This is a genomic window from Nitrospirota bacterium, assembly GCA_016194305.1.
Taxonomy (GTDB): Bacteria; Nitrospirota; Nitrospiria; order JACQBW01; family JACQBW01; genus JACQBW01.
Map to the genome: position 1 here is coordinate 115,344 of JACQBW010000007.1, position 56,934 is coordinate 172,277.

Here is a 56,934-nt window from a genome sequence, read left to right on the forward strand (position 1 = left end):
TCCCACTATCGTCCATAGAAATTGCCCTCCTCGAAAAATTGGGGCCTTCCTTACTCAATTTTTATAAAGTCCAGAACCGATGTTATTATGAAAGTGTAAAGGGAATCCTTCCTCAATGGGTCTCGCAATATCTCGATCTCGGCAAACCGCAGCATATTGTCGAATTCGGCAGAATGAACCGGATGAAGAGCGCACTCCCGGGCGTCATCCGTCCGGACCTCATCCTCACAGCGGATGGCATGTTTATCTCAGAACTCGATTCCGTGCCGGGTGGAATTGGCTTGACCCATTTGCTCAATATTTTATATGGCAAACTCGGCTATTCGACAGTCGGTGGTCATCGTGGAATGACCGAGGGATTTATAAAGATGGTCCGATCCCTGATTCCAGAAACGGCTGACCGGGAAGAGGTGCGTCTTGGGTTGGTCGTTTCTCAAGAATCGGAAGACTATCTTGCGGAGATGGACTTTTTTGTAAAAGAACTGAATCGTCCCGGTTTCTCGGCTCATCTCTGCCGGCCTGAGGAGCTTTTTTATACTGAAGAGGGTCCTTTTTTTAAAAAAGGGGAAACGCTACTTCCCTTTTCGGCGATTTACCGTTTTCTTGAACTTTTCGATTTCAAAAATATTCCAAAAATGGACCTTCTTTTTTACGCTTCCAAAAAGGGAAAAACGACGGTAACCCCTCCATTCAAGGCCTTTTTGGAAGAGAAACTCTGGTTCGCTCTATTCCACCACCCTGTTTTGAGATTTTTCTGGGAAAAAGAGCTCGGAGAAGAAAGTTACTATTTTCTAAAACCTCTAATACCCCAGACCTGGGTACTTGATCCCAGAGAACTTCCTCCTTACGGCCTCATACCTGATTTATATTTCCGGAATAAACCGGTCACCCGGTGGGAGGAACTCTTTGAAGCGGGTCAAAAGGAGCGGCGTTTCGTTCTTAAACCTTCCGGATTTTCAGAATTGGCTTGGGGTGCGCGCGGCGTGAGAATCGGACATGACCTTTCCGGCCAGGAATGGCGATCGGCCCTGGAGCAGGCACTTGCGTCCTATCCCAACGGTCCGTACCTCCTTCAGGAATTTCATTCCGGCAAAAGAGTGGATGTGAACTATTATGACCGGTCGGCCGAATCGGTCGTGAACATGTCCGGACGGACCCGGCTTTCGCCTTATTATTTTACCTCCAAAGAAGGTGTACACTTGGGGGGAATACTTGCCACAACCTGCCCTGCGAATAAGAAAATTATCCATGGAATGTCGGATGCTGTGATGGCGCCCTGTCGAGTCGATCAAAATAACTCTGTAGGGTAAGAAAACAATCAAGATTCCTGTTTGGGGAGGAAATCATGAAACTTTATGATTTGGATTCATGTCCATTCTGCGAACTGGTCAGGGATAAATTGGAAGAGTTAAATCTTTCTTACGAAAAGATTCCGGTTCCCTCAACCCGGAATCTCCGGACGGAAGTTTATGAAGTTTCAGGACAGTACCTGGTTCCCGTTCTCGTCGATGGCGAGACGGTTCTAGATGATGAAGAAAAGATCATTCAGTATCTTGAAAAACAATATGGGAAGAAATAGAAAGAATTGATGACTATGAATCCAAACGACCAGTGGAAAAAAGATCTGAAAGAAAGTGTCGAAACCATCGACGATCTCCTGGAGCACCTCCCATTCCTCGAAAACAAAGAGGAACTTAAGGAACTGATTGAACGCTATCCGATGCGGATTACCCCCTATTTCCTGAAGCTTATGAAAGAAAAAGGGGATCCGATCATCAGGCAGGTTCTTCCCTCCCTGGAAGAATCGCAATTTTCCCCTTCCTGCGTCGATGATCCCCTGGGAGAAGGTCATGACTCTCCTGTTCCCAATCTGGTTCATCGGTATCCCGATCGGGTTCTTCTTTATTTAACAAGCCAGTGTCCCGTTTACTGCCGTTTCTGCACAAGAAAAAGGTTTGTCGGCGAATCTGGATTTATTCCAAAAGGGGTGCTGGATGGTTGGGTGAGCTATCTCAAAGAACATATCGAGGTTCGTGACATTATCATGTCGGGAGGAGATCCTCTCCTGCTTACGGATGAATATCTTGAAAATGTTTTAAGCCGTCTCAGGGACATTTCCCATATTGAAATTATCCGGATCGGCACCCGGGTACCCGGGACCCTCCCCTCCCGGATTACTGAAAAACTCTGCCAGATGTTAAAGAAATATCATCCTTTTTACATGAACCTTCACTTTAATCATCCCGACGAGATTACCGCTGAAGTCAAAGAAGCCTGCGGAAAACTGGCCGATGCAGGAATTCCTCTCGGCGGACACACGGTCCTTTTAAAAGGCATCAATGACAATCCGGAAGTCATGAAATCTTTAATGAAGAAATTATTGGCTATTCGCGTCAAACCGTACTACCTCTACCAGGCGGATCTCGTCTCGGGGACGGACCATTTTAGAACGACCGTCGATGCCGGTTTGGAAATTATGACATCGCTCCGCGGACATATTTCCGGAATGGCCGTTCCCCACTATGTCATTGACGCGCCGGGCGGTGGTGGAAAAATAGCCGTTCTCCCTGAAGATGTTCTGATTCGAAAAGATGCCAAACAGGTGATCGTCAAAAACTATGAAAACAAGATATTCATTTATCCGCAGCCCGAAGAGCAAACGCTCACCTCTCCTGTCGTGAAACCTTGATTTTTTTCAAGATTGCACCGCTGATTCTTTTTTATTTTCTGCTGGGTTGTCCCGCCCAAAAACTAAATCCTCCGGAGGGAATGGTTTTAGTGCCCGAAGGGGAATTTATAATGGGAAGTGACAAAATTGATACCGAAGGGACTTCCACGGAATTTGGTATGCGGAGGCCTCTGTTCGTCGATGAGCATCCCCAGAGAAGCGTTTATCTTCCCTCCTTTTTTATCGATCAAATTGAAGTGACTCATGCTCAGTACAAGCTGTTTGTCGATGCGACGCAATCGCTGCCGCCTCGATCCTGGCCCAATGGTCTCTTTCCTTCCGGACGTGCCAATTATCCGGTCACCACCGTGAGCTGGTACGATGCTGAACGGTATTGTCACTGGATAAAAAAAAGACTGCCCACAGAAGCGGAGTGGGAAAAGGCAGCAAGGGGAACAGATGGCCGTGAATACGCATGGGGAAACGAGTACCTAAAAGAAAATGCAAATATGGGTGACTCCGGAATAGGTGGATTGACTCCCGTCGGAAGCTACGAAAAAGGGAAAAGTCCTTACGGAGCCTATGATATGACCGGGAATGCATGGGAATGGACTTCAGACTGGTACCAGCCCTACCCCGGCTCAGTATACAAAAGTGAAGATTTTGGAGAAAAGAATAAAGTCCTCAGGGGCGGGAGTTTCGGGGGGGTGGGGCATTACACCCTGAAGTATTTCTACCGGACATCCTATCGCTTTTTTTCAGAACCCCAGAGCTCTTATCAGGATGTAGGTTTTCGTTGTGCAAGATCACCGGGTTAGTCGGGCAGATATTTTCCGACGCACTTAATTTGGAATTAATTGGTCGTCAGATATTGACTTAATTTTTTCTCCTGAATCTGCAAAAAATCATAAAGATGCGGTTGCTCTTCAGAGCTGATCTGTTTGTCAAATTCAATTCCCACGACACCGAATTCGTTATGCCGATCATGGTTTCGGACGACACCACTGATTGTATAATTTAAGGTGCTTGCTCCTGAAAAACTGATAATCTGCAAGATAACCGCTGTTTTCGCCTGGACCTTTTCTTTGGTATAAATGCCGACTCCTCCAAGTGAAATGAGCTCAATCATCCCTGAGAATTGCGATTCCTTGCCTGGAATCTTAACAACCACCAGTCCGGACATGGGGAAGCGTGGATTCTTTCTGATGTTAGGCATCTTTCGCTCTCCTTCAACAGTCGTTCATGCTTGACTCGTACTTACCGCCACAATCAGGCTAGAATTTAGCGATTATTGAATCAATTGTCAATCATCAAAACCGGGCGAGGAATGCAAACAGACTCATCCTCTGGCCCGCGATGACCGGTTGAGGCGTTCAAGCCGTCATTGTCCGGTATAGCTTTCCGAATGTCTTCTATGTTGTTTCCAGTTTTCCAGGTACTTTCTTGCAATAAATTTATGATGGAGGATCAACAGATTTCCTCCATTGTTCTCCAGAGAAATTTTCGAAAAATTGATGGATCCGGTCATAATTGTTTCCTCATCAATTAATATGACTTTATCGTCAGCCATAGAATGTGCAGAGTCGATATAGACCGGTATTCCCTTATTGGCTAGAAGATCTCCCGAAGAGTATTTTGCAGATCGGGCACTCTTATCTAAAATAATTTCGATATGAACTCCTCTTTTCGACGCTCTTAGCAGGGCATTTGCAATCTGTGAAGAGGTAAAGGAATAAGCCTGTAAAAAAATAGAATGTTTTGCCGTTTCAATCAGTATGACGATTTGATCTGCGCAATTTTCATCAGGAGTGAAACAGACCTGCCAAAGTGTTTCATCGGCAGAGGACCGGTGCATCGTCGCACAGGATAAAAGGAGGAAGAAACTCAATAGACCGAGAAACAATCTCATAGGGTGAATCTTGCTGACTAAAACATCGCTAAATAGACTCCCCGGGACGGATTCGAACCGCCGACACGGTGGTTAACAGCCACCTGCTCTACCGACTGAGCTACCGGGGAATAGTGGAAATGCATAAAGATAGAGGATGACTGATTGGGTTCTAAAAAGAAAGAAAATGTACCATATCTTGGCAATTTCTTTGAGGGTTTCGAATACACCCGTTCCGGTCATTGCAACCGCCTCAAAATAAGGGGCTCCTTTTGGATTCAGGACTTTCTGTAACTCCTCAAGGGGAATGACGTTGGGAAGATCGCGTTTATTATATTGAATGACATAGGGAATGGTACCAAGATTAAAACCATGTTCGGCAAGATTTTTTTGCAGGTTTTGAAGCGATTCGATGTTAGCTTCCATTCGCTCAACCTGGGAATCCGCTACAAAAACAACACCATCTACTCCTCGCAAGATCAATTTTCGGCTTGCGTCATAAAAGACCTGTCCTGGCACCGTATACAGATGAAACCTCACTTTAAATCCGCGAATCGAACCCAGTGAGAGCGGAAGAAAGTCAAAAAAGAGTGTTCTCTCCGTTTCGGTCGCAAGAGAAATCATCTTCCCTTTATTGTCGGGATCGGTTTTCTTGTAGACAAACTGGAGGTTGGTCGTTTTTCCGCATAACCCGGGGCCATAATAAACAATCTTGCAATTTATTTCGCGGGCAGAATAATTAATAAACGACATAGAAAAAAGTCCTTATATAAAAATTATCCAAATAATTTTTCAATATCATCTTCGGTTATTTCGGCAAAGGGAGACTTCGATGTCTGTTTGGAATTCTTGTCCTTTTCCGATTTCTTAAATATATCTTCAAAAATGGGCCCAAGCGAATCGACCGCCTTTTTAACCCTGAGACGAACGATTCCAAGAGCAGACCGACTGTCGAATATGGTGACCAGAATGATACGCGTCCCGACCAGGGCAATATGAATATTGTCCTTTTCACCTTCATGAAACAAAATTGAAAACTCTTTCTCTCCCAGGAGCTGGGCCATTCCGGCTGTTGCAGCGATATTGCCGGCCGTTAGTGACGCAAGCGCAGTCGTATCAATTCCTTTGGTCTGACCGGCCGACGCAATCATCTGCCCATTCTTGTCAACCAGGAAGATAACTTTTCCATTTACTTGTTCAATCAACTTCTGTAACTCGGCCTCGACAAGCTTAAAAGCTTCGTCGTTCATGACCATATTTAGACCTGCCACGGCGCTCCTTAGTAAAAGAAAGTTGTCATCATAAAATATACAAGATTTTCACCTATTTGGCAAACAAGGGGAATTATCAGAGCTCCCGTCTTCCTTCAATAGATTTGATCAAGCTCACTTCATCCGCAAATTCCAGGTCAATTCCAACCGGAATCCCCATGGCAATTCGCGACACTTTGATCCCGAGCGGCCTTATTTTTTTTGAGAGATACAGCGCGGTAGCTTCCCCATCGAGGTTCGGGCTGGTTGCGACAATGACCTCCTTGATTTCCTGGTTGGCAAGCCTGTCCATGAGCTCCTTCAGATAAAGATCATCTGGCGTAATTCCATCCAGCGGCGATATCAGGCCGAGCAGAACATGATAAAGACCTCGGTATTCACCACTTTTTTCAATGGCAAAAACCGTACTGGGTTCTTCAACAACGACCACTTTACTCCTGTCTCTCTGGGGATTGGAACAGATCGTACAAAGTTCATTCTCCGAGATGTTCCGGCATCTCGAGCAGAAAATAAGTTTTTCCTTGATATCAAAAATCGCCTGACCTATTTCGCGAGCCTCCTTATGGGACATTTTCAGTAACGCAAAAGCATGTCGCTGGGCGGTTTTTTGTCCAACACTCGGAAGCTTCATGAGCTGCTTGATGAGATGGGCAAAAATTCCTTTTTGATCCATTAAAACATTCCGGGAATATTGAGTCCCCCTGTCAGTCCTTTCATTTCGTCTGCCATCATTTCCCGGCTCTTTTTTAACGCTTCATTGACGGCGGCCAGAACAAGATCCTGCAACATTTCGATATCTTCCGGATTGACAACTTGTCGATCAAATTTGATCGAAAGGAGTTCCTGACGACCATTGGCCACGACCGTAACCATGCCTCCGCCCGCAGTCGCTTCTATTGTCTTTTTTCCCGCTTCTTCCTGAGCTTTGCCCATTTTTTCCTGAAGGGCCTGGGCCTGACGCATCATGTCTCCCAGCATTTTTTTATTGAACATGAATCAACTCCTTGTTTATGCGAGGTCCCTGACTTCGACGATTTTTCCACCCAGCGAATCCTGGATTTTCTGCACGAGAGAAGAACCTTCTCCTCTCTTCGTAATAACGGCCTGTCCCAGATTGAAATTTCTGTCGGATTCCTTGACTCCCACAATCTGAACGGAAACCGGTTTTTTTAAAATACCTTCACAGAACTCGGCCAGCGTTTTCAGACATTCTTCCTTTTTTAAAAAAGAAATAAAGGGTGAATTCTCGGGGTAACCGATTCTAATGATGTTTTTCTCCTCGGCAATCCATAAACCCTGTTTCAAATAGGATTCGAAGTTGGGCTTTTTTTCTTTAAGCTCCTGCAATAAACGTGTCCAGAGATCCTGAGACTCGTCATCCCGAGGTTTTACAACGGACGTTTCAATATTCGAAGGGTTCACAGGGGCATTCGCCTGGCTTGGCATCTGCTCCGGTCTCTCTGCACGTGAAACCGGAGTTTGGGACAATCCCGGTCGGGTGTCGGTTTCCACCGGAAAGCTTTTCAACTGATCCGAGATTTTATGCACCCGTTCAATCAATTTTTGTATCGGTTCCAGCGGGACCAGCGACGCTGCCTGAATGAAGGCCACTTCAATAATCAAGTAAGGCTGTGAGGAAAAACGGATATCTTCCTCCACCTGGGTGAAAATTCTGAAAAATCTCTGGATCTGGTCTTCCGAGAAAAGAGGGGTCAACCGAGCAAGATCTGAGATCTCCTCTTCGGGAAGGTCTAGAAAATCTTTAGGATCAGGCATGATCTTCATCATGAGCAGACTTCTCAGATGATGGATCCATTCTTGACAGAAGTATTTCAAGTCGTATCCTCCGTCGAATATCCTGCGGAGCAGAGCCATTGTGTCGGAAACTCTCTTGTCTGAAAGCGCCTCTGTTAAGTCGAACAGAATTTTCGTATCGACCACACCCAGGATTGCACGGATGTCGTCGTCATTCACCATTGTTCCGCTGAAAGAGACAATCTGATCCAGAATGCTTAAAGAATCCCTCATGCTCCCGTTTGCAGATTTGGCCACAATCAATAGGCCTTTTTCGGATATCTTAATATTTTCATCATGCGCAATGCGATTAAGCTGGTTCATCATCTCAAGCCGGGTGATCTTTTTGAAATGAAATTGTTGGCAGCGGGAAAGGATCGTGGAAGGTATTTTGTGAAGCTCGGTTGTTGCCATGACAAAAATGGTGTTGGGAGGAGGCTCTTCAAGCGTCTTTAAAAGCGCATTAAAAGCCTCGGTCGTCAACATATGGACTTCGTCAATAATGTAGATCTTATACTTCCCTTTTAACGGGGCATATTTGATCTGATCTTTGAGCTCCCGAATATTGTCGATGCCCCTATTGGATGCTCCGTCGATTTCAAGGACGTCAACCGATATTCCAGCGGCAATCTCCTTGCAGAGAAAGCATTCACCGCAGGGATGGATGGTAGGCCCTTTCTCACAATTGACCGCTTTCGCCAACAACCTCGCCATAGAGGTCTTTCCGACCCCTCTCGCTCCGGCAAAGAGATACGCATGTGCCAGACGGTTATTTTGAATGGCATTCAACAATGTCCGGGCTACCGGCGTCTGTCCGACCAACTCCTCAAATGTCTTGGGACGCCATTTTCTGGCAAATACCTGATAACTCATGGTCTGGGCGCTCTGTCAGCTTTTGGAAAGGATTATAAATTTAAATGGAGAGGTCAGGCGATCTGCGGCGCACAGAAGTTGTTATTTACCGCTGCTTCCTTCCGGACCTGACGGGGTTCATAATTTCCTGTCGCACAGAACCCGGCCTCCCCATTTAAAAATACATGCCTGATGGCTTCAAATTCCCCGCACCTATCCCGTTTCCCCTAACGGAGAGAGGGGGATTTGAACCCCCGAAACAGCTTTTGGCCGTTTACACGATTTCCAGTCGTGCTCCTTCAGCCGGACTCGGACATCTCTCCTATTTGAATTGGGGCCCGTCCGGGTATACTTCGTGAAATCCTCCGATGTCCAAAACCCGCACTCGCCCAGGCAAAGCCTGCTGCTCGTTTAATCTAATCAAGCTAAACCATGTTGCCCGACAGGTGAATATAACAAAGTGAATTTACCGCGTCAACCTCAATCGGGCCACGGCAGGGTGTCTTTGTTAATCAGCCTTAACAAGCAAAAATATTCGCGTCACGAGACTTCATAGCCCGCTTCAACAACGGCACCTCTGAGTTGCTGAAGATTGACCAAAGCACTGTCGAATTCGATTTTGACGTTTCCCTGATCAAGAACCACCGATACGCTATTTACGCCATGAAGCTTTTCTAGCGCCCCTTTAACCGACTGAACACAATGCTGGCAGGTCATTCCCGTAACATTGAGGTTTATCGTTTCCATATCTTTATTCCTTTCAACCTAATTTAACCCGTTTTAACAGGAGAGAATTCGACACAACCGAGACGGAGCTCATCGCCATGGCCGCTCCGGCTACCACCGGATTAAGCATTCCGGCAGCAGCCAACGGAATGCCCAGAATATTGTAAAAGAAAGCGAAAAAGAGATTCTGCCTTATTTTCCCCAGTGTATGACGTGAAAGGTGAATGGCCTGCACCAAACTCGTCAGATCGCTTCGCATTAATGTAATATCCGCAATTTCAAGGGCCATATCTGCTCCGCTTCCCATTGAAAAGCTAATATCTGCTACCGCAAGGGCTGGCGCGTCATTCATCCCATCTCCAGCCATACCGGTCAGACTACCCTCTTTTTTGAATTTCATGACCTCTTTTTCTTTGTCGTCTGGAGCCATTTCCGATCGAAATTCCTCAATGCCCACCCGACGGGCCACCGCTGCCGCCGTGGCCTTGTTGTCCCCCGTTAACATAATCACCCGGATGCCCATCTTTTTGAGATCTGAAACAGCCCGTCCGGAAGTGGGTTTAATCGGATCGGCCACGCCAATAATTCCAGCTAATTTTCCATTCCTTGCGACCCCGATCACGGTTTTCCCTTCCCCCTGAAATCTTGCGACGTCAATACGACTCTTTTCGTCAATGGATATTGCCTCCTCTTCCAGATACCTGGGCGAACCGAGAACAACACGCTGCCCTTCCATCATGCCCGATACCCCTTTGCCGGGAACCTCCCTAAATTGAGTCAAATTCAAAGGAGAAATGCCCTTTTCCTTCCCTCTTGCTAAAATTGACAGAGCCACGGGATGGTCAGATCCCTGTTCCAAGGTCACAGCCGTTTCTATCAAAGATTCATCAGTGTAACCATTTAACGCGATTTCGTTGGTGACCACCGGATTTCCGACCGTGAGCGTGCCGGTTTTGTCCAGAATAAGGACGTTCATCTTCTCGGCTCGTTCAAGTGCCGCGGCATTTCTGACGAGAATGCCCAACTGGGCACCGCGACCGCTCCCCACCATAATCGCCGTCGGAGTCGCCAGTCCTAAAGCACAGGGACAGGCAATCACCATCACAGCTACCGCATTGATCAATGCGACTGCCAGATTACCTTGCGCCCAATACCAGCCGATAAAAGTGACCATACTGGTCGCTATGACCACGGGAACAAAAATTCCGGAAATGGTATCGGCCAGCTTTTGAATGGGTGCTTTAGAACCCTGTGCCTGCTCAACAAGCCTGATAATCCCGGCAAGAGCAGTTTGTGAACCGACGCCGGTCACCTCGGCTTTGAGCATGCCATTGAGATTGGATGTGCCGGCAAAAATCTTGCTCCCTTTTTCTTTCATAACCGGCATGCTTTCTCCCGTCAACATCGATTCATTAAGATGTGAGTTTCCTTCGACCACCACGCCATCTACCGGGATCGTTTCACCCGCTTTAACCATAAACTGATCTCCGATCTTAACTGAGCTGATTTCCTTCTCTTCGACTTTGTCATGAAGAACTAGATGGACTGTTTTAGGTTGGAGATGCAGAAGCTGTTCAATCGCCGCAAAGCTCTTTCCCTTTGCCCGGGATTCAAGGAGCTTTCCCAAGAGAATCAGGGTCACAATGGTGGCACTGGCTTCGAAATAAAGGTGCTGATGTAAACCAAAGAACGTGACGGACAGACTGAAGAAGTAGGCCATACTAGTCCCCAGAGCAATCAAGACATCCATATTGGCTCCGCCCCCTCGTAAGGAATGAAAGGCTCCTGTGTAAAATCGTCCTCCTATCCAGAATTGCACCGGCGTCGCGAGGAGAAGTTGAACCCAGGGGGACAATTCCCAGGTGAGTCCGAATAACATTAAAATCATTTGGAACAGGAGAGGAAGGGTAAAACCCAGAGAAATGACAAAATGAATTAAATTTTTCCGGTAAGTCCTGTCGTGACGCGCCTTGTCTTCCTCAGTATTAGAAGCCATTACCATTCGTGCGCCGTAACCCGCTTTCTTGATCCGTTCAATCAGGATGTCGGGGGAAACCGTTCCGGAGGAGGTCCGAACATAAGCTTTTTCCGCAGCGAGATTAACCGCTGCCTGAACACCTTCTATTTTATTCAGGACTTTTTCAATTCGACTGGCACAGGCGGAACAGGTCATGCCGTCAATTTGAAGTTCAATGTTCTTAACCGCATCATCAGACAATGGGATACCTCATCGATAAGAATGGATCGTGATTGGGCTATGATTTCAAGGTAACATTATGATTTCAAGGTAACATAGGAAAGGTGTCTCTTCAAGAAAGAAGGACAGGAATGAGGCGCTCAGGTCGGCTTCAAATCCCATTTTCGATTAGATTTTTTGACGGAGAGGGTGGGATTTTTGCTCCCTCGTCGCTCCGCGCCTCTTCCGCAACCGGCCGCCTTCGCTGACGCTCGTATGACTCGCTTTTCCTGGGCAGGCGCTCAGGTCGGCTTCAAATCCCATTTTCGATTAGATTTTTTGACGGAGAGGGTGGGATTTGAACCCACGCAGGCCTTACGACCTGAACTGATTTCGAGTCAGTCGCCTTCAACCGGACTCGGCCACCTCTCCCAAAAGACTTTCGTGAATTGACAAAATCCTCTCCTTTCGGGCGAGGATTTAAGAATGGACTGGATTCTCTTTTTTTGATTCTCTCAAATTCGAAAAAAATTGTTTTAATATTTCCGAGCATTCTATTTCCAAACAACCAGACACCACTTCGATGCGGTGATTGAATCTCTTGTCATCTGGTATATTTATCAGCGACCCGCATGCTCCGGCCTTAAGGTCAAAACAGCCAAATACCAGGCGAGAGATTCTTGCCTGGATCAGCGCACCGGCGCACATGGGACAGGGTTCTAGCGTCACGTATAGTGTGGCGTCGGTTAGGCGCCAACGGTCTAAATATCGACTCGCCTCCCTGATGGCGAGGATTTCTGCATGGGCTGTTGAATCTCTCCCTGATTCTCTTAAATTATGACTTCTCGAAAGAATAGTTCGCCGGTCCTGGACCAGGAGAGCACCTACCGGGACTTCTCCTTTTTTAAATGCCAATCTGGCTTCGTCCATAGCCATTTGCATATAGATTTCATCGACTCGCGTGATCATTTTTCTCCCGGGCAGGGTGGATAGTAACGGAGTTTTCCCATCCTTGTCAATCCATTTAGTACCGATTTGAAGACCAAAGCGCTTTGACATTTGGGAAATCTTGGATACATTTAACATATGGAACATAACAGAAAATATCCAAGAACCGAAATAGCTTTAAAAGTTGATTTTCGTATCTTGGGACAAAACATGAAAAGAGAACAGACCTTTACCAAGATATTGGGCGGGGGCGGACTGATGATGACGACACCGTCCCACCTCCCTGCCGGAACAAAGGTCGAAATGAATATCTATCATGATTCGTTTGTCATTCCGTTTGAAGCTGAAGTGGTCTGGATAGATCCGGCTGAAAAATCGGAAGCACCCGAATATAAATGCGGATTTCAGTATTTGACCGGGTCAAAAAGCGGACTCATGCATCTCCAGTATCTTGTACAGGCCAGATTGCAAACCACCCAATAGATTTTCCGATTACTTCCTTTCCACTTTCCTTCTCCTAATTTGGCAGGAATTTTTTGCCGATCGCTGGGGTAATATGGAAAATTCTACCTCCTGAAATTGACTTCGACCTTCGATGACCTCGTATTTTTGCCCCTTGCAAAGCCAATAATCAAAAGATATTTGCTGCAATAAGTCCTGGCACGTAATTTGCTTATGCCTTATGGCGTAATCATTTACCTACCTGGAGGAAAAATGAACGTATTCCTGATCATGGCATTTTTGGCGGCATTTTCACTTTTTTCTTCAACCATATTCCGGAACATTGGTTTCGATCTGATAATCAACTCTGACGCACTCATGATCGTAGGAGGCGGCACGGTGGTTGCCGTATTCCTTGGGTTTCCGATTAAAAGGTTGAGAAAAACAGTCAATGACCTGTTGGATGCCTTTCGGACCCCGCGCAGCGGAGACGAAACGGCTAAGGATATTCTGGATATCACCCGGATCTACCGAAAAGGGGATATTCGAAGAATGGAAAAGAAAATCAAGAGCTTGAAAGATGATTTCTTGAAAATGGGAGTCAGCCTGTTGATTAATAACAAATCCTCCGAAGAGATCCGGTCAATCCTGGAACGAGGAGTGGCGGCCCGAATGATGGATTTTAATTTCAGTCAAAATGTGCTAAAGACGATTTCTCGTCTGACTCCGTCGTTTGGATTGGCTGGCACAGTCATCAGCCTGATCAAAATGTTTCAAAATATGGAATCACTCGAAGCCATCGCCCCTCATATGGCCGTCGCCATGATGTCCACCTTTTACGGAGTGATTCTGGCTAATCTATTTATGCTTCCGCTATGCGCCAAGCTGGAAGAACACGCTCTCCAGTCGGAAGCCCGAATGCTGAGTATTATTGAAGGAATAGAGGGGATCAATAACAACGATCATTTGATCAATATAGAAGACCGGATAAATGGCTATAAACCAACCTGGGAAATAACTCCGGGTTTGATGAAAGAACCGGCCATCGTTTCGGAAATTTAAGAAAGGCAGGGAGGAATCTAAATCGATTCTTCCTCCAATACGATTCGATATGAATATTCCCGATAAAAAGACCGATTCGACCTCCGTGATCTTCCGGAACGATCCGATAAAAGCCCTGAGAGAAAAATCCAGGTCCACACTCGATCTGGATAGCAATTGGTTGATTACCCTAAGCGATGTCTTGTCCCTACTGCTGGTCTTTTTTGTCATGTTTATGGTCACCGCAAAAACCGCCGCAAAATCACAGACTCCTCCTCTCGATACAGGCAAAGATGCGATTTCCTCCGAAAAAAAGTCGGCTTCTTTATCTGAAAACGAAACGATATTAACCGATGTAAACGCTGAAATAAAAAATCTTAACCTGGAAAACGAAGTCTCCGTTCATCGTACTTCTAAGGCCATTGTCATTACCTTGAAAGAAAAGGTCACTTTCAAGCCGGGCGAAGCGGAAGTGTTAAGTGCCTCGGAACCGATACTGGATCATATCGCACAATTGATTCAAAGATACCCTTCATTTCTTGTTGAAATCGAAGGCCACACCGATAATATGCCGATCAAAACAGCTGTCTACCCTTCTAACTGGGAACTCTCGGTCGCCCGTTCGACGGGCGTACTGAAATATTTTATTGGCCGGCATGGTATCTCCCCGTCTCGTCTCTCGATCAAAGGAAGCGCCGATCAAAAACCGGTTGCATCCAATGATACCCCTGAAGATCGCGCTCAAAACCGGCGTGTTGAAATCAAACTCAAAGAGAACGACTCTTAAAGCAGAACCTCAAACAATCCTTCCAGACAATACGTCTCGTAAAATCATTGGCAGATGAGAGCCAGGAGTGGTAGGATCTTTCCGACCCTGAATTATTTCTCAAACCTTATCAGTCTAAGCTCTCCATGCCATCTGATCCTGCATTCACCGACACCCCAACGGCGCCATGTTTTGACGTGATTATCCTTGGCGGAGGTGCCGCAGGACTCATGTGCGCGCTTACGGCTGGACAAAGAGGACGAAGCGTCCTTGTCCTGGAAAGGTCAGAACGTGTCGGAAAAAAGATTCTGATCTCGGGAGGAGGCCGTTGTAATTTTACCAATCTACAAATCGAGCCGGAAAATTATCTTTCCGCTAATCCACATTTTTGCAAATCCGCATTGAGTCGATTTGGACCGCGTGACTTTATCAGCCTGGTTGAAAAATATGGAATCTCTTACCATGAAAAAACCCGGGGACAACTTTTCTGCGACGGGAAGTCGTCTCAGATTCTCAACTTGCTGCTTGAAGAATGCCGGATCGGAGGCGTACAGATTCGGGAGAACTGCGTAATAAAAAATATCGAACGCCGGGATCCCGGCCAGGAAGACTCATTTACCGTTATCACATCCAGAGAGAATTACAGTTCCAAATCTTTGGTCATCGCCACCGGCGGATTATCGCTTCCGAAAATTGGAGCCACTGATTTTGGGTTTCAGATTGCAAAACAGTTTGGGCTTGAGGTCCGCCCTTGCCGTCCGGGACTCGTTTCCTTGATCCTGAATCAAAAAGATTTGCACGAAACAAAAGGGTTGGCCGGAACTTCAATGGACGCCCGGGTCTCCTGCAATGGAAGGGTATTCCAGGAACCCGTCCTATTCACCCATACGGGGTTGAGTGGACCTGCGATTCTGCAAATTTCGAATTACTGGAAGCCTGGCGATGCAGTGATCTTCAACCTTCTGCCCGATTTCGATCTGGAAGATGCCATTTTGAAGTGGCAAATAGAACGACCCAAGGCAGAACTCAAAAATCTCATGAGCGAGCACCTGACCAAACGCCTGGCCGAACAATGGCTTGCTCTCGCGTTCGAAAATCGGCCGGTCAATCAATATCATCAGAAAGAGATCGCCCTGATCGCCGAGCGATTTCATCACTGGCAAGTCATTCCTTCGGGAACGAGCGGCTATTCCATTTCCGAAGTCACAGTTGGAGGTGTGGATACTGACGAACTCTCATCCAAGACCTTGGAAACCAAAAAGGTAAAAGGGCTCTACTTCATTGGAGAAGTGCTGGATGTCACCGGGTGGTTGGGCGGTTATAATTTCCAGTGGGCCTGGTCTTCAGGAAAAGCTGCCGGTCTCTTTGTTTGAAATGGTCCGCCGCGAGAAATAATTCTCTTCTTTCCTCTCTCTGTTTTGTGTAATATCTCCCCAGATTATCTTTTGATGATGTTATTCATAGAGAGAGGATCTTTTGGGAGCGATACAAATATGGTGATATTGTTAATCAGGCTATTCACCCTCCTGCGCCTTGTCCTAACGGGTCTGGTGTTGACTCTCAGCGGAGTTGGATTAGCCGTGTTTCTGACTTATTATGGAATAAGTAGGGGCATTGTGAATAAGAAACTTCGCATTTTTCGACTCATGAGTATCGAAGTCACCGGAAAGGAAGCAGAACGATACGGATGGTTCTATGTTGTCACAGGAATGATCGTCTTGGCAATTTCCATTCGAATCATCACAACCCACTATAACTGGATCCTTCGTCTCTTCCGCTGAGGCGAAATATGAAAAGAGTGCGCTCGCAGGAAGTCGAACTCCCGATCCTCAGATTCGTAAGGGCTAACGATTAAAAAACGTAACGCTTGGATTGAGGGCTGGATTCCCCAGCATGCCTTGTTCTTGTTCCATTACATGCTCTTAATAGATTTTTACCTCTTGAATTTCGCCATTGATAATTCCATCTAGAATCGCTTTCTCAGCTTCCTCTCTTGTTTTGTAACCCACATTTTTTCCATATTTACTAAATAATTTCTTACTATCTTTTAACCAAATAATATATACGATCTCCATTTTTCTCCTTTGTCACAATTTAGCTGGATTCGCTCGATTCACAAAGGCCTCAATAAGGGTCATCATATTTATTGCCCTGGGCTAATCATGTCTGAATGCTTATCCTTGGATATTCCCCTTGCTTTCATTTTCATGATTGCACTAATTAAGTTTGCTGACGCGACAGCGAAACCACTTTGTGTTCCCAGTGCCGTCTCCCCCAACACTTCTTTACCGCTTTGGGCTTTGTCAACTATAATAACAGCCTCTAAATGGAACTTGGCATGTTCAGACACTAAATTTGAATATTCGGGAAAACTCCTCCACTTTGCACCCTCTCCGTCCAACCATTGACTTAGCGGACACTCGCTTTCAAGCTGAGTCTCTTGAGATTTTAAAGAACCATCTGGATTGCCCAAATAATTTATTAATTTCATTTTCCAAAGGACATGTGCATTGACTGCTTCATCAAAATCCAATTTGACCTCCTTGTTTGATAAGGATTTTCAGAAAATAGATAAAGTGTATTAAAATTAGCCATTCACATTTAAATGCTTTTCTGACATTTTAAATTCCTCAATAGGTAATTATCTTAGATTTATTAGGACACATTTTGGAAAATGACGATATAGGCTTTTTGCTGAATTTGGCCTAGGAAATTTCTGATTTTTAAATTGGGGGGACTTTTACACGTTATTTTTGGGAAACCAATATTACTACGAGGAGAAGATGGAATATGTGACTGCCTATTTATTCGGGTAGGGATTTGGGTCGATCTCTAAAGTTAAGATATTAGATTTTCCTACGGCCAAAAATTTGTATTTTTCTGATGTATCAATAATAATGGGATTCTTAATTTTCACAAAGTATCCGGTTTCTCTTAAAATTCCTTCCATTAAATAATTCGTTTCTTCATAAGAACAAAATATTAATCCTTTAATTGTTTCATCTTTTTTCATTTTCAAGCTTACCTTGAAAAATGCCCCTTTTGCTGAAAAAGGTGGTTTGGAATACTCTTCTTCAACGCTATGAAGATAATCAATATTTTCTTTATTAACCAATAGGATAGAATTGCCATTGATACCATCTACGGATTCTGGCTTGAGTACTTTTAAGAATTCCTGACCATCATTCAGAAAGTCTGAAAAACGACGATAATGATCGGGAAATTCAATTATACCGATATATCGGGGATTTCCTATTTTAAGTCGAACTTTGACTTCTTGCACCGAGAAATACTCCTGGTTTTCGTTACTTTTAATACTTATAGTTTTAATCTCTACCCGGTTATTAACCGCTTTTTCTTAAATTAAAATCTGATTTAAAACTTACAGAAACATTAGTGATTGCCATATTGTAAAAGTGTAGCTTAACCATGCACTTTGTCAATTTGAGCCACTTTCTGGGACCGTCCCATTTGACGTCTAAAACATATATTGGTTTCTTGTTTTTCCAATATTTTCTGCTTAGTTTAAATTCGATTGTTTAACGGTAAATATGGGGGGGCACAATTAAACGAACAAAATCCCAAAAATTTATATGAAACCTTTTATAATCTTGAATGTATTGGAAGGTAATAAACCTGAGGAGTTCTGGAAGAATTGATCAAATATCCGGAAAGAATTCGATACAGGAAATGTTTCGATGCTGGTAGAATGTAAATGTCCAGGAATAAAAAACTCTCTACATCTATTGAGATAAAACAGAAGATGAAAGGATCAAAATCAACTTGGATCAGAAAAAACAGAAAATAAATATCGAACTAAATGAAAATAATAGATCCAAGGCTTCAAATCCAAAAGATGCGTTACCCTGGTTAAACAAATCAGTCTTTATCATTATTGGATTGGTGTTTTTATCCGCGGTTGTTCTTGTATGGCTGTTGAAACATGAAACCAGGCGAGGACCGTCTATCGCTCCCGTCAATTCGGATCTGCTTCCAGGCATGCAATTGAGTGATGCCCCGTGGCAACCGGAGTTTAGTCGCCTCCGAGAACGTCTTGATCTAATAGGCTTGCCTGCCCTAAACGAAGAAGGCTCAGCTCTCCACATTCATCAACACTTGGACGTTGTTATTCATGGCAAATTGGTTCCAGTGCCGGCAGCCATTGGGTTCAACGCTCTTGAACGGTTTATTTCACCGATCCATACCCACGATGCAAACGGGGTGATCCATATCGAATCACCCAACATTCAGAAGTATACGCTTGGACAGTTTTTAGACATTTGGGGAGTTCGTTTTTCTTCAAATTGCATCAGCTCTTACTGCGCCGACCCACAAAACTTTCTTAAGACGTTTATCAATGGCCAACCGATGGTGGGAGATCCCAGGTTAATTGAGTTGACCGACCATCAGGTAATAGTCATTACGTATGGAACACCCGGTGAACTGCCGAATCCCGTTCCCTCGCAATTTCAATTTCCCCCGGGATCATAAATTCTCTCACTCTTAAAACTAATTAAAGGGCATATTAATCACCACGTGTAAAACCGTTTAATTCGAATTGTACTCTACTTTTTTCTCGTAAGGAGTGGGCTTTGAGAGCTTCTGGAAGAAGTTTGCTACGCGGGCATCGGTGAGCATAACTCAACCAATGTGCCATCCGGGCATCGAACATAAGAAACCGTTTGGCCCCAAGGTTTAAAAAGCGGCTCTTTAACTGAGACCGCTCCCGCTGCGACTGCCCTGGCATGGGCCTCATGGACAGATTCAGTTATCAACGCAATCTCTATGCCTAGTGGAACCTTCGACTCACTCGCCTTTATATAGCCTTCAGGAAGATTTGTCTTCCCCAAATCATGAGTTACAAACGCAAGGGCCGTTTCTCCCGTTTCCAACTCGCCGTATCCGGAATCGTGAAGGAACCGCCTTTTGATTCCAAATGCCCGTTCAAAAAACTCGATCGACGAGGGGACGTTAGGAACGTAGATAATTGTGTATCCGAACCTCATGGTCTGCTCCGTTTGTTTTTGGTAACAAAAAGTTTTTTCCCCTCATCCGTTAATCGGTCCGTATTTGGCGCCATATTACCCTCAAGATTTCAGCACTAAACTAAGTGGCTCTGATTTCGATGTTTATTTCAAAATAGATTCGATTTTACCCGAAATCGGTAAGAGCCGCAACTCTGGGCTGACCAAACAACGGGGAAATTAAATGGATGACGATGGACCCGAAATTTGAAACAATTCAAAATGAAAGCGCGAAGCAATCAAGATAAAATTAGTGCGCTCGGAGGGAGTCGAAACCGACCCTCAGATTCGTAGGGGCTAAAGATTAAAAAACGTAACGCCCTGATTTAGGACTGGATTCCCCGTTTTCCGTTTAAAAACAAAGGGATAGAATCACTGTAATAATTCTATCCCTTTTCACATTTCATGTGCTTTTTGATTCTTTTTAGTACAAAAATATATATGGACCCAGCCCGTGGAGCAACGATAAAATATCCGTTTTAGATGCCTAAAGGAGGGTTGCGTTTATATATCCGGCCTTTAGTTGGACAACGAGATGTCCTGGCCTTGATGAAATAAGTGCGCTTTCTCCTGATTAGCACATCGGCCTCTTTTGGGCCGTAAATTTGTCCAGGTTTTGAAAGCGCCGGTTGACCCTGTGGCGTCATCACGGATGTTTCGCGTTGCAATCCTTGGTGTGAGTTCTCTATTCTTCCTTTACTTTGTAAGAAGTATTCTTTTTATTAATCTTATTAGGCCGCTTTCCGATAGATATCGTCATGGGCCAACAACGCCCAGACTACTCGAGCATTTTTATTGGCCAGAGCAACAGCAGCAACATTGGTTCCTTTCTTCCGTTTCAAATTGTTTGTCCAGAGACTGAGTGAGTCTTTCTTGTTTTCGGATCGATATACAACGGCTCGGGCTCCATGAATCAAGAGTGTCCTGAGATAGCGATTCCCTCGTTTGGATAGTTTCCCTAAAACCTCTTTTCCGCCACTTGAATATTGCCGAGGGACAAGCCCCAACCAAGCAGACAGATGTCGCCCATTTTTGAAGGCCTGGGGATAAGAAACTGCGGCCAATAAAGCTGTGGCGGTCAACTGACCAATTCCGGGAATGGCAGCGATCTTCTGGCAAACCGGATGTTTCTTGAAATGAACTTCGAGACGTTGATGCATCTTCTCAATCCGTTTTTCAAGATCAACTAACTGATCGTAAAGATCAAAAAAAGTCTCTCTTCCAAAGGAAGTTAACTGTTCGTGTTGATTTTCAAGAATTCGGATCAACATTGGGCGAACCTTGGCAGCTGATTTTGGAATCACCAGACCATACTCGGCCAATAATCCCCGAATCTGGTTAATTAAAGCGGTACGATTTTTAATTAAAAGAGATCGTGACCGATGCAGCGCCTGAATATCTTCCTGTTCCACTGTTTTGATTGGAACAAATCGCATCGTAGGACGGGTAACCGCCTCGCAGATCGCTTCCGCGTCTCGAAAGTCGTTCTTATTTGTCTTCACATAGGGTTTAACAAATCGAGGACTCATCAGTTTCACCTGATGTCCAAACCTTTCAAATTCCCGGGCCCAATAGTGGGAACTCGCGCAGGCTTCCATACCGATTAGACAACACGGAAGCTTTGCGACCACCTCCAAAAGTTTGTTCCGGGTAACCTTTTTGGTCAGAACAACTTTTCCGTAATGGTTGATTCCATGTAATTGAAAGTTTAATTTTGCCAAATCAATACCTAAAGTGGTAATTTCCATGATGGACCCTCCCTTTTTTAGATGAATGTTTCGGAACAACACTCATCTTGCCTCAAGTGAGGCGAATTTGAAAGAGGGCTGGGTCCATTTCATTAGCACAGCACATATTTATATCGTTTTCATAATTGGTCACTTTGAAGTAAGATTTACCGATAAATTGGTTTTTTTATCGGGAAGTACCGTTATTTCTTCTTCTTGTGCTAAAAGGCCTTCATGCCATATTTTGACTTTATATTTTCCGGATGGGATGTTCGAAATATCATATTTTCCCTCTTTATCGGTCACTGCAAAATAAGGATTGTCCATAATAGAAATCCACCCTTGCATAAACTTATGAGCATCACACTTAGCGTGGATTATTCCTGCCTTGGTTAGCGGTTTTTTTATGTTTCTCCCACCAGCTGGCATAGCAACATTCAAGATGGTTTGCTCCTCCATATGTAGATGGGTATTGTGAAGTATCGGATCTGAGTTTCTAATTTCGTAAGAATCTCCCACCATAGCTCCCTGAACATGTGGTACAAAGTGGCAGTTACGATTTTCAATCACAATGGTCGAGAATATCGGTTTTTTCCCTTGCTGTATATTTTCAAAACTAATAACGACATTTTCTATGCCCCGATTTTCTGTATTAATGAGATAGGTTTCGTCCTGAACTGTGGAACCGCAGAATTCACTATTATTGGCTACCGGATTGGAAAGGTTTGCAGGGGGATCTCCCTTGTATTTGATGGTGCCAAAAAGCTCCCCTCCATGTTTAACGGGTATAACTTCGTAGGCATGTAGCCTCGATGAATAGAACACCTGCGAGAACAACATCAAGATAAATCCAGCTAATAAAAACTTTTTTCTCAAGACTTTGACATTCCACATGAAAATCTCCACTTTTTTAGGTTCTTCTAACCTAACCAAATTCGGGAATAAGTTTCGCAAGAACGAATAGTCTTCATTATTCAAATTACATCAAGCGCTTCCGTTCTTCGCACAAAATAACCAAATGTCGGCGTATTAGTAGGCGAAATCAAATCCTAGGAAGAGCATGTCATTCTTCTGATCCGATCCATCAAAAGCGGTCTTTTTATCGGTCGTTTCATTGAATTCGCTATGAGCCCAGATCTCTCCTCGGTTGTGAATGACCAACGCATATCGTGCACCTAGGGTGACACTATCCACGTCATTGTATCCATCGGAGTCGATTGAAGTTGAAATGGATGGAGAACAATTCGTTAGCCCCACGCAATTTGTAGGCGAAATCGCGTCAAAGGGCTGTGACGTGTTTTTGATTAGATCGTATCTTCCGATTAACACCAGCCTTGAATTCGCCGTATAATTGGCTTCGACAAATCCTCCCCAGAATTTTGCGGCACTCGTTGCCGGAGCGGTACATCCAGCAGGTGCAGATCCAGACGGGGAAACACAGCTCAACAGTTCCTTCGCATCCTCGCCCATCATATAGACTCCGAAAACATTGAGCTTGTTGTCCAGGAAGTTTCCACTTAGGTCAATACCATACCGGGTGGAAGGTTTGGAATTGGATCCGATATTACCTGCCCCGGCTCCGCCCGTATTGTCATAGACAGTTGGAATTGGCATATTCAGATAGAAAAGACCTCCTCGGTACCCTGCTGAATATCCTCCTCCTCGCATTGCCTGGGTAAAATGAAAATAATAACCTGTATCATGACCACCATATTGGTTATTGCTAATTAAATTGACCGCATATCTGAATATTCCCAAGGAATCCACTTTATGACCCATTAACGACATCAGGCCCTGGTGGTCTCCCAGCGCAAATCCGTTTGAGCTGTATAGGTTTGTAGATGAGGAATCACCAATTGGCAGGTTAGTCGAGTTATAGGGAGACCCTGGCACGTAATGATATATAACATAAGGTGTGTTCATCGTTAATGTCCGATGTTCCGAAAAAGGAATATCAATATCTCCCATGCCTATCTTAAAATTCAGCATGGAAGTTCCATTGAGATTGTCAAAACGAATCCATGCGGATTCCAATGAAAAAGTGGCCGCTCCCCCTAATAGCGAATCCTCTCCTGTAGGCACAATCAAGAATGAGATATCCCTGTCCAAGGTGCCAGCACTTAATAAATCCATGCCAAGAGATCCTTGCCCAGAAATATAGTTATTGACTTCATTTCCATTCGAACCCTGAACGTCGTTCTGGCTGGCGTACATGGCACCCACAGTCGTCCTGAATGAGAGAGGAAAGTACCCTTTTTCGAGACTGGTCGGGAGATCTGAATCAGCGCCCATCTGATAGCCGTTATCTCTAAAATTGACTCCGAAATCGTTCAATTTTGGAAAAGTCGTATGGCACATCGTACAGGCAACATCATACTTTCTAGCAAATGCTGGAATTGCCATGGCCTCCGGTGGGAATAAAAACAAATAACCTACGAGGCCAATCATCATTAACTGAAAAGAGGTTTTAAAATTTAACATGAAAATCTCCCTATAGAATTTTATTTAAAAAAGATTCGGAACATCTCACTAATAATTGATTCCTAAAGTGAACAATTGCAATAGAGTTCAGATCTCGCAGTCAACCGAATAACCTTATTAGGAAAACTTGGCTAAAGGTAGAAATCTTTATTTAAGAGAGATGTCGCCGTGAATAGTTGAAGTAACGAGGGTAATGATCAAATGCGAAGGGAGCAATGAAGGAGATATGTAGATTGGGTCAATAATGAGTGTGTAAGCCTGTCCAAAACAGGTTGTTCTATTGTCGATGTAGGAGCAGATAAACTTGCCGGAATTAATATCTGGGAGTTCGAGTGATATTTAGTCTTATAATACCTTTGGTTCAAATTTACCTGCATGATGGACTTCAAACCATGGGATGCTCCTGCTTTTGTGATTTTAGAACTGTTTATTCCAAAACCAACTCCTTTAAGTTCGTAATGTTCCCAAAAAACTGAAGATTGAAAGATAAAAAGACAGGCAAAAAAACATATGAATACCTTAAGTAATGGAATAGTCTTCATAAGACTAATTATAGATAGAAATTATTTCGTGTCAAATTTTTATTCCCGCATTTGGATCCCAAAATAATTGTGACAATTAGGTTTAGGCACAGGTGTTAATTTCAAGCACACTCAATTACAAGCTCAAAACTTGGATTCTCTAATATGCATGTTTAGTGATTCCAGCTTATTTTAGTAGTTGAAAACCACGAAAGATAAGAACTGAGGATACTGGAGTAATCTGATAAACTTAGAATGAATAACAAGATAGGACCAACTGGATAGGCAAAATGGTACCGTTGTCGATTACCTGAGTGGGGGCATCTCAGTTTCCTAAAGTTCGTATGTCGACGTATCTTTTTTAAATTCTTGAGATCATCAACTACTCTCTTCTACAATCACAATGCGCTTACTTCCTATGAAGCACATTTTGATCGCACGTCTGCAAGAAAATATGGGTTTTTAAGTTTTTACTAATCAATTCCCAGTTTAGGTCCTGAATCGTATTCAGAATCTTTTGGCTCCCAAAGGATGGAAACGGTTTTTTCGTGTTGAACAGCCTCAAGGAAATCTGAAATATTGCTTGATTTTTTAGAAAGATTTGCACTATTCAACTCACTAATTATTTGATCCACAGTATTTCCTCCTCTTCTTGATTTAAATAGCCTTTTTCGCTTCGAATCCTATATTTGACAGGGATTTATGGAAATGGTTATTCCGAAATCTTTTTAGCCTCTTTCATAAAGGCCGATCTTTTATTTATTAGATAGGCATAACCAATACCGAATAATGAAGAGCTCAATAATTTAATATTAGCCTTATAAATCATAGAGTTGTATAAATTCTGCCTTTGCTAACCTAATTTCAGTTAATAGAATTTATTACAATGATGTGTCAATCTTGTCTGTTTCTCACACTATTGTTTGATTTGGATATCTGGTGTGGAAGGAATCGTGTCGAGGTCGTTGATCCCAAGTCCTATTTTTACGCATGAGGATAGAGCAAGCCATATAACTTCAGAAAATAGTAGTCAAATAGAGCTTCGAAAAATTTTCTACCATCTTTTGGGAAATAAGACCTCCCATCGAAGTGTTTAACGCCAACTACCGAAAAAAATGATTGAATTTCTGGCACATTAAAGACGACTCTTGACCCTTCGAGACTTATGACGACTTTTTTCTTGTCCAAGTCCATACGGATAACAAAACGATTCATGATTTAGCCTGACCTTTGACGTCCAACAAAGATGTAATTATTTTTCGAATAATCAGATTATTTTATTTTTTTTAATCTAATGACGGCGGCAGTCAGCCGATCCATTGTCTCCTCGGTAATATCTCTGACCGTGATATTAGCTTCATCGTCACCGGAAAAGGAACACATAGCAATCGTATAGCAGGAACTCCCTGCCCGAATAATCTTGAGTGCAATATTGGCCTGATGACAATGAACACCGATGAAAAGGCAGACGTCTATTTTATTGTGCCAGATAGTAAGATTGGGGTGATTTGGATTAATTTCGATTTCTGGATAAACCCGCGGATATTTAGGACGATAGTCCGCCATAGGAATGATTTTTGCCGGAATGGCTTCAGCTAAACGCTTTGTTGCACTTGCGAGTTTGGAGGCTTCTGGTTTCCAGTCCCAAAGGACAGCCGGACCGGGGAAAAGAGTCGGATGTTTTGCAGAAACGAATTTTTTTGCGGCGGCTTCAATAGCTTGGTCTTCACTAACGATCTCTCCCTCAACCAATCCCTGTCCTGGATCGGGCAGAATAACCCCAAGAGTAGCGGCAGCTGGGGAAAGAAATCCTTCCGGACCGGGAAGTACCCGGTAACGATTGGTTTTAACCTTCGATTCGGGTAATATCGTTTTACTCATCGTACTCTCCTCTTTGATTTAAAAAATCATTTCTTTTTACGGAATGGCTAATTCCAATCCTCTTTTTCAAAAATATCACGAACGGTTATCGGTCCCCCATTAGGAGGAGCCATGATAACCGGATTAATCCAGGTTTCTTCTCTGATCATTCTTGAAAGCCAGTTCGTAGAGTCGGAATCAATCACGACAATTTTATAAACCTTATCAGCAAATTCTTCTAATGCTCTTGCTGGAAATGGCTCTTGGGAGTCCAAATAAAAAGAAGCCGCAGGAAAGTTTATTTTTTTAAACATGGCCATGGCTTCATTTACCGGCCGTTGATCTGAACCAAAGCTGACAAATCCCACAGCCGCTCGAACGGACTGATCCCCTTCTAATTGACAAGATCCCCCATGAATAAACTCCACTCGGTATCCAGAAACATTCGGTGGAGCTTGTTTTTTAACTGTTGGCGATACCTTTGTAATCACTCTCTTTCCTCTCACGATTATTCTTCGTTTTCATCAAGTCCTGGTTCGAGATCATGTAGAAACCCTGGAGGAATGACTTCCTCTTTTGAATCAGCGCTTTTATGAATTAAATCCTGGCCGGCGGACATCACGAACATCTTTTTATTGGAGCAACGACGAATCTCTTCTTTCCCGGCCGTTGTATAGGCCCATGGAACAATTTTTCCGCTATCTCGGAGTCTAATGATGGCTTCCTTCAATCGGTTTATCGTTTTCACAGTACAAGGCCCCATGGCTGCAACCGAATCTTCGTGGACATCATTCGCACAAAGAGTAATGGTGTAGCAGTTTGTTCCCGCACGGATCATTTTTAACGTTACATTTACAAAATGACAGTGCGCATCGATCAACATGCAGACTTCGATCTTGTTATGCAAAATGGTCAGATTAGGATGGCATGGACTTAAAACGGATTCCGGGTCAATCTTCGGATAAATAGGACGATAATCCGGCATGCAAATAATTCTTGCTCCAGGAATTTCCCGTGCCAATGCAAGAACTGCCGTTGCCTTTCTTTGAGTCTCGGGAGTCCAAGCCCAAACCAAAAGAGGACCGGGAAACAGTGTAGGATTCCTTCGCGTTAGAATTTTTTCTGCGATCACTTCTATGACCTTGTCTTCCGGCAACACCTCTCCTTCAACCAGACCCATTCCCAGGTCAGGTGGGAGCACCCCCATCAATGCTGCAGCGGGGGGCAATATTCCTTCAGGTCCGGTAAGAACACGATACCTCGTTTCCTTTGTGGGCATAATGAATCTCCTATTAAATTTTCGTTGGTGCATTGAATTGCAAGCAATTAGGATGCCTGCCTTCCAGTATATTGATGACTTAAATCTGAAAAACATTTTAATTTAATTAAATCAATCAGATGGAAGGGGAAGGAAAGAGAAATACTTTCTTGAATTATCTAAATACAGACATCGTCATCGTTTAATGAACTGAAATTCTTGCAGGTAATTGGGGAGATCTGCATTTTTTTCAGAAGCAGGAATGGCAAAATGGCCGATTCAGGGGGGGGGGAAGTTTATTCCTTAATGCCGTAGCTTTTGATCTTGTATTGAAGGGCTCTTGTACTTATTCCGAGAATCTTTGCAGCTTTTTCCCTGTGATGCGTCACATCTCGCAAGGTTTGTGCTATGACCTCCTTTTCAATTTCTTCCAGACTCTTGCCAACGGGAAGGTGAAAAGGTTTTACTTCTACTATAGGTGAATTTTGAATTTCCGCGGGCAAATGTTCAGGCAAAAGGATTTTATCCCTGACTAGAATGACCTCCCGTTCAATTACATTCTTAAGCTGCCTGATATTACCGGGCCAGGAGTAATCAATCAAAAGGCGCATGGTTTCAGGTGACGCTGTCTTATCTTCTCTATGATAGATAGAGGCAAATTCGCGAAGAAAATATTCAACCAAAATTGGAATGTCCTCCTTCCGTTCCCGTAAAGGGGGAAGATGTATCGGCACGACATTAATTCGATAATAGAGGTCTTCGCGAAATATTTTGTTACCCACCGCTTCTATCAGGTTTCGGTTGGTGGCCGCTATGAATCGAACATTCACATGAACCAGTTTCGTGCCCCCTAATCTGCGAAATTCCATAGTCTCGAGCACCCGGAGAAAATCGACTTGATTCTTAAAATTTAATTCTCCAATTTCGTCAAGAAATAAGACGCCACCGTCCGCCAGCTCGAACCGGCCCATTTTTGACGAAACCGCACCTGTGAATGCTCCTTTCTCATAGCCAAAAAGTTCACTTTCAAACAACGTTTCAGGAAGAGCGCCGCAATTAAGGGTGATAAAAGGCTGGTCCTTTCTTCCGCTTCTCTGATGGATTGCCCTCGCGACTAGCTCCTTTCCGGTACCACTTTCGCCTGTGATGAGAACAGCGGCATCGCTTTCCACCACCTGATCGATAGTTTCATATATCTTTTTTAAGGAATCACTCTTTCCAATCATTTCTTCAAACCGATTCTTTATCTTTAGGCTTTCCCGCAGGCGGTGATTTTCTTGTGAGAGATATTGTCGTTCTAAAGCTTTATCGATGAGAAGTATCAATCGCTCTTTTTCAACAGGTTTGGTCAAGTAATCATATGCACCTCCCTTTATAGCATTCACCGCCGTTTCAATTGTCCCATAAGCGGTCATGACCACTACTTCGGTTTCAGGAGAGCGTTCTTTTATTTTCTTTAAAACATCGAGCCCATTCATATCCGGTAATTTAAGGTCGGTAATCACCAGATGAAAGAAATTATTTTCAATTTGTGAAAGTGCCGTTTGGCCGTTTTCAGCTGTATCAGCCTGGAAACCCTGTTTTTCGACTATTCTGGCAATCGCGGCCCGAATATTGATTTCGTCGTCAACAATGAGAATGGAAGTCTGTTTTTGCATTTAAATTTTCTTGGATTCTGGATATCTATTCGTCGGAAGCTGGACTGTAAACGTCGTCCCTTTTCCTTCGGCACTTTCGACAAAAATAAACCCTCCATGATCTTCAATAATCCGATGGGATATGGCCAATCCTAGACCTGTTCCTCCCGGACGCGAGCTGAAAAAGGGTTCAAATATCTTGTTAATTGTCTTTCTATCAATCCCGATGCCTGTATCTATAAACCGGATATTGACCCACTGTTTTCCGCTGAGTCTTTGTTCTTCCGCCTGAATGGTAAGTTTTCCACCGGAAGGCATCGCCTGAATTGCATTAATCATGATATTTAAAAAAACCTGGGTCATTTGATTTTCGTCGATCAGGATTGGAGAAACGTTTACAGATATTTCCGTTTCAATATCTATTCCTTTTTCAAGGGCTTCCGCCCGAATCAGGGTTACGAGATGCTGAAAAATCGGTTCTAATTTTAATTCCTCTAATGCCAATTGATTAGGATTTGAAAATCGGGCAAAACTGTCGAGTATTCCTTTCAATCTTTTAATCTCTATATGGAGTACGTCAAGATATCGCCGAATGCTTAGTGCGTCTCCCTGTACCGATGTAATTTCTTCCTCCAACAATCCAAGATTTAAGTCCATCGCGCTTAGTGGATTGCGTATTTCATGGGCCACTGCGGCTGAAAGAGTAGAGATTGCCGACAATTTCTCCGAACGTTGGATCTTTTGCTCCAGACGATTGATTTCCGATATGTCTTTTACCAGAAGAATTAATCCCTCTCTTTTCCCCTCGTTTCTAAGTTCTGATAAAGTCACCCAGAGAACCAGCGACTCTCCATTTCTTTGATAAATCACTTTCTGATCATGAAACAGGCTCCCTCCTTCGGATGCTTTATTTAACATTTCGCCAAGGCTTGTTGATTCCGAAACAAGTTCGGTAATCAGATTTCCCAGGACTTTATTTCCCAATCTCAGGATTTTCTCGGCAGAAGGATTGATCGAAGTAATTTTGCCAGCAGAATTTATTGTAATGACTCCTGTGGGTATACTTTCAAGAATGTTACGGGCCAGACTTTTAACACTTTCCAGAGCACTTCTAACTGTATGATAACTCTGATAAGTAGCGATAACCGTGATTCCCAGGATCGTCAAAAGAAATAGGAATGCGAGGAAGTATTTTTGTCGCTCGATTCCCAATACGAATATCATGGAAATCGCCGCTACAAACACCCCAATTATTGAGGTAATCAGTCGAACTGGAATATGTCCAAAAAGCGTCTGTTCCGGATTGGGTCTTAGCATCTGAAATGTCCTCATTTAATTTCCGTATTTTAACATGGCTGATCAAACAATGACATCGTTTGCTTTACTTTCTCAAGCGCATGATTCTTCTTAATGAGACAGCAAAGCGAACGAGAAGAGGACAGTGTGTAAAAAAGGATTTCCAGTTGTAACCCTAGATGAAACAACGGATGACGTACATAAGAGCAACAGGAAGATGATCTCGGCATATCGGAGTTGCCACTTTAAACAGTCTATAATTTTTGAAGAAAGTTTACAATCGAGAGAGTCACGTCTTAATGTGTCAGATTCGTAGAATGATTTTTGAGAAAAACTGTCGAACTTTGACTTCTTGCACCAGACAGTTCTCCGTGTTCTGGCCATGACAATAACCATTAGATAGAATGAATTTAAACCCTGTTATTGACCCCTTGTAGCAGGGTTTCAAATACATCTGCGGGAAGAGGACGACTAAAGAGGAATCCCTGTATTTCGTCACAGCCATGAGCGAGTAAAAACGCAAGCTGTTCTTCTGTTTCGACGCCTTCCGCGATAACTTTCAATTTCAGACTATGTGCCATGACGATTATAGCAGTGACAATGGCTGCATCGTCTGGATTCAGATTGATATCCATGACAAAGGTCCGATCAATCTTAATTTTATCAATGGGAAATCGCTTAAGGTAATTAAGGGAAGAATAACCTGTTCCGAAATCATCGATAGATAGGTGTATTCCCATCTCTTTCCATTCCCGGAGAGTGTGAATGGTCGATTCTGCGTTTTCCATAATTGCCCCTTCTGTCAATTCCAATTCAAGGTATTCTGGACCCAGACCGGATTCCCTTAACGTTCTCACAATGGTATCCTTCAGCTCACCATGTTGAAACTGGTAGCTCGAGAGGTTGACCGCGACAGGTATATGGGCCAAGCCTGAAGTTTGCCAAGCTTTATTTTGCACACAGGCCTTGTGCAAAACCCATTCGCCAAGACGAAAGATCAATCCTAACTCTTCAGCCAATGGAATAAAAATGCCTGGCGAAATGAGTCCCTTCTCCGGGTGTCGCCAACGGACAAGTGCTTCCATACCAATAATTTGCCGTGTTCTTATATCCAACATAGGCTGGTAATGAAGCTCGAATTCTTCCCGTTCCAACGCCAGGCGAAGTTCGTTTCCTAAGGAAAGTTGAGTTAGTGCTCTGGAATTCATTGAACTGGTGAAAAATTGATAGTTATTTCTTCCCTTTGATTTAGCGAAATGCAAAGCCGTATCTGCATTTTTCAGCAAATTATCCATATTTTCCCCATTAGCTGGGTAAAGGGCAATGCCGATGCTAGCGGTGATAAAAATATTGTGCGGGCTCAATGAAAATGGCTTTGAAAATGTTTTAAGGACATTCTCAGCAATAGTACGTAGTTCCTCGATACGATTCACATTAGAAAGCAAAATGATAAATTCATCTCCGCCAAAACATGCCACCATTTTGTCCTCTGCATTCGGATCTTTGCCTTTGCTATCTATCTTAAAACATTCTGTCAACCGTCCCGAAATTTGGCGCAAAAGTTCATCACCCATAGAACGACCCAGCGTGTCATTGATGCGCTTGAAATGGTCAATGTCCAGGACAATAATTCCTAACATTTTCTTGTAGAAGTCAGCAGAAAGGAGCAATTCATTGAGACGTTCTTTAAATAATAATAGGTTCGGCAATTTGGTCAATTGATCGTAATAGGCTAGAGCATAGGTTTTTTGAACCATGAACGCGTTGGAGAATGCCACTGCGGCCTGGTCTGATAATTGTCTAATCTGGGAAAGATCTTCTTCGCTATAGTGAGGCGGATAGAAGTTTCCCAGGGTAATAAATCCTTTTAGAGTCCGGTCTAGAATAATGGGAAAAATAAAAAAATATTTAATGCCGCAAGCCGCCAGGGGCTGAAGGTGAGATGGGAAGTTTTGGTCCCACTTTATTGAAAAATATTGAGGATTGTTAATCAACTCTTTCACGGCATCCGAGGTTATTGTGATATTCTCCACCAGGTATTCCTCTTTGGAATCAGAATTCCTAATTGTTGACTGGGCAAGACCTGCATCGCCTAAGTAAATCAGGGTAGAGCTAATGTAATTACATGGAAAAATAAAAGGAATATCTCGAATGATGATCTCTGTGATTTTTTTAATATCCAAGGTAGAAAGAATGGCACGATGAATTTGACCTATCGTAGTCAACGTATTAAATTGCTTGCCAAGTTGGCTAGCCATCTTGTTGAAGGAATCCGCCACTTCCTCAAACTCGTCACTGCTCTTTACCATCACTTGGTTGCTAAAATCTTTCTCGGCAATTCGACGAGTTCCTTCTTTCAACAACAGGAGCGGCCTGAGATTCTTTCGAATCTGACCTATGCTAATCAACATGACCATCAAAATTGACATAACAATAATCAAGGGAAAAAGATTCATAAACTGGAGAGCCGATGAGTAAATGTCAGCTTTAGATTGGGTCACGACGACTGTCCATTTCGGAATATAAAAACGCTCTTTCAAAAACAGCGACCAATAACTTGCCAAATAACCGGTCTTCCCAGATTCCCATTCAAACTGACCTGAGGCAGAGCGAGTCATTTGGAGTAATACTTCATTTGAAAATCCTGTAAACGAAGACATTGAACTTATGAGTAAATTATTCGATTCATCCAGCACAGAGAATTCAGTATTTCCTGTTAGATTGTTTTTGTCTGGAATCCCCCATAGATACAGATCGTTTACAATTCCAAAAAGGAATTGTTTATTTGAATTATGTTGTATTGACCTGATCATAAGTATGCGAGTTGATAGAGGAGTAACATGATAATTAAGGACAACGGTCTTTCCCATTTCTAAATGAATTCTTTCTTCAGGATTTAATGTGGGAAGTTTTTCAATGTGACCAAGCAGGGAAATATTTTTTTCCTGATTTGAAAAAAGCACCAGACTATTGAAATACTCTTTTACTTGTTCACCCATTTCTTCTGGAATTGGAGAAGACTTTGAATTGTTATTGTGATATTTGGATGAAACCAAATTCATTTCGGCTTCGAGAAATAGCAGCCGGTCATAAAAAGTCATTCCTAGCGTTTTGTTCATGTCATGAAGATTTTTCTGGCTGTTTTCATGAAGTTGTTTTGTGACCTTGCTGTAACTCAGAACGGCAAAAAGAGTGATGGGAATTAGGGCGCAAAGAGAAAATAGGATGAATATTCGAACAGCGACTCTGCTATAGAGGAAACTGAAATTGATCTTCATATTCGAAAGGCTAGGTTAGTAATCCGAAGCTAAACCAATGTAGTTCCCATCATTGGCTCGTATAATGTCATCATGGCTGGCTTTGGCCGTTAAGGGCTTCTTACTTTGCCCGTCATTTCCCATACTATAAAGGTCATAAGTCGAGTTTATAGGAACAAGAAAATGGTCTTTACGGGCATTCTGCATTACAGTTGATTTCTTTTGATTCGCAATTCGAAAGTACTGATAGGGATTTCCCCACGGATCTAAATAACCTGCTTGTCCAGCATCGGCAAGTGTGTCGGGAAATTGGTCTCTTTCTGAGTAATAGGCTTGAATTTTAAGCTGCAAAATATAAATGTCAGCTTTGGCCTGATCAATTCTCATTTTCTCCTGGTAATTGGAATAAAGGGGTATTGAAATAGCCGCTAAGATTCCCAGGATTACCAATACAATAGTTAACTCAACTAAGGTGAAACCCTTTGATTCGTCGCGGCAACGGGAATAGATCCGCAAAAGATTTATTGAAACCCTAGGGGCCTGTTTTCTAATTAAAATTGTCACCTATTTACCCACCCGATACGGCAAGACTTTTTAATCTGAAACGTCTTGTCTTATACTTTCCTTTTCCAGTCGACGCCTTCATTGTTTTTAAATTTAATCGCTCCACCTTTATTTGGAGAAAAGAATAGGGAAAGGGTTTGAGTTTGTTTTTCATTATTTTCATCGTACTCACATTCAATCATGTAGAGTGCCCAATTGCCTTTCTGCGGAATCTTTTTAATTTTGGCGATGGTATAAAGGATAACGACTTGTTCTCCCACGCGAAAAATCACCTGATCATTTGTAACTTCCAGATTACGGTCTTCATAATTGGTTGCCGAAGTAGTCCACCTGCCGACTATATCGGCTGAAGTAGTTACATTACTGGATTCACACCCAAAACATATAGCCGCTAAAGCAAGGAAAAGAAGAGTTTTTCTATAAATCATTGTCTTAATCTTCCTGTTTTTATAGTTAAATCAGATCTAAAAATTGCAGAAAAATCGGTTATTTCGGTACTATAAAAGTGTACCCCATACCTGTACTTTGTCAATTTAAACTACGTCAATTAAATGGACCCGTTTGGCACCCAATACACAAAACTAGTTCTTGTTTTTCAACTATTTATGAAAAAGTCTGAGAAAAATGGGAAACGATTTATTCGGTATATTCGGTATGTACGTAAAGAAAACTTCGCTTTCAAGTGGCTTTAATTTTAGAGGGGAGGTCAGACCTTCCGGACAGTATATTTGAAATGGTGCGCTCGGAGGGAGTCGAACCCCCGACCCTCAGATTCGTAGTCTGATGCTCTATCCAGCTGAGCTACGAGCGCATTGGAGGGATCATGAAGAACAGGTGTTTATTTTCGCGAATAGGTCAGATTGGATCTGTAAAGCCAAATCTTTGGTATCCTAAGCAAAAAACGGTATTATAATCAATTGTGTGTGGAATGGGTAGAATTTTCTTGCATATTTAATAAATGGGCGTATAGATAATCCTGGAATGACGAACAGGGTGCAATCGATCCGGTCAATCCGGACATGGAGCGGGTCGAAATTTCAATTTGTAATCTGCCTTTTATTTCTGACAGGTTGTGACAACATTTTTTCGCACGACAGCCCCCCGTCAACCGGAGCCATCTATTCTACTCCGACTGGTGTCTATGCCTCTCCCGGGGCTGGAACAGGGAAAATTGTTCTTCAGTGGGATTCGGAGAAAGAATCCAGCTCCTATAATATCTATATTTCTACTACTCCCGGTGTCAGAGAAAGCAAATACAGGAGCAAGAGGAAAAGTGCTAAGGCTGCTTACCTTTTTACGGGCCTGACATCCGGAAAGACCTATTATTTCACCGTGAGCGCCGGAAATGGCGCGCATGAAAGTTCTATGTCTGGAGAAGTCTCAGCTACTGTTCCCTGACCGCCTCGTCAAGGCCCTATTCTCTCCGTGTTAGGAGCGCTTCCCAGCTCTCTTCTCCCCAATCCTTTTTTGCGTTCCTGTTTCCGTCATCACAAATTCGAAGCATAGGATGACCGGTAATGCCTGAATTGAGAACACACCCGTAGCAAATAAAAAAAGAGAGGACCGGGGAAAATACTCCGTTTTCAGACTGATCTCGACATTTTTCGCACTTCATTTTTCTCGCCGGTCCAGTTAAATTCAACCTCGTATCAAGTCTAATTTAACCGTTTTTGGGAGGAATATGCAATGCGCAATTTTTGTCACTCCATCAGAAAGAGTGCGGGCTTTCCTAGATTTATAACTATTTGACAAATAATGATTTTTTTAAATCTTGAAGTCCAGATGGGCGTACGGAGAGGGAGGGATTCGAACCCCCGGTAGGTTTAACCCTACAACGGTTTTCAAGACCGCCGCCTTAAGCCACTCGGCCACCTCTCCCAATCCATTTTTAGAGGGGGATATTGTCTCGATTTTTTACTTGAAGTGAATGGGAAAGTTTTGGCGGAGAGGAAGAGATTTGAACTCTTGATAGAGGTTACCCCCTATGACGGTTTAGCAAACCGTTGCCTTCAGCCGGGCTCGGCCACCTCTCCTTCAAAATTATCCCAATCTTATCGATTTAAATACCGACGATCTTTTCCTTTCCGCCCATATAAGGACGAAGGGACTCCGGAATCGTCACCGAGCCATCCGGTTGCTGAAAATTTTCCAGTATCGCGACTAACGTTCTTCCCACAGCCAGCGCAGAACCGTTTAAGGTGTGGAGATGCACCGGCCTCCCCTTTTCTCCCGCTCTATATTTGATATCTGCTCTCCTCGCCTGAAAGGATTCGAAATTGCTGCAAGATGAAATCTCGCGATATCGATTTTGACCCGGAAGCCAAACCTCGATATCAAATGTCTTTGCAGCTGAAAATCCCAGGTCGCCGGTCGATAATGAAACGACACGGTAGGGGAGATTCAATTTGATGAGAACCGCCTCCGCGTCAGCCAACAGACGATCAAGCTCGTTATATGAATCATCCGGACGGCAAAATTTTACAAGCTCGACTTTATTAAACTGGTGCTGGCGAATCAACCCTTTGGTATCTTTTCCGTAAGAACCCGCCTCCCTCCTGAAACAGGGAGAATAGGCGACATATGAAATCGGGAGCTCTTTTTCTTCGAGGATTTCACCCTGGTGAATATTGGTCACCGGCACCTCAGCTGTCGGTATCAGATAAAAACCCTTGTCTTTTAACCCGAACAGATCTTCTTCAAACTTGGGGAGTTGCCCTGTCCCCGTCATACTTTTTTCATTGACGATAAAGGGGGTTAATACCTCGGTATAGCGATGCGTGCCGGCATGCAGATCCATCATGAAATTAATCAGTGCGCGTTCCATGAGCGCCCCATTTCCGCGATAGACGCAGAATCGGGCTCCGGTTATTTTGGCACCCCGTTCAAAATCTAGTATTCCGAGTTTCTCTCCAATTTCCCAATGCTCTTTCGGAGCAAATGAGAATGATGGAATCGCTCCCCATTTTTTAACCTCGACGTTCTCGCTCTCGTTTTTTCCAACCGGGACGGAAGAATGAGGAAAATTCGGCGTATTCAGCAAGAATTGATCGATACGATAATCGGCTTCCCTGATTTGCTCCTCAAGTAACGCTATTTTCCCCTTAAGATCCTCGCTTTCTTTCCTGATCGCCTCCACTTTTTCGGGCGATACCGCTTTATCCCTCATCAATTTTGCGAACTGTTCCGAGAACTGGTTTCTTTTTTGCCGGTTCTGATCAAGTAAAAGGTTTATTTCTCTTCTTGCGTGGTCCAGTTTATGAAATTGACTGAGATCGAACTCGAATCCCCGCGTCCGGAGCCTCTCAACTACCCAGTCAGGTTGTTCTCTTAAAACCTTAATATCAATCATCGTATTGGGGAAAAGTGTATTTATTTACCTTATTTTAACTGTACAAGTCAATCGATTTCAGGAAAATTAAAGGCGAGCAGCTTCAATTCAGTCATCTCTTCAATGGCGTATTTCAATCCTTCTCTTCCCAGCCCGGACTCCTTCACCCCTCCGTAGGGCATATGGTCCAGTCTAAAGGTTGGAATATCGTTAACAAGCACCCCCCCGACCTCGCATTCCTCATAGGCCTTGTAGATCTTTCGAATGTCGTGTGTAAAAATTCCCGTTTGCAATCCATAGGAAGATTGATTGATCGCTTCTACTGCCTGATCAAAATTCTGATAGGGTTCAACCGTCACCAAAGGAGCAAAGACCTCCTCGCAATTGACATTCATTTCAAAGGTTGTTCCCGTTAAGACTGTAGGCTGAAATACCGTTCCCTCGCGGAATCCTCCGGCGAGACAGCGAGCACCTCCACTAACCGCATCCGCAATCCATTTTTCTGTCCTGAGCAGCGCATTTTGGTCAATGAGCGGTCCCACTTGGGTAGTTTCCAGAATCGGATCCCCTGTTTTAAGTCCCTTGACCTTTTCCAGCAGTTGTTCCAAAAAAGGGTCGTAAACTTTCTGTTGAACAAAAATTCTCTGTACGGAAATGCAGCTTTGCCCGGCAAACGTAAATCCTCCGGTAACACATCGTCCCGCTGCATATTCAAGTTCGGCATCGTCATCGATGATGACGCCCGCATTCCCTCCCAGTTCCAGGACGACCTTTTTCTTTCGGCAGATTTCCTTCAGACGCCATCCGACTCTTCCGCTTCCGGTAAAGGTCAGCATTTTGATCCGGTCGTCGAGAACGGCCTGCTGAATGTCGTTCACATCGCAGGGAATCACATTAAAAGATCCTTTAGGAAGGTCTGTTTTGGATACGACTTCAGCCAGAAGGAGTGCGGTCAGAGGGGTCTGTGGTGCTGGTTTCAGGAGGAGAGAATTTCCCGACGCAATGGCAGGAGCGGCTTTATGTGCAACCAAATTAATGGGAAAATTAAACGGAGTGATGGCCAGTATTGGACCCAGAGGAAATCGTTTCGTGATCCCGAACCGCTTTTGATTCCCCTTGAGAAGATCGAGCGGTATGACCTCACCGCCTATTCGTTTTGCTTCTTCCGATGCGGTCAGGAAAGTAAAAATAGCACGTCCGACTTCGACCCGTGCGTCACTGATCGGCTTTCCTGCCTCGAGAGAAATCGTTTTGGCGAATTCTTCCTTTCGGACGGCAATGCCATCCGAAATTTGATGAAGAATTTCAGAACGTGTAAATGAATCCAGTTTTTTTGTTTTTTGAAATGCGGAAACGGTATGACCTATCGCTTCTGCAACCTGCCGTCTATCTGCCAGACAGACTGAAGCAACGGGAACTTGCCGGTAGGGGTCGACGACTTCCAAACATCTGGACGAAAATTCCCATTTTCCTCCAGAGTAGAAAGGTTTGGCAGCGGTCATCGTCCATTCTCAAGATATCGGAAAATTAATTCCAGGTAATGACACTCTCCTGTTCCACGGTATTCAGGAGGATAATATCATAGAGCGCTTTTCCCAAATTTTTCAACATCTCGTCATTGGAACGATCCCACTCCATATTTCCTGTTTCCTGAAAAAGGTCAAGATATTCAGGATGCTCAACAAACAAGGGGTATGATCTAAATTTCGAACTGGCCATTGACCTTTCTAACAGAAACCGATTAGGCTCCGAATGATTTTCCACAACCGCATGAAGACTTGGCATTTGGATTTTGAATAGCAAATCCGGCGCCCTGAACCGAATCAACATAATCCACCTTGACCCCCTCCAAGAGCGGTGCGCTCTCAGGGTCCACAAAAAGCCTGATTCCATTGCTTTCGTAAACATGATCCCCTTCGTTCGCCTTTTCTTCAAAGGTCATTCCGTATTGGAATCCCGAACAGCCACCGCCGCTGACCTGAACTCTCAACCCGTATCCTGCTTTCTGTTCCGCGACCAGAATTTCCTTCACTTTTTCGCCTGCTTTTTCAGTCAATGTAACCATTTGCATTCTCCTCTCTCAAATTAACAAGATGACCCAAAATGTACTATTTTTAATATTAACATTCAACATGACCTAAATCAAGGTATGTGTTGAAGAATTCTTGCCTCTTTCTTGTGGCATCCTCCCATTTTGATATGGTCTTCATATTCGCTTCGAAAATTTCGAATGAGACTCTCGATGGTCACCGAAGCGCCTGTTATGAGACTGCAATAACCGCGCCCTTTGACAACTCCGCAGATCTGTTCAATCGACCGAAGATCCTCCATTTCGCCTTTTCCCGATTCAATTTTCCGATGCAGATCGGCCAGATGGCTTCCTCCCATCTTGCAAGGAGGACACTGTCCGCACGATTCTTCTGCAAAAAACTCCGCAATGTGAAGTCCTGCATTTACCAGGCAAGCCGTCTCATCAAATACAACAACTGCACCGGTTCCGAGAGCGGTGCCTTTCTTTTTGAGAGACTCATAATCAAGAAGAATATCGATTTCTTCACCTGAAATGAACCCGCAGGAAGGCCCTCCGGGAAGGACTCCTTTTATTTTTCTGCCCCCTGTGATTCCCTGGCCATATTCTTCAATGAGTTCCTTCAAAGAACTCCCCATCGGGAGCTCATAAACACCGGGTTGATTGACATCGCCTGACAGCGAAAAGAGTGCTGTTCCAGTACTTTCCGGTAATCCAATCTCTTTATACCGGTCTGATCCCATTCTCAGAATATGGGGAATGTTTGAAAGTGTCTCGACATTATTGACAAGAGTAGGTTTGCCATAAAGTCCATTATGTACCGGGTAAAACGGTGGCTTCTGGCGCGGAGCCGCCTTTCTCCCCTCGATCACTTCTAACATCGCCGTTTCTTCTCCTGCAACATAGGCTATCGGACTTGGAAAGAGAACAATATCAAGTGTCAGTCCTGATTCAAGGATGTTCTCTCCCCAGAGTCCAGCACTCTTTGTTTCACGAAGAGCGGCATTCATTAATTCGATTTCTACCTCAAATTTCTGATTAAGATAAAGAAAAATCTTGCCGGCACCCACGGTATAGGCGGCGATCAGGACTCCTTCCAGAAGCTGATGAGGATTGACTCTCAGAAGGATACGGTCTTTGAATGTGCCCGGTTCTTCTTCAGCACCGTTGCAACAGAGATACTTCAGGGGAACTTCCTTTGAGGCGACCATTTCCCATTTTTTCCAGGTCGGAAAACCGGCCCCGCCCCTTCCCCGGAGTCCCGAGTTCTTAATTTCACCGAGAATGCGGTCGGGGGTTCCCTCTTTCAGAATGCTTGTCCAGGTGTCATATCCACCGGACTCACGATATTCACTTAGCGAAATGGATTTCCTGCCCTTTGCGGTATGGAAAGGAACATTCTCTTTCAACAAAAGGTGTCTTATTTTTTGCACGGACAGTCAACCCGGAATTGTTAGAATCGACTCCTTATCGTTTTGAGGCAATAATGAGCTTTCTGTTTTTTCCCACCAGAGGAGGTGGATGGTGGCGCCTGTTTTCGTTAATGACCTGGTCAAATATTTCGCCGCAGATTAAACATCTCCAGCCATTGAAATCGATAATCCCCGTATCGTCATAAAGATCCCTGAATCGCTCAATGACCATTTGACTATGACATCTTTGACATTCCATGTATTTGGCTCCTTCCTTAGTCCGACTACTTTAGTCCGTCTTTGCCAGATACAGGAGCAAGAACCATACCATAATCCAGGGTAATAGAAATATGTAGTAAAAACAATTAGCTAGATCACAAGACCCTTTTCACTTTCCACTAGAGTAGAGTCGTTCGTTTAGATGACTTTCCATTTATTATGTTTTTATTTAGTTATTTCAAAAGGTTATAAACTTTTTCAGAATTGAAACGACGTTCAAAATTGAAACAGACTCATTTAGCGATATGATAATCCTTCATTTTTCTCCAGAGGGTCGTTCTGCTAATTTTTAGTTTTTCTGAAGTCTCTTTCAAGTTCCAGTTACACTGACTGAGAACTTTACTAATCAGCTCCCTCTCAATCGCTTCAAGGGGATGTTCCCGGCCAATGGCCCGATCAACATGATCTGCTTTCAGGATCTGGATATCCTTTGGCAAATGCTCAGGCAAAATGGTATTCCCGTTACACAAGACGAGGGCATGTTCAATGATATTTTCGAGTTCCCGGATATTGCCGGGATAGTCATAGTTCACGAGAATCTCAATCGTCTTGGGAGAAACCTTTTCTACGGACTTCTCCATTTCCTGGTTGAATTTTTTAACAAAATATTCAACCATCAAGGGGATATCATCTCTTCTTTCCCGAAGTGGAGGTAGCGAAATTGGAACAACCCGAAGCCTGTAATAAAGATCTTGCCGGAATTCTTCTTCCTCCATCGCATTTTTGAGATCTTTATGGGTCGCCGCGATAATTCGAACATCTATTTTAATCGGTTTACTATCTCCGACCCGTTCGAATTCTTCTTCCTGAAGAACTCTGAGTAATTTGACCTGGGTCGAGAGAGAAATGTCCCCAATTTCATCCAGAAATATCGTCCCTTCATTGGCAAGTTCAAATCGGCCCTGCTTATTCGATATGGCCCCCGTAAATGCTCCTTTCACATGTCCAAACAATTCGCTTTCGAGTATTCCCTCCGCCAGTGCGCCGCAGTTTACCTTGACAAAAGGTTTATTTCGACGGGGGCTATTATAATGAAGCGCATGTGCAATGAGTTCCTTGCCCGTACCGCTTTCACCTTCTATCAATACCGTTGATTTCGTTTTCGCAAGACCGGGGAGGAGACTATAAATCTCAAGCATCCTTGGATTCTTTCCTATAATTTTATCTCCCATAAGGAGTTTTGATTCAGGTTCGCGCCCTTTCGCTTCTTCGCGCGGTGACGTAAAATGGACCACGGCCGCCGTCACTTTTCCTTCTTTATCTTTTATCAAGAAGGTCGAAGCGGTCGCTTTTAATCTCTCTCCCTCCTTTTTCTTTAGATAAGTGTCTATGCGGCTCAGGGATTCTTCCGTTTCAAGCGTTCTTTCCAAAAGACAGCGATTTTGAGGCATCTCCGTTTCCAAAGGGTGGGAGCATCTTTTCCCGATAATATCCCGCGCTGAAATACCAAGTATGGATTCTGCCGCCGGATTGAGATATAGAATTTTCAGATCCCTACTGATGGCAACGATTCCATCGGGAAAGGAATTAAGTATCGAATCCGAACTCAAAAATGGTGGCGTCTCCTGCATCAAGCTCCTGAAGCTTCCCCTTCTCGCTCACGTCGTTCGCTGAGAATAAAATTATTAAGCAATTTCACTATATTAGGATGTCATGCGGGATTTATTACTAATTTGACTAGATTTTAAACTTGTGGGGAGAGGTTGTCAATTAACAAAAAGGAAGCGCTATAAACCAAGCCTATCAATCGACTGGCAGAGCTGAGCCACCGCGTCGGCAGACTGCAAGACTCCTGATTTTTCTTCCGGAGTCAATGATATTTCAATGATTTTTTCAACGCCATTTAATCCCAGCTTAACCGGAACGCCAACAAAAAGATCTTTCACACCATATTCTCCCTGGCAATAGGCCGCACAAGGGAGAATCTTGTTTTTATTTTTAAGTATGGCTTCGACCATTTCAACAATAGCCGCAGACGGAGCATAATAGGCGCTTCCCGTTTTTAACAGGCTGACGATTTCCGCACCCCCTTCCTTTGTCCTTTTAATGATCTGATCCAATCGGTCTTTCGGAATCAATTCGGTCACCGGAATGCCAACAACGGTTGTATAGCGAATCGCCGGCACCATCGAATCGCCGTGTCCACCCAGAACAAATGCGTTGACATTTTCGACTGAAACACCGAGTTCCATGGCAATAAAAGTCCGAAACCGGGCGGTATCCAGAACTCCCGCCATTCCAATGATTCGATTCTTGGGAAATTGGCTCACTTTAGATGCAACATAGGTCATCGCATCCAGTGGATTGCTCACGATTATCAGAATCGCTTCAGGTGAAACCTGTGCGACCTGGCGTGTCACCTGTGCAACGATAGCTGCATTTGTTTTGAGCAGATCATCCCGGCTCATACCAGGCTTTCTGGCAACCCCCGAAGTGATGACGACAATATCCGATCCGGAAGTATCTGAATATTCGTTCGTTCCTTTAATTCGGGTATTAAATCGATAAATGGGACTTGATTCCAGGATATCCAGCGCTTTCCCCTGCGGAAGATCGGGAACAATATCAAGCAGAACAAGGTCGGCCATCTCTTTTTCAGCCAACCTTTGCAATGTCGATGAGCCGACATTTCCAGCTCCGATGACCGTTATTTTATTCCTTCTTTTCATCTCAGTTCCAGACCGAATAGGCATTTGAAGCTTTTCAGGGTCAAAATACAATAATCAACTTGGATTTGTCAATTATCGTTTGTAGAAGGCCCTCACCCGCAATAAATCAACGGCGGATTAAGGGTTCACGAAAGGTGGGTTTGATATTTGATCTCCAACGATAACCGGCTCAAGGCTCCTGGACACGATCGCCGTAGAGCTCTCTTTTTCGACAGAAATGACCTCCAGATCCGCGATGATCCGGCGGGGCAGCGATTCGATTCCAGATGGAGAGTAAAAGGGTGCTTTTTTTCCCTCTTTAAATACGACGAAGAGATTTCCAGGCTGGACACCATCCTGACTCCCTTTGTCGAGATAGACAATGTCATGCTCGCCGTTATTCTCTTTGATATCCTTGGATGCCACAACAACGCCATACATCTGTTTGGGAAATGGTGTTTCATGAATTACGACATTGATTGGGTCCATGGGATGATAAGGGGCCACCGAGTCTTTGAGACTAATCAACTGGTACGATTTGATAATTTTCGCGGAGTAGGTGTCCTTCCGGCTTGCCATCGAATTGGGAATAATCTCCAATACCCCTTTAATCCGGATTAATTTTCCCATTAAGCGGCGGGTTTTGGGATGATGAATCGATTTGACCTGTTCAAATATCGTGTATTGTTCTCCGAGTTTAAATCGATGTGATCCTTCCGGGATGAGATAAACCACATCACCCTCTCCGAGAAGAAGATGCTCGTTCTCGGAAGCGACAATGAGACCCTTTCGATCGCTTTCAGAGGACTCTTTTAAGATGAAACCCCCGGTTAAAAGGTCGGAAGTGGTCCAGGCCGTTCCCTTTTTCGAGTCGTTCTCCAGAGGAGCGGACTCGGTCAATTCTCCATTCTTCGCTTCTTCCTGAATGGACGGTACGGATTCTTTCTCTTCTGTCACCTTTTCTTCTTTAAGAACCGCGGGTTCCGTTTCGGGCTTTTCGGCAACAGGTTCGATTTTCACTTCGACGGGACTCTCCTCTGTCTTGGTCATCTCCTTTAAGACTTCTTCAGCAGGGAGAAATATTTTCATGCCGGGATAGATTTTATCAGGATGAGGAATGGCCTGATTTTTACCCCAGAGCTTCGGCCACAAAAAAGGGTCTGTGTAATGAGACGAAGAGATCGCCCAAAGCGTATCACCTTTCTTCACAATATATTCCGTTCCGGGAAGGGCCTCGGCAAAACCGGAAGAACAAAAAATCAGGATCATTAAAAGAGATGAAAGAAAACTCTTGATTTCATAAGATTTTATTGTCATTTTGATCTCCTCAAACTCTTTTCAAAAGATACCATACCGTCCCTTTTTGTCAAGCCGGAACAATGATCTCCATCTCAATTCGCTCCCGTGGATTGTCCTTTCCATCTCGCGGGAGATTGACAATCTTATCGGCAACCTCCATGCCCGATATGACTTCTCCAAAAACGGTATACTGGCCATCCAGAAACAGCGCGTCTGCGACGCAGATAAAGAATTGAGACCCGGCGCTGTTAGGATTTGCCGCCCTCGCCATGGAAACAATCCCCCTCTTATGGCTCTTCTTGCTGAACTCCGCATTGATCGTATAACCGGGCCCCCCCATGCCATGGGCGGACCGATCCTCTTTATGCAATCGGGTATTCGGATCTCCTCCCTGAATCATAAATCCGGGAATAACGCGATGAAAGGTCGTTTCATCATAAAATTTCTTCCCTGCGAGCGAGAGGAAATTGGAAACATGTCCCGGCGCGACGTCCGGAAATAACGTAATCTGAATCTCTCCCAGCCTCGTTTTTATGGTTGCACTTTGTTTCTGTTCCGTCATGATTCCATTCTCCTGTATTAGGTCTAACGTGGCTCGCGGAAAGACTCTCACGGCCGCCGTAGGTTATTATTTTGTTTTCAATGTTTTTCATTCCCCTGATTCTGAACGAGGGGTTCCTTCTCCGAAAAGACGAATGCCCCAGATTCCAATCTCATACAGGATCACCAGAGGGATCATCATCAGCATCATGTTAAAGACATCGGGCGTGGGTGTCAATACCGCAGCGACAATTGAATTAATAAGAATGGCATATTTTCTATTCTTGGCCAGCCAACGGGAAGTAACAAATCCGGCCTTTCCCAGCAAGATCAACGCAATGGGTATTATAAAGATCAGACCGAACGCCAGCATCAATTTCAATATGAAATCGACATATTGCGTTAAAACAATTTGGGGTTTAATCCCCTCCTGAACACCGAAGTGGATCAAGTAGTTTAATGCAAATGGCAAAACGATGAAATAGCTAAACGATACGCCGAAAATAAAGAACAGGGATCCCCCGAAAACAAATGGGATTGCGATACGCCGCTCCTTTTTAAGAAGACCCGGAGAGATAAATCTCCAGGTTTGATAAAGAATAAACGGGAACGATACAAAAAGTGAGGCAAAAAATGCGATTTTCATGCTAACCCACAGCGCTTCCGCCGGTGAGTTGAAATAAAGATCCGCTGGAAGGAGTCTGCGCAAGCCGTTGAGGAGCGTATCAACCTCCTGCAGTGCCACCGCAAAAAAAATGCCCAAGATGATCAGCGACTTGATCACCCGGGACCGGAGCTCGATCAAATGAGCCGTCACCGGCATGATTTTTTCCGGAGACGTGCCGGATTCTTTGGTCTTACTCAATTTTTCCGGCTCTTTTTTCAGCATCAACAACGGGATTTCCGGGTTCCTTGATTTTTCCCAGGACGGAAACCACGGCCTCTTCGACATCCTCCGATTTTCTCCGGAAATCAGCGGTCATCTGTCCAAGAGAGCGCGCCAGGGCGATCATCTTCTCAGGTCCGAGAACGAGAAATGCGATCACCAGAATGACGAGCAATTCGGAAAAACCGATCCCAAACATAGGCCTCAGACCTTCATTTTATTCAATTTGAACTGACGGATCATTTCCATCAAATGATCTTTTAAAGCCAGTTTTTCAACATGAATCTTTTTTGCGGAAACCTCTTCGTCCGGAAGGAGATTCTTTCTTTTATTTAATTTCTCAAGCTGCTTTGAAAGTCTCTCATGGACTTTTTCATCATCCCGGAATTGCGTGTTCTCTTTTCGAAGCTTTTTGACGATCTCTTCGTCCTTTTTCGTATATTGCATGCATCCCCTCCACTTTAGGAAAATAAATTCAGAGTAGCTTCCCGATTAACCCTCTTCAGGAAGTTTCCACTGGAAGATGACGGCATCTTCTTTTGGATTTGAATAATAACTTTTTCGAACAGCAATCTGAATAAACCCCGCTTTCTGATAGAGCGACTGAGCCGGCAGATTCGAATGTCTTACCTCCAGAAAAATCTTCCGGACATTTTTCATCTTCATTTTTTCGATCAAATAGGCAATCATTTTATTTCCGATCCCTTTTCTTCTGAGATTCGGTTCAACTGCAAAATCCAGAATATGGCATTCGTCAAAAAGTGACATCATGAAAAGGTAACCTCCGATCTTTCCTTCGCACCGTACCAGAATCTGTTCCGAAAACGGATTCTTCAGATACTCATTTTCAAACATCTCTCTCGTCCAGGGATTTGAAAAAGAACGATTGGCGATTTCCAATACCTCCTCCAGGGCATCGCCACTCATTTTTTCAAAAGTGCAATCCACCTTGCTGCTTTCTTACAGAAGGAAATTCAGGCATGACCAGATCAAGGTCGTTCTCCGGAATTTCCTTTTTCTCCCTAAAATGGCGATATCCGATCTGAGCCACGGAGTGCGCCGTAGGGTGCCTGAACAGAGGGGAATAATAGAAACGATGCTCCGACTGCGATTCAAGCCACTCCACCGGAAGTTCGCCCAATAAATGGAGCGGGCCCTCAACCTCTTCCCAAAACCGGTTCAACGGGACGATCTTCCCCGGTTGAAGGGGAGCCAGTTGGGAAGGGTCCACGTAATGATAGAGCGCCATATAAACTTCATTTTTTCTCGCCGGAATCAAAGGACAAATTGGAAAGGAGGTATATCCCATTTGCCCTGCGAATGCTTCCAGGGTCGGCACTCCTTTAAGAGGCTTTTCCAGACCCGATGCCAGCCCTTTCATCGTCGCCACGCCAACTCTTAATCCTGTGAATGATCCGGGACCGACCGAAACAGACAAAAGATCAATATCCTTGAGAACAACGTTGCTTTCCTTCAACAAGAGACTGATCATGTTGAGAATCCGCTGAGAATGGTGCATCTGATTCATCAGGGAGATCTCTCCGACCAGATTTTCGTTTTCAAGAAGTGCAACGCTTCCCATGGATGTTGAAGTTTCAACCGCCAATACCAGCATTAGGAGATCTCTTTCAACATCGTCATCAGTCCAAATTGAAAAAATGGGGAGAAAATACAGGCGAAAAGTTGACTTCAAGAAATTCAACAGACAATTCGCCCTCTGGCAATTTGACCTTTATTTTATCCGGCCAGACGTTTTTATCTTCTCTATTCTTATATTCAAACTGAAGCAATTCGGCCAGACCCAGTTCGTTCCGGGCAGATTCCTGGTAAATCTCTTCTCTGGTCGGTTTGTAAAACCTTGTCTCGAGCCATATCCTCTTCTTGATGACCCCTGATTTTCCTTCGATTCGAATGATGGAACAAACGATTTCTTCTCCTTCTCTTTCCATTACCAGGACTTCATGATCTCCTGCGGAAGGATTTCCTCCCAGCCGTATTTCCTTCATGGTCTTCAACCAGCTGTTCCAGGGTATCAGGTCATTCTCCCCCGGACCCGATCTAAATTGCAGACTTTGATGTTCTGCCAAATTTCCCTTGAGCGGCGGATTTCCACCCCAAACCAAACGATAAAGATCGTTTACGGCGGTCAGATCCACCAGGGTCCGGCCCAAGGGATCAAATCCCTGAAAACGAACCTTCTCATCCTGGTCAAACGAAAGAATGCCATGTATCTTTTGAACGGGGCCCTGTTCCGGACTGAAAGAGACGGCGACCATCCCCTTCATCGACATCCATTTCTTTTCCCGATCAGCAAAAATAATCGGGAGCTCACGAAGCGTCAGTTTCTTCTCGGGAACTCGGATTTCGTGGTTTGTCGCACAGGAAATCATCAAGCTGAAGGCTCCGGCATAGAATAAAAATCCGATCCACCTGTTCATGAAAATATCGTTCTCATGACCTCTTCGACGGTTTTAACCGGTATAACCTCCAATGGAAAGGGCCTGGAAATAAACTCCAGGTTATTCATTGGAATCAGGGCTTTTTTAAACCCCAGCTTGGCCGCTTCCCTGAGCCGCAGGGGAACATCCGTAATCGCCCGGACTTCTCCGGCAAGTCCAACTTCACCCATGATCAAGGTTGCGGGATCCACTTTGATCTCCTTGAAACTGGACGCCACCGCGGCAAGAATTCCGAGATCAACGGCCGGCTCCTGAAGGGATATTCCGCCGACGACATTGATAAAAATATCCTGGCCCTGTAAATGGAGTCCCCCCCGTTTTTCAAGTATGGCCAGAAGGAGAGCCACCCGGCTGGGATCCACGCCGTTTGCCACGCGACGAGGCACCCCGAGATAGCCCGGTGTTACCAAAGCCTGCAATTCTACCAGAATCGGCCGGGACCCCTCCAAACTTGAAACAACTACGGAACCGGCCGCATTTTGAGACCTTCCCGAAAGGAAGAGTTCCGAGGGGTTTTTGACTTCAACCAGTCCCTCCGCTTTCATTTCGAAAACGCCAATCTCTTGCGTCGAGCCGAAACGGTTCTTCACGCCTCTCAGAAAACGGTAAGGATGTCCCTTGTCACCTTCAAAATAGAGGACCGTGTCGACAATATGCTCGAGAACTCTCGGACCGGCAATGGCTCCGTCTTTTGTAACATGCCCCACCAGAAAGGAAGAGACGCCGGTTTTTTTAGAGTAGACCATCATTTGGGATGCCACTTCTTTGATCTGGCTGACGCTTCCGGGCGGAGATTGCATTATTGAGGAATAAAGGGTTTGAACCGAATCGAGAATCACTGCCACAGGGGAAATCTTTTTAAAAGCCAAAAAGACCTCTTCCAGTGAGGTTTCAGCGAGAAGATAGAGCGCTTCACTCCGGATTCCCAGTCTCTTTCCTCTCAATTTAATCTGAGCTAGAGACTCTTCACCCGAAACATAGAGGATATTTCCATATCGCGCAAGGCGGCTGGATGCTGCCAGAAGCAGTGTCGATTTTCCGATCCCGGGATCCCCTCCGATAAGTGTGACCGATCCCCGTACCAGACCCCCGCCCAGGACCCGGTCGAATTCTTCAATTCCTACCGGCAGGCGTTCTTCTTCGGACTGACTGACTTCCGAAAACCTCAAGACTTCGCTTTTCGATTCCCCGGTTATTTTCCACCGGGTCTCACCCCGCTCGGCCTCTTCAATCAGACTGTTCCAGGCACCACATTCCGGACATCGGCCCATCCATTTCGGACTCTGGAAGCCACACTGCTGGCAGTTGTAAGTGGTTTTTAATTTACTCAATCCTTCCTCCCTTACGACCTGGAATCACCTAGCGCTCACCCTGCCGGTTTTAACTCAAAATTGAGGATTGTCCGCCAGGAATCTCTTGATTAACGGGATCTGTTTTTCTGCAGCGGCCCGGCCCCGTTTGACCAGGAGAGAACCTTTCTTGAGATCGAGAAGAGAAATGCCAGAAGCATCCACATTGATCACCACATCTGCAAATTTTTTTTCAACTGCCGTATTTTTCTTGGCGAATAACGTCGCGGTATGGACCCCGATCTGGAATAAATTATTCAGTTTCGAAAAAGCCCTGGCGCGGTCATTGACATCCACTCCCAGCGTCATCGTAGCACCCATCGTTTCAATCAGGGTCAAGACAGGAAGGTTGCTCGCAATTCCCCCGTCCACCAGTATTTTCCCATGTTGATGAAAGGGCGAAAAGATGACCGGGAGGCTGCAACTTGCCGTCACCGCATCCGCCACCGACCCTTCGGTCAGAATCACCTTCTCCCCGCTTCTCAGGTCCGCCGCCACGACGGCCAGCGGAATTTTAAGATCTTTAAAATCCTTCTGGCCGATTTTTTGAGTTATGAACTTTAGAAGATTCTTGTTTGCGATCAGACCCTGTCTGGAAAAACTGGGTTTGACCATGCCTCTCCACGAAAGCTTGAACGCCAGAGTTAGCATTTCTCTCAGAGTGTGCCCCGACGCATACAGTGCGCCAACCAGAGCTCCTCCGCTGGTTCCCGCAATCAGATCAATTCCGATTCCTTCAGATTCCAGTACCTCCAGTACGCCGATATGGGCGATACATCTGGCGGCCCCTCCGCTGAGGGCAATTCCTACTCTCGGCCTTTTTAGCAACTGACCGGTTTCTCCAGCAAAACAATCTCTTCCCCATCCGGCCCTGAAACCATGGCTGCCCGTTCGCCGGGGACCGGTTCATACGGAGGCTTTACAATTGAAACATTCGCAGACTTCAGCTTCCGGACAGCCAGGTCAAGGTCCCCGACAATCAGTCCAAGGGAGAGGGGGCCCACCCCGTTCGAGTCCCATTCTCGTTTTAAGGTCTGACCCGGCTTTCCCCCGTAAAGCTCGAGGCACCCATCGCCCGCTCTGAGCCACACGATCATTCTTCCTTTGGGACTGACCTCTCTTTTCATCACCGGAAGTTCTAAAAGTTTTTCATAAAACAGGAGCGATTTTTCAAGATTGCCACACTGAATGGCGATATGGTGAAGGCGAAATTTCATTTATCTCTGCTTTTTCATTTTTTCTTCATTGAAGAATTTCCTGTACAGAATATCCCATTCAGGACTCCCTTCAACCGGACGTCGGGCATAGGAGGCGAGTTTTTGCCGAACGAGGAGATCAATCTCTTCCTGGACTCTTAATTCCGAGGCAATCATTTTTCGAATCTCTCGTAACACCCTGGATTCCTCCTGAAGAAGGGTTGCCCATTTCTTTTCTATAAGACTTTCCAGAATCAAGTGGGTTAAGGAAGAAATTTTTTCATCGCTGAGAATCATAGGGTCAGTTTAGACTATTCCCAAAATCATGTCAAATTCTTAAAGTTTTCAAAGAGTTTGACAATAAACTGCCAGTCCGATAAGATAATTTCCCAATGCCTAAAGTCAAACAACCCTTACATCCTCTCCCTCTTCCCAAAAAAGGGCTACTTCTTAAATTTATCGTCTCCTATACGATCCTGATTGGCGCGGTATTTCTGGGAGGCGGTTGGCTCCTTTTCTACCATGTCAAGAATGCCCTGGACGAAGAGCTATCCAAGCGAATTATTGGAATTTCAGAAATCGTTTCAGCGACCACTTCACCCGCTTATCTTAAAAAAATAGGGCCGGGAGATGAACATTCTTATCTCTATAACCACCTGCTCGATTCGATCAAGAAGATCCAGGAAAAATCTCACGTCAACGATATCTTCATATTTGATCAAAGTAACCGGATCATTATTGACTCGGATGAAGAGGTCCCTATCGGAAATGTTTATCAATTCCTTAAACTCGACCAGACAGAACTCGAGGAGGTGTGGAATGGAAAGACTTCATCCTCTATTTTATACAAAGGAAAAGACGGAAAATTTTATAAATCGGGATATGCTCCCATTTTTGACGACCAGGGGCAGATCTTTGCCGTCGCCGGAGTCGAAGCGGGCGCGGATTTTCTTGAAATTTTAACTGAATTCCGAAGGAATATCTTTCTTCCGGCCTTTTTAATATTTCTCTTTATCATTATCGTCAGCTGGCTCATTTCCCGCTCGATCATCAATCCCATCAAACAACTCGTTGCCTCTATGGATCGCATCGGAAAAGAACAGGATTATGCCAAGGTCCTTGTGACAACCGAAGATGAAATTGGCTTCTTGAGCAGCCGATTCAATGATATGATCGACCATATCAGTGAAAAGGACGCCCTGCTAAACGAGAGAGTCGCCACTTTGGAACGAATGTCCGCAACGGTGGCGCATGAAATCAGAAATCCGTTAGGGGCTATCGAACTCAATGCCGAATTTCTGGAAAGAAAAACCGGAGATGAGAAGCTGAAAGTGATTACCAGAACGATTATTGAAGAAGTTAAAAATTTGAACGGTATCGTTACGGACTTTCTCGCCTTTTCTAAAGAGCCGCGATTGAACAGAACCCCGGTCGCGCTGGAACCTTTTCTTCAAAAAATTATCCAGATGGCCTGCGCAGCGCATAAGGAAATTCCAGTCAAGGCAAAACTTGAAATTCCACCCGATTTTCCACTGATTGAAATTGACGAAAACGAATTCAGAAAGGCCCTTCTCAATATTACTTTGAATGCCATCGAATCGATGCCGGAGGGCGGGAATCTTTCCATTTCTGTAACGCTTCAGGAACGCAAATGTACCCTCATTTTATCGGATACCGGGCATGGCATTCCTGACACAGTTAAATCCATGATATTTAACCCGTTTTTTACAACGAAAGAAAGTGGAACCGGGCTGGGTCTGGCAATTGCACATAAGATTATCGCGGGTCACCAGGGAACTCTTTCTTTTCTAAGCCAAGTTAATAAGGGAACCGATTTTGTCATTACGATTCCACTGAGGGGCGGTCAAAAAAATGAAAAAAATATTAATAGCTGAAGATAAAGAATCCATGAGAAAAATGTTAATCGAAGTTTTCTCGGAAAAGGGATATGCCGTCACGGAATGTCAGGACGGGGATGAAGCCATCGAAAAAATAGGCGACGACGTCTTTGACATTATCCTGACAGACCTGAAAATGCCAAAAAAAGATGGCATCGATGTTCTCAAGGCCGCCAAGGGCAAATTTCAAGAAACATCGGTTATTGTCATGACCGCCCATGGCACTATTGAAAATGCGGTGGAAGCGATGCGTATCGGGGCATTTGACTATATCCTAAAGCCGTTTTCATTAAATGAAATCGAGGTGAAGGTCGAAAGAGCAATTCAGAGAAATACGCTCTTGACGAGAAATCTGGTTGGAAAGGACTCCGATGATCACTTTGGCGAACTCATTGGGAAAGAGGAGAACATCCAGAAGATTTACAGGATCATTGAAAAAGTGGCCCCGCAGCCGACCTCTGTTCTGGTTTTGGGCGAAAGTGGCACGGGAAAAGAGATTGTAGCAAGAGAGATTCACAAAAGAAGCACGCGTTCCACAAAGCCGTTTGTGACGGTGAACTGTGCCTCTCTGGCTGAAACACTTCTGGAAAGCGAGCTCTTTGGACATGAAAAAGGAGCATTTACCGGGGCGCTTTTCCAGAAGAACGGCCGATTTGAGCTGGCAAACGGAGGAACCCTTTTTCTGGATGAAATCGGAGAAATCAGTCCTGCGATTCAGGTCAAGCTTTTACGTTTCCTCCAGGAAAAAGAATTCGAACGCGTGGGGGGCACGAAAACGATAAAGGTGGATGTCAGAATTATTGCGGCGACCAATCGGGAAATAAAACAAGAAGTTCTGGAAAAACATTTTAGAGAGGATCTCTACTATCGGTTAAACGTGGTGACCTTAAAACTCCCTCCCCTCAGAGAAAGACCCGGCGATATCGAACGGCTCTGTCAGCATTTCCTCAAGAGGTATAATCAGGAACTTAATAAGCAGCATCGCCTCTCTCCAGAGGTCTTAAACCTCTTCACAAAATACCGTTGGCCGGGAAATATCCGGGAACTGGAAAATGTCATTGAAAGGGGCGTCGTGCTTTCGGAGGAAGAAGAGATCCGGCTGGCGGATATTCCAGCCGAAATGCTTGAAGAAGGCATCGGTCTCAAACCGACCTTATCCACGGATGGGCCGCTCAAACTTCCGGATCAGATGGATACTCTGGAACTGGAAATATTGAAAAAGACACTGGAAGAAAATCACTGGAACCAAACCAAAACCGCAAAGATTCTTGGATTAAAGCGAAGTTCATTACAATACAAAATGAAAAAATATGGTCTTATATAAAAGACTTGCGCTATTGCGGCTGGCTCTTTTGGTCCTTATCTTGTCACTCGCCTCTAACCCTGCGATGTCTGCATCGGAGGAGCTCCAGGTTCTAAAAGGTAAAATGACCGTCCTGCAGGACCAGATCGCCCAGGAGGAAATCCAGGGGAAAAACCTGGCCATCAAGGAATCTCAGCTGACCAAAAAAATAAAGCTTTTGAAGAAAGACGCCCGTTCCAAGCCAAGCCTTCTTTCGAATCTCCGGATTGAAAGTTTGCTTAAAGAATTGCGTGAAAACCTGATAATCCAGCAGGAGAACGAAAATCGGCGTTCTCTTCTCGAAGAGCAGATCATTCAGACAAAAGCGGATCTCGATTCCAAAATGGAAGTTGAGGTCAGCAGGCTGATCGAATCCGCCCGGGAAGCCTTCAAGACCGGCGACGAAGCGCGGTCTGACCGATTCTATCAGGAAGCGCTTCACCTGATGGAAGAGCGGAAACAATTTCAAACAGAAGCGATTGTCCTTTCTCCCGCTCCTCCCCCTTTCGGAGAATTCATCCTGGATGGAAAAGAGTCGCTCGATAAACTAAGGGAAATCGCCGACTTCGCCATTCACGATCTTGAAAATATCCGAAAGGAAATTAGACTTCTCTAAGAGAATAAAAAAAGAATTCAGGAAGAAATTGCACTCCGAAAAAACCTGGTCAAGTACCCGGGCCTGCTGGAAAGAGGCGAGAGCAACCCCCCCTTTCGGATTGAATCGATCGAAAAAGAACTGATTCAATTTGAAAAAAAAGGCAAAATATTGGAAAATAAACTAAGTCAAATTCAGGAATCAAGCAAGCTTCTCTCCAGGAAAGTCCGGGAAATCGAGCGGATTATCCAGCAAAAAGAACCTTAACTAAGGGACCCCCTTGAAATATTTTAAACGCATCTTTTTATTGGCCATTTGTCTTATCACCTCCCTTTTTCTAGTCAACTGTGCATCCCGTCCGATTTCCCAGGAGGGATACCGGGCTCTAGAAAAAGGAAACATCGACGAAGCGATCCGCTTCTTTAAAGAGGATCTTCAGCATAATCCGGATGACACCCGGGCGAGAAACAATCTCGCGGTCGCCTATATGCGCCAGATACGTTATGAGGACGCTTTTAATGAGCTGCAAAAAGTGATCGCTCAAAAGCCGGAAGACGCAAGAGCCCACTATAATTTGGCGCTCGTGTATTATTACAAAAGACTTCTAAACGAAGAGATTGAGGAATATCGAAAGTGCATCGCTTTGCTCCCTTCCCATTACGGTGCTCATTTAAATCTTGGGCATGCCCTCCTTTCAAAGGGGGATAAGGCCGGGGCATTGGAACAATACCAATGGGTCATTGAGAAAAATCCATACAATGCTAAAGTCAATTTCATTCTCGGAATTCTCTATAGTGAATTAAAAGAGGATCAAAAGGCCATAAAATTATTCAGTCATTATCTCGAGCTTGATCCGCAAGGTCCTTTTGCCAAGGAGGCCAAAAACCATTTGGCAGAACTTGGAAAGAAACCTTTCACTCCTGATTCTTCGAAAAAGTCGATCAAGGAAAATGAATGAAAAACATTCTTCCGGTCGTGTTTTGCTATAGTCTCTTGATTTTGGGTGCGGGACATTCGGCGCAGGCTGAAAAAATCAGGTCTGAGATTTCTACCGGGCTTGATCTGAAATATGTCGATAATGTGATATCCATCATTGACTCAAACGGAAATAGTTTGGAAAGGGAACCGGATTTCATTTATGAACCCTATCTGGTTTTTCGGCTAAAGATAAAAGACCCCGTTTATTCGCAAAAAGTTGCGGTTACTTTTTCTTACGATGGTTATATAGATCATTCTGTACTAGACTATCCCAGTTACGCGCTTCTTTTCGAGCAAGGGATGGGGGAAAATACATTTTTGACTTTGAAATACTCCCTCATCCCGTATTTAATCGTGGGAGACGAAGACCCTACGAATGCAAATACGTCGAATCCAATAGATTCCGGCCTCAATTACCGGTTGCAGAACTTTACGGTCTCAATCGATAGAGATTTAAACAGACAATTGAACGTTTACCTCTATGGAAGAGAAATGCTAAA

Annotated in this window: 63 protein-coding genes, 6 tRNA genes and 1 other RNA gene (2 of these 70 running past the window's edge); 16 read left to right on the forward strand and 54 right to left on the reverse strand. The window is 44.3% G+C overall.

Annotation, left to right across the window (positions count from 1 at the left end; genetic code table 11):
- From HY200_02965 to HY200_02980, 4 genes are all read left to right on the forward strand, one after another.
- On the forward strand, positions 1-1,310 hold the 3' portion of the coding sequence (locus tag HY200_02965) for a hypothetical protein (protein ID MBI3593897.1). 154 nt of this gene lie to the left of the window's left edge; the window shows 1,310 of its 1,464 coding nt (coding positions 155-1,464); the start codon falls outside the window, past its left edge; its stop codon occupies positions 1,308-1,310.
- Positions 1,311-1,345: 35 nt separating this feature from the next.
- Entirely contained in the window at positions 1,346-1,579 is a 234-nt protein-coding gene (locus HY200_02970) for a glutathione S-transferase N-terminal domain-containing protein (protein MBI3593898.1), read from the forward strand.
- 15 nt (positions 1,580-1,594) lie between these two features.
- Entirely contained in the window at positions 1,595-2,689 is a 1,095-nt protein-coding gene (locus tag HY200_02975) for a KamA family radical SAM protein (GenBank protein MBI3593899.1), read from the forward strand.
- 110 nt (positions 2,690-2,799) lie between these two features.
- Positions 2,800-3,486 (forward strand): SUMF1/EgtB/PvdO family nonheme iron enzyme, encoded by a 687-nt coding sequence (locus HY200_02980; GenBank protein ID MBI3593900.1) that lies wholly within the window; start codon positions 2,800-2,802, stop codon positions 3,484-3,486.
- 35 nt (positions 3,487-3,521) lie between these two features.
- On the opposite strand, the gene HY200_02985 is transcribed toward HY200_02980, so the two are convergent.
- The 14 genes from HY200_02985 to HY200_03050 form a co-directional block, all read right to left on the reverse strand.
- The gene (locus HY200_02985; GenBank protein ID MBI3593901.1) at positions 3,522-3,884 is read right to left on the reverse strand and encodes a PilZ domain-containing protein; all 363 of its coding nucleotides are present in this window, start codon (positions 3,882-3,884) and stop codon (positions 3,522-3,524) included.
- A 165-nt stretch (positions 3,885-4,049) separates the two neighbouring features.
- On the reverse strand, positions 4,050-4,577 hold the full coding sequence (locus HY200_02990) for a phospholipase D family protein (GenBank protein MBI3593902.1): 528 nt from the start codon (positions 4,575-4,577) through the stop codon (positions 4,050-4,052).
- Between the two features lie 37 nt (positions 4,578-4,614).
- Positions 4,615-4,687, reverse strand: a tRNA-Asn gene (locus tag HY200_02995).
- Entirely contained in the window at positions 4,650-5,309 is a 660-nt protein-coding gene (locus HY200_03000) for a GTPase domain-containing protein (protein MBI3593903.1), read from the reverse strand. The genes HY200_02995 and HY200_03000 overlap by 38 nt, the downstream gene beginning before the upstream one ends.
- A gap of 23 nt (positions 5,310-5,332) precedes the next feature.
- Positions 5,333-5,827, reverse strand: a complete 495-nt coding sequence (locus HY200_03005) for a roadblock/LC7 domain-containing protein (protein ID MBI3593904.1) — start codon at positions 5,825-5,827, stop codon at positions 5,333-5,335.
- 76 nt (positions 5,828-5,903) lie between these two features.
- Positions 5,904-6,500: a recombination protein RecR gene (recR, locus tag HY200_03010; GenBank protein ID MBI3593905.1), complete on the reverse strand. Its 597-nt coding sequence runs from the start codon at positions 6,498-6,500 to the stop codon at positions 5,904-5,906.
- Positions 6,500-6,805: a YbaB/EbfC family nucleoid-associated protein gene (locus HY200_03015; protein ID MBI3593906.1), complete on the reverse strand. Its 306-nt coding sequence runs from the start codon at positions 6,803-6,805 to the stop codon at positions 6,500-6,502. The genes recR and HY200_03015 overlap by 1 nt, the downstream gene beginning before the upstream one ends.
- Positions 6,806-6,835: 30 nt before the next feature.
- Positions 6,836-8,494, reverse strand: coding sequence for a DNA polymerase III subunit gamma/tau (dnaX, locus tag HY200_03020; protein ID MBI3593907.1), 1,659 nt, complete (start codon positions 8,492-8,494; stop codon positions 6,836-6,838).
- Between the two features lie 48 nt (positions 8,495-8,542).
- Positions 8,543-8,641: signal recognition particle sRNA small type (ffs, locus tag HY200_03025), an RNA gene on the reverse strand.
- Positions 8,642-8,704: 63 nt separating this feature from the next.
- Positions 8,705-8,796 (reverse strand) — tRNA-Ser (locus tag HY200_03030).
- 217 nt (positions 8,797-9,013) lie between these two features.
- The gene (locus tag HY200_03035; GenBank protein MBI3593908.1) at positions 9,014-9,220 is read right to left on the reverse strand and encodes a heavy-metal-associated domain-containing protein; all 207 of its coding nucleotides are present in this window, start codon (positions 9,218-9,220) and stop codon (positions 9,014-9,016) included.
- Between the two features lie 13 nt (positions 9,221-9,233).
- Positions 9,234-11,417, reverse strand: a complete 2,184-nt coding sequence (locus tag HY200_03040; protein MBI3593909.1) for a copper-translocating P-type ATPase — start codon at positions 11,415-11,417, stop codon at positions 9,234-9,236.
- A 301-nt stretch (positions 11,418-11,718) separates the two neighbouring features.
- Positions 11,719-11,807, reverse strand: a tRNA-Ser gene (locus HY200_03045).
- A 48-nt stretch (positions 11,808-11,855) separates the two neighbouring features.
- A complete protein-coding gene (locus tag HY200_03050; protein MBI3593910.1) occupies positions 11,856-12,344 on the reverse strand; it encodes a nucleoside deaminase in 489 nt (162 codons plus the stop codon).
- A 117-nt stretch (positions 12,345-12,461) separates the two neighbouring features.
- Between HY200_03050 and HY200_03055 the strand changes: the two genes are divergently transcribed.
- From HY200_03055 to HY200_03075, 5 genes are all read left to right on the forward strand, one after another.
- Positions 12,462-12,806 (forward strand): PilZ domain-containing protein, encoded by a 345-nt coding sequence (locus tag HY200_03055; protein MBI3593911.1) that lies wholly within the window; start codon positions 12,462-12,464, stop codon positions 12,804-12,806.
- A 231-nt stretch (positions 12,807-13,037) separates the two neighbouring features.
- Positions 13,038-13,826, forward strand: coding sequence for a MotA/TolQ/ExbB proton channel family protein (locus HY200_03060; protein MBI3593912.1), 789 nt, complete (start codon positions 13,038-13,040; stop codon positions 13,824-13,826).
- A gap of 49 nt (positions 13,827-13,875) precedes the next feature.
- The gene (locus tag HY200_03065) at positions 13,876-14,592 is read left to right on the forward strand and encodes an OmpA family protein (protein MBI3593913.1); all 717 of its coding nucleotides are present in this window, start codon (positions 13,876-13,878) and stop codon (positions 14,590-14,592) included.
- 125 nt (positions 14,593-14,717) lie between these two features.
- Positions 14,718-15,944 (forward strand): NAD(P)/FAD-dependent oxidoreductase, encoded by a 1,227-nt coding sequence (locus HY200_03070; GenBank protein MBI3593914.1) that lies wholly within the window; start codon positions 14,718-14,720, stop codon positions 15,942-15,944.
- Between the two features lie 120 nt (positions 15,945-16,064).
- Complete coding sequence (locus tag HY200_03075) at positions 16,065-16,352, forward strand: hypothetical protein (protein ID MBI3593915.1); 288 nt, start codon at positions 16,065-16,067, stop codon at positions 16,350-16,352.
- Between the two features lie 141 nt (positions 16,353-16,493).
- Here the strand turns inward: HY200_03075 and HY200_03080 are convergent, their stop codons facing one another.
- The 3 genes from HY200_03080 to HY200_03090 all read right to left on the reverse strand — a co-directional run bounded on the left by HY200_03080 (position 16,494) and on the right by HY200_03090 (position 17,854).
- On the reverse strand, positions 16,494-16,646 hold the full coding sequence (locus tag HY200_03080) for a hypothetical protein (GenBank protein ID MBI3593916.1): 153 nt from the start codon (positions 16,644-16,646) through the stop codon (positions 16,494-16,496).
- A gap of 68 nt (positions 16,647-16,714) precedes the next feature.
- The gene (locus tag HY200_03085; protein MBI3593917.1) at positions 16,715-17,104 is read right to left on the reverse strand and encodes a CZB domain-containing protein; all 390 of its coding nucleotides are present in this window, start codon (positions 17,102-17,104) and stop codon (positions 16,715-16,717) included.
- Between the two features lie 267 nt (positions 17,105-17,371).
- Positions 17,372-17,854, reverse strand: coding sequence for a hypothetical protein (locus tag HY200_03090; GenBank protein MBI3593918.1), 483 nt, complete (start codon positions 17,852-17,854; stop codon positions 17,372-17,374).
- 500 nt (positions 17,855-18,354) lie between these two features.
- Here HY200_03090 and HY200_03095 point away from each other — a divergent pair, with 500 nt between their 5' ends.
- On the forward strand, positions 18,355-19,062 hold the full coding sequence (locus HY200_03095) for a hypothetical protein (protein ID MBI3593919.1): 708 nt from the start codon (positions 18,355-18,357) through the stop codon (positions 19,060-19,062).
- 125 nt (positions 19,063-19,187) lie between these two features.
- Here the strand turns inward: HY200_03095 and HY200_03100 are convergent, their stop codons facing one another.
- The 14 genes from HY200_03100 to HY200_03165 all read right to left on the reverse strand — a co-directional run bounded on the left by HY200_03100 (position 19,188) and on the right by HY200_03165 (position 35,007).
- Entirely contained in the window at positions 19,188-19,577 is a 390-nt protein-coding gene (locus tag HY200_03100; GenBank protein ID MBI3593920.1) for a VOC family protein, read from the reverse strand.
- A 749-nt stretch (positions 19,578-20,326) separates the two neighbouring features.
- Positions 20,327-21,343: an IS110 family transposase gene (locus HY200_03105; protein MBI3593921.1), complete on the reverse strand. Its 1,017-nt coding sequence runs from the start codon at positions 21,341-21,343 to the stop codon at positions 20,327-20,329.
- A gap of 129 nt (positions 21,344-21,472) precedes the next feature.
- Positions 21,473-22,216, reverse strand: a complete 744-nt coding sequence (locus HY200_03110; GenBank protein ID MBI3593922.1) for a hypothetical protein — start codon at positions 22,214-22,216, stop codon at positions 21,473-21,475.
- Between the two features lie 135 nt (positions 22,217-22,351).
- Positions 22,352-23,803 (reverse strand): hypothetical protein, encoded by a 1,452-nt coding sequence (locus tag HY200_03115; protein MBI3593923.1) that lies wholly within the window; start codon positions 23,801-23,803, stop codon positions 22,352-22,354.
- Positions 23,804-24,797: 994 nt separating this feature from the next.
- On the reverse strand, positions 24,798-24,959 hold the full coding sequence (locus tag HY200_03120; GenBank protein ID MBI3593924.1) for a hypothetical protein: 162 nt from the start codon (positions 24,957-24,959) through the stop codon (positions 24,798-24,800).
- 637 nt (positions 24,960-25,596) lie between these two features.
- Complete coding sequence (locus tag HY200_03125) at positions 25,597-26,205, reverse strand: carbon monoxide dehydrogenase (GenBank protein ID MBI3593925.1); 609 nt, start codon at positions 26,203-26,205, stop codon at positions 25,597-25,599.
- Positions 26,206-26,252: 47 nt separating this feature from the next.
- The gene (locus HY200_03130) at positions 26,253-26,675 is read right to left on the reverse strand and encodes a hypothetical protein (protein ID MBI3593926.1); all 423 of its coding nucleotides are present in this window, start codon (positions 26,673-26,675) and stop codon (positions 26,253-26,255) included.
- A 17-nt stretch (positions 26,676-26,692) separates the two neighbouring features.
- Positions 26,693-27,463 (reverse strand): 2-oxoglutarate:ferredoxin oxidoreductase, encoded by a 771-nt coding sequence (locus HY200_03135; protein MBI3593927.1) that lies wholly within the window; start codon positions 27,461-27,463, stop codon positions 26,693-26,695.
- Between the two features lie 275 nt (positions 27,464-27,738).
- A complete protein-coding gene (locus HY200_03140; protein MBI3593928.1) occupies positions 27,739-29,100 on the reverse strand; it encodes a sigma-54-dependent Fis family transcriptional regulator in 1,362 nt (453 codons plus the stop codon).
- A complete protein-coding gene (locus tag HY200_03145; GenBank protein MBI3593929.1) occupies positions 29,101-30,411 on the reverse strand; it encodes a PAS domain S-box protein in 1,311 nt (436 codons plus the stop codon).
- Positions 30,412-30,785: 374 nt separating this feature from the next.
- Positions 30,786-33,494 carry an EAL domain-containing protein gene (locus tag HY200_03150; GenBank protein MBI3593930.1) on the reverse strand — a complete coding sequence of 903 codons (2,709 nt, stop codon included), beginning with the start codon at positions 33,492-33,494 and terminating at the stop codon, positions 30,786-30,788.
- A 174-nt stretch (positions 33,495-33,668) separates the two neighbouring features.
- Positions 33,669-34,142, reverse strand: a complete 474-nt coding sequence (locus HY200_03155) for a prepilin-type N-terminal cleavage/methylation domain-containing protein (protein ID MBI3593931.1) — start codon at positions 34,140-34,142, stop codon at positions 33,669-33,671.
- 104 nt (positions 34,143-34,246) lie between these two features.
- Positions 34,247-34,624, reverse strand: a complete 378-nt coding sequence (locus HY200_03160) for a hypothetical protein (GenBank protein MBI3593932.1) — start codon at positions 34,622-34,624, stop codon at positions 34,247-34,249.
- A 306-nt stretch (positions 34,625-34,930) separates the two neighbouring features.
- Positions 34,931-35,007, reverse strand: a tRNA-Arg gene (locus HY200_03165).
- Between the two features lie 170 nt (positions 35,008-35,177).
- On the opposite strand from HY200_03165, the gene HY200_03170 reads away from it, so the two are divergent.
- Positions 35,178-35,594, forward strand: coding sequence for a fibronectin type III domain-containing protein (locus tag HY200_03170; GenBank protein ID MBI3593933.1), 417 nt, complete (start codon positions 35,178-35,180; stop codon positions 35,592-35,594).
- 16 nt (positions 35,595-35,610) lie between these two features.
- Here HY200_03170 and HY200_03175 read toward each other — a convergent pair whose 3' ends face one another.
- The 23 genes from HY200_03175 to HY200_03285 form a co-directional block, all read right to left on the reverse strand.
- Entirely contained in the window at positions 35,611-35,811 is a 201-nt protein-coding gene (locus HY200_03175; GenBank protein ID MBI3593934.1) for a hypothetical protein, read from the reverse strand.
- 176 nt (positions 35,812-35,987) lie between these two features.
- Positions 35,988-36,074: transfer RNA gene (locus tag HY200_03180), tRNA-Ser, on the reverse strand.
- 61 nt (positions 36,075-36,135) lie between these two features.
- Positions 36,136-36,229, reverse strand: a tRNA-Ser gene (locus HY200_03185).
- A 26-nt stretch (positions 36,230-36,255) separates the two neighbouring features.
- Complete coding sequence (gene serS, locus HY200_03190) at positions 36,256-37,545, reverse strand: serine--tRNA ligase (protein ID MBI3593935.1); 1,290 nt, start codon at positions 37,543-37,545, stop codon at positions 36,256-36,258.
- 47 nt (positions 37,546-37,592) lie between these two features.
- The gene (locus HY200_03195) at positions 37,593-39,026 is read right to left on the reverse strand and encodes an aldehyde dehydrogenase family protein (protein MBI3593936.1); all 1,434 of its coding nucleotides are present in this window, start codon (positions 39,024-39,026) and stop codon (positions 37,593-37,595) included.
- Between the two features lie 25 nt (positions 39,027-39,051).
- A complete protein-coding gene (locus tag HY200_03200; GenBank protein MBI3593937.1) occupies positions 39,052-39,243 on the reverse strand; it encodes a hypothetical protein in 192 nt (63 codons plus the stop codon).
- Positions 39,244-39,265: 22 nt separating this feature from the next.
- Positions 39,266-39,589, reverse strand: coding sequence for an iron-sulfur cluster insertion protein ErpA (erpA, locus tag HY200_03205; protein MBI3593938.1), 324 nt, complete (start codon positions 39,587-39,589; stop codon positions 39,266-39,268).
- A gap of 77 nt (positions 39,590-39,666) precedes the next feature.
- The gene (locus HY200_03210) at positions 39,667-40,986 is read right to left on the reverse strand and encodes an SLBB domain-containing protein (protein ID MBI3593939.1); all 1,320 of its coding nucleotides are present in this window, start codon (positions 40,984-40,986) and stop codon (positions 39,667-39,669) included.
- A gap of 34 nt (positions 40,987-41,020) precedes the next feature.
- Positions 41,021-41,224, reverse strand: a complete 204-nt coding sequence (locus HY200_03215) for a hypothetical protein (GenBank protein MBI3593940.1) — start codon at positions 41,222-41,224, stop codon at positions 41,021-41,023.
- 253 nt (positions 41,225-41,477) lie between these two features.
- Positions 41,478-42,794: a sigma 54-interacting transcriptional regulator gene (locus HY200_03220; GenBank protein MBI3593941.1), complete on the reverse strand. Its 1,317-nt coding sequence runs from the start codon at positions 42,792-42,794 to the stop codon at positions 41,478-41,480.
- Between the two features lie 177 nt (positions 42,795-42,971).
- Positions 42,972-43,913 carry a malate dehydrogenase gene (mdh, locus tag HY200_03225; GenBank protein MBI3593942.1) on the reverse strand — a complete coding sequence of 314 codons (942 nt, stop codon included), beginning with the start codon at positions 43,911-43,913 and terminating at the stop codon, positions 42,972-42,974.
- A 117-nt stretch (positions 43,914-44,030) separates the two neighbouring features.
- Positions 44,031-45,209 carry a LysM peptidoglycan-binding domain-containing protein gene (locus tag HY200_03230; GenBank protein ID MBI3593943.1) on the reverse strand — a complete coding sequence of 393 codons (1,179 nt, stop codon included), beginning with the start codon at positions 45,207-45,209 and terminating at the stop codon, positions 44,031-44,033.
- 49 nt (positions 45,210-45,258) lie between these two features.
- Positions 45,259-45,753, reverse strand: coding sequence for a peptidylprolyl isomerase (locus HY200_03235; protein ID MBI3593944.1), 495 nt, complete (start codon positions 45,751-45,753; stop codon positions 45,259-45,261).
- 87 nt (positions 45,754-45,840) lie between these two features.
- The gene (gene tatC, locus HY200_03240; protein ID MBI3593945.1) at positions 45,841-46,620 is read right to left on the reverse strand and encodes a twin-arginine translocase subunit TatC; all 780 of its coding nucleotides are present in this window, start codon (positions 46,618-46,620) and stop codon (positions 45,841-45,843) included.
- Positions 46,589-46,816, reverse strand: a complete 228-nt coding sequence (locus HY200_03245; GenBank protein MBI3593946.1) for a twin-arginine translocase TatA/TatE family subunit — start codon at positions 46,814-46,816, stop codon at positions 46,589-46,591. The genes tatC and HY200_03245 overlap by 32 nt, the downstream gene beginning before the upstream one ends.
- Before the next feature lie 5 nt (positions 46,817-46,821).
- On the reverse strand, positions 46,822-47,064 hold the full coding sequence (locus HY200_03250; protein ID MBI3593947.1) for a DUF465 domain-containing protein: 243 nt from the start codon (positions 47,062-47,064) through the stop codon (positions 46,822-46,824).
- Positions 47,065-47,109: 45 nt separating this feature from the next.
- Positions 47,110-47,544, reverse strand: a complete 435-nt coding sequence (gene rimI / locus HY200_03255; protein MBI3593948.1) for a ribosomal protein S18-alanine N-acetyltransferase — start codon at positions 47,542-47,544, stop codon at positions 47,110-47,112.
- Between the two features lie 4 nt (positions 47,545-47,548).
- On the reverse strand, positions 47,549-48,232 hold the full coding sequence (gene tsaB / locus HY200_03260) for a tRNA (adenosine(37)-N6)-threonylcarbamoyltransferase complex dimerization subunit type 1 TsaB (GenBank protein MBI3593949.1): 684 nt from the start codon (positions 48,230-48,232) through the stop codon (positions 47,549-47,551).
- Between the two features lie 25 nt (positions 48,233-48,257).
- A complete protein-coding gene (locus HY200_03265; GenBank protein ID MBI3593950.1) occupies positions 48,258-49,055 on the reverse strand; it encodes a hypothetical protein in 798 nt (265 codons plus the stop codon).
- Positions 49,052-50,407 (reverse strand): DNA repair protein RadA, encoded by a 1,356-nt coding sequence (radA, locus tag HY200_03270; protein MBI3593951.1) that lies wholly within the window; start codon positions 50,405-50,407, stop codon positions 49,052-49,054. The genes HY200_03265 and radA overlap by 4 nt, the downstream gene beginning before the upstream one ends.
- 54 nt (positions 50,408-50,461) lie before the next feature.
- Entirely contained in the window at positions 50,462-51,253 is a 792-nt protein-coding gene (locus tag HY200_03275) for a patatin-like phospholipase family protein (protein ID MBI3593952.1), read from the reverse strand.
- Positions 51,247-51,642 (reverse strand): VOC family protein, encoded by a 396-nt coding sequence (locus tag HY200_03280; GenBank protein MBI3593953.1) that lies wholly within the window; start codon positions 51,640-51,642, stop codon positions 51,247-51,249. Before HY200_03280 ends, HY200_03275 begins: the two co-directional genes overlap by 7 nt.
- Positions 51,643-51,918 (reverse strand): DUF507 family protein, encoded by a 276-nt coding sequence (locus HY200_03285; protein MBI3593954.1) that lies wholly within the window; start codon positions 51,916-51,918, stop codon positions 51,643-51,645.
- Positions 51,919-52,013: 95 nt separating this feature from the next.
- Between HY200_03285 and HY200_03290 the strand changes: the two genes are divergently transcribed.
- From HY200_03290 to HY200_03310, 5 genes are all read left to right on the forward strand, one after another.
- A complete protein-coding gene (locus HY200_03290; protein ID MBI3593955.1) occupies positions 52,014-53,516 on the forward strand; it encodes a HAMP domain-containing histidine kinase in 1,503 nt (500 codons plus the stop codon).
- Positions 53,494-54,843 (forward strand): sigma-54-dependent Fis family transcriptional regulator, encoded by a 1,350-nt coding sequence (locus tag HY200_03295; GenBank protein ID MBI3593956.1) that lies wholly within the window; start codon positions 53,494-53,496, stop codon positions 54,841-54,843. The genes HY200_03290 and HY200_03295 overlap by 23 nt, the downstream gene beginning before the upstream one ends.
- Positions 54,830-55,477 (forward strand): hypothetical protein, encoded by a 648-nt coding sequence (locus HY200_03300; protein MBI3593957.1) that lies wholly within the window; start codon positions 54,830-54,832, stop codon positions 55,475-55,477. The genes HY200_03295 and HY200_03300 overlap by 14 nt, the downstream gene beginning before the upstream one ends.
- A 259-nt stretch (positions 55,478-55,736) precedes the next feature.
- Positions 55,737-56,414, forward strand: a complete 678-nt coding sequence (locus tag HY200_03305) for a tetratricopeptide repeat protein (protein ID MBI3593958.1) — start codon at positions 55,737-55,739, stop codon at positions 56,412-56,414.
- On the forward strand, positions 56,411-56,934 hold the 5' portion of the coding sequence (locus HY200_03310; GenBank protein ID MBI3593959.1) for a hypothetical protein. It continues 466 nt past the right edge of the window; the window shows 524 of its 990 coding nt (coding positions 1-524); the start codon lies at positions 56,411-56,413; its stop codon lies beyond the right edge, outside the window. Before HY200_03305 ends, HY200_03310 begins: the two co-directional genes overlap by 4 nt.

What these genes read in the sequence shown, in the direction of transcription:
- HY200_03065 (MBI3593913.1), top strand. Translation starts at nt 13,876, where the DNA reads ATGAATATTCCCGATAAAAAGACCGATTCGACCTCCGTGATCTTCCGG.
- HY200_03300 (MBI3593957.1), top strand. Translation starts at nt 54,830, where the DNA reads ATGGTCTTATATAAAAGACTTGCGCTATTGCGGCTGGCTCTTTTGGTC.
- HY200_03035 (MBI3593908.1), bottom strand. Translation starts at nt 9,220, where the DNA reads ATGGAAACGATAAACCTCAATGTTACGGGAATGACCTGCCAGCATTGT.
- HY200_03280 (MBI3593953.1), bottom strand. Translation starts at nt 51,642, where the DNA reads ATGAAATTTCGCCTTCACCATATCGCCATTCAGTGTGGCAATCTTGAA.
- HY200_03115 (MBI3593923.1), bottom strand. Translation starts at nt 23,803, where the DNA reads ATGTTAAATTTTAAAACCTCTTTTCAGTTAATGATGATTGGCCTCGTA.
- HY200_03050 (MBI3593910.1), bottom strand. Translation starts at nt 12,344, where the DNA reads ATGATCACGCGAGTCGATGAAATCTATATGCAAATGGCTATGGACGAA.
- HY200_03015 (MBI3593906.1), bottom strand. Translation starts at nt 6,805, where the DNA reads ATGCTGGGAGACATGATGCGTCAGGCCCAGGCCCTTCAGGAAAAAATG.
- HY200_03250 (MBI3593947.1), bottom strand. Translation starts at nt 47,064, where the DNA reads ATGCAATATACGAAAAAGGACGAAGAGATCGTCAAAAAGCTTCGAAAA.
- HY200_02970 (MBI3593898.1), top strand. Translation starts at nt 1,346, where the DNA reads ATGAAACTTTATGATTTGGATTCATGTCCATTCTGCGAACTGGTCAGG.
- HY200_03290 (MBI3593955.1), top strand. Translation starts at nt 52,014, where the DNA reads ATGCCTAAAGTCAAACAACCCTTACATCCTCTCCCTCTTCCCAAAAAA.
- HY200_03265 (MBI3593950.1), bottom strand. Translation starts at nt 49,055, where the DNA reads ATGAACAGGTGGATCGGATTTTTATTCTATGCCGGAGCCTTCAGCTTG.
- tatC (MBI3593945.1), bottom strand. Translation starts at nt 46,620, where the DNA reads ATGCTGAAAAAAGAGCCGGAAAAATTGAGTAAGACCAAAGAATCCGGC.
- HY200_03100 (MBI3593920.1), bottom strand. Translation starts at nt 19,577, where the DNA reads ATGAGGTTCGGATACACAATTATCTACGTTCCTAACGTCCCCTCGTCG.
- serS (MBI3593935.1), bottom strand. Translation starts at nt 37,545, where the DNA reads ATGATTGATATTAAGGTTTTAAGAGAACAACCTGACTGGGTAGTTGAG.
- HY200_03145 (MBI3593929.1), bottom strand. Translation starts at nt 30,411, where the DNA reads ATGAGGACATTTCAGATGCTAAGACCCAATCCGGAACAGACGCTTTTT.
- HY200_03075 (MBI3593915.1), top strand. Translation starts at nt 16,065, where the DNA reads ATGGTGATATTGTTAATCAGGCTATTCACCCTCCTGCGCCTTGTCCTA.
- HY200_03245 (MBI3593946.1), bottom strand. Translation starts at nt 46,816, where the DNA reads ATGTTTGGGATCGGTTTTTCCGAATTGCTCGTCATTCTGGTGATCGCA.
- HY200_03110 (MBI3593922.1), bottom strand. Translation starts at nt 22,216, where the DNA reads ATGTGGAATGTCAAAGTCTTGAGAAAAAAGTTTTTATTAGCTGGATTT.
- HY200_03295 (MBI3593956.1), top strand. Translation starts at nt 53,494, where the DNA reads ATGAAAAAAATATTAATAGCTGAAGATAAAGAATCCATGAGAAAAATG.
- HY200_03235 (MBI3593944.1), bottom strand. Translation starts at nt 45,753, where the DNA reads ATGACGGAACAGAAACAAAGTGCAACCATAAAAACGAGGCTGGGAGAG.
- tsaB (MBI3593949.1), bottom strand. Translation starts at nt 48,232, where the DNA reads ATGCTGGTATTGGCGGTTGAAACTTCAACATCCATGGGAAGCGTTGCA.
- mdh (MBI3593942.1), bottom strand. Translation starts at nt 43,913, where the DNA reads ATGAAAAGAAGGAATAAAATAACGGTCATCGGAGCTGGAAATGTCGGC.
- HY200_02975 (MBI3593899.1), top strand. Translation starts at nt 1,595, where the DNA reads ATGAATCCAAACGACCAGTGGAAAAAAGATCTGAAAGAAAGTGTCGAA.
- HY200_03070 (MBI3593914.1), top strand. Translation starts at nt 14,718, where the DNA reads ATGCCATCTGATCCTGCATTCACCGACACCCCAACGGCGCCATGTTTT.
- HY200_03000 (MBI3593903.1), bottom strand. Translation starts at nt 5,309, where the DNA reads ATGTCGTTTATTAATTATTCTGCCCGCGAAATAAATTGCAAGATTGTT.
- erpA (MBI3593938.1), bottom strand. Translation starts at nt 39,589, where the DNA reads ATGGTTACATTGACTGAAAAAGCAGGCGAAAAAGTGAAGGAAATTCTG.
- HY200_03285 (MBI3593954.1), bottom strand. Translation starts at nt 51,918, where the DNA reads ATGATTCTCAGCGATGAAAAAATTTCTTCCTTAACCCACTTGATTCTG.
- HY200_03195 (MBI3593936.1), bottom strand. Translation starts at nt 39,026, where the DNA reads ATGACCGCTGCCAAACCTTTCTACTCTGGAGGAAAATGGGAATTTTCG.
- HY200_03135 (MBI3593927.1), bottom strand. Translation starts at nt 27,463, where the DNA reads ATGCCCACAAAGGAAACGAGGTATCGTGTTCTTACCGGACCTGAAGGA.
- HY200_02980 (MBI3593900.1), top strand. Translation starts at nt 2,800, where the DNA reads ATGGGAAGTGACAAAATTGATACCGAAGGGACTTCCACGGAATTTGGT.
- HY200_03055 (MBI3593911.1), top strand. Translation starts at nt 12,462, where the DNA reads ATGGAACATAACAGAAAATATCCAAGAACCGAAATAGCTTTAAAAGTT.
- HY200_03215 (MBI3593940.1), bottom strand. Translation starts at nt 41,224, where the DNA reads ATGGAATGTCAAAGATGTCATAGTCAAATGGTCATTGAGCGATTCAGG.
- HY200_03140 (MBI3593928.1), bottom strand. Translation starts at nt 29,100, where the DNA reads ATGCAAAAACAGACTTCCATTCTCATTGTTGACGACGAAATCAATATT.
- HY200_03200 (MBI3593937.1), bottom strand. Translation starts at nt 39,243, where the DNA reads ATGGCCAGTTCGAAATTTAGATCATACCCCTTGTTTGTTGAGCATCCT.
- HY200_03160 (MBI3593932.1), bottom strand. Translation starts at nt 34,624, where the DNA reads ATGATTTATAGAAAAACTCTTCTTTTCCTTGCTTTAGCGGCTATATGT.
- recR (MBI3593905.1), bottom strand. Translation starts at nt 6,500, where the DNA reads ATGGATCAAAAAGGAATTTTTGCCCATCTCATCAAGCAGCTCATGAAG.
- HY200_03175 (MBI3593934.1), bottom strand. Translation starts at nt 35,811, where the DNA reads ATGAAGTGCGAAAAATGTCGAGATCAGTCTGAAAACGGAGTATTTTCC.
- HY200_03170 (MBI3593933.1), top strand. Translation starts at nt 35,178, where the DNA reads ATGACGAACAGGGTGCAATCGATCCGGTCAATCCGGACATGGAGCGGG.
- HY200_03230 (MBI3593943.1), bottom strand. Translation starts at nt 45,209, where the DNA reads ATGACAATAAAATCTTATGAAATCAAGAGTTTTCTTTCATCTCTTTTA.
- rimI (MBI3593948.1), bottom strand. Translation starts at nt 47,544, where the DNA reads ATGAGTGGCGATGCCCTGGAGGAGGTATTGGAAATCGCCAATCGTTCT.
- HY200_02990 (MBI3593902.1), bottom strand. Translation starts at nt 4,577, where the DNA reads ATGAGATTGTTTCTCGGTCTATTGAGTTTCTTCCTCCTTTTATCCTGT.
- HY200_03080 (MBI3593916.1), bottom strand. Translation starts at nt 16,646, where the DNA reads ATGGAGATCGTATATATTATTTGGTTAAAAGATAGTAAGAAATTATTT.
- HY200_03150 (MBI3593930.1), bottom strand. Translation starts at nt 33,494, where the DNA reads ATGAACAAAACGCTAGGAATGACTTTTTATGACCGGCTGCTATTTCTC.
- HY200_03105 (MBI3593921.1), bottom strand. Translation starts at nt 21,343, where the DNA reads ATGGAAATTACCACTTTAGGTATTGATTTGGCAAAATTAAACTTTCAA.
- HY200_03060 (MBI3593912.1), top strand. Translation starts at nt 13,038, where the DNA reads ATGAACGTATTCCTGATCATGGCATTTTTGGCGGCATTTTCACTTTTT.
- HY200_02985 (MBI3593901.1), bottom strand. Translation starts at nt 3,884, where the DNA reads ATGCCTAACATCAGAAAGAATCCACGCTTCCCCATGTCCGGACTGGTG.
- dnaX (MBI3593907.1), bottom strand. Translation starts at nt 8,494, where the DNA reads ATGAGTTATCAGGTATTTGCCAGAAAATGGCGTCCCAAGACATTTGAG.
- HY200_03125 (MBI3593925.1), bottom strand. Translation starts at nt 26,205, where the DNA reads ATGAGTAAAACGATATTACCCGAATCGAAGGTTAAAACCAATCGTTAC.